Raw genomic sequence first — 54,950 nt, 5'->3', positions numbered from 1 at the left:
GCATGGTCAGCGTCCCTTGCCGGGCCGGACCTGGCGCCCGGGGAACATCAGCTGCGAGCCTTCGCCCACCACGGTATCGCCCGGGGCGACCCCGGATTTCAGCACCACCCGGCCATTGGCGAAGCGCTCGACCTCGACCGGGGTGATCGCCACCACGCCCCCCTCGATGCGCCACACCGCCGGGCCGTCGCCGGTCGCGGTCAGCGCGGTCCAGGGAATTTCGATGCCGGTGCCGGCCTTGAGATGGACCACCCCCTCGACCGCGGCGCCCAGCAGCCCGGCCTCGAGCACGCTGTCGATCAGCCGCGGGTTGATCTCGGCCCGCACGGTGACCGCGGCGGTGGCCGGATCGACCAGCGGCGCGATTTCGGTGACCGTCGCCGACAGCCGGGTTTCCGGCCGGTCCAGCGGCACCAGCGACACCAGCGCCCCGTGCGCCTGGTCCAGATGCGGCGAATCGGGGACGTTGAACACCGCCTCGAACCCGGTCAGCGCCGCCAGCGTCAGGATCGGCTGCGCCGCGCCCACCACCTGCCCCGGCTCGGCCATGCGGGCGGTGACCACCGCGGCCTGCGGGGCGTGGATCACCGTGTCCTCGACCGCGCGCTGCGCCTGGTCGGCCCCGGTCCGCGCCGCGGCCAGCTGGCCCTGCGCGGCCGACAGCGCCTGGTTGGCCATGTCGCTTTCGGCGCGGGTGCCGACGCCCCGGCGCAGCATCTCGGCGGCGCGGATCGCGGCCTGCTCGGCCTGCTGCAGCGTCGCCTCGGCGGCGGCGACGGCGGCCAGCGCCTGGTTCAGCGCCTGCTGCTGCTGCACCCCGTCGGTGCGCGCCAGCGGATCGCCCGCCTGCACCCGGTCGCCGGCGCGGACCGTGATCTCGGTGATGCGCCCGCCGGCGGGAAAAGACAGGTCGATGCTGTCGCTGGCCGCGATGGTGCCGACCAGCCGCAGGTCCAGCACCAGCGGCTGCTGGCGGACCTCGACGAACTCGACCGCGACCGGCTGTTGCGCGGGCTGCGCCGCCGTCGCGGCCGGGACGGCGGCGGCCCACAGCAGGGCCAGCGCCGCCCGGTGGATATGCACCCTGCGCGCCCGCATCAGGTCACATCGGCGCGCTGGTGGTATTCCGGCCGGTCCCAGCGCCCGTCGCGCAGGATCGCGGCCAGCGTGTCGACCGCGCGCGCCACGTCGTCCAGGTCGTTGTAAAGCGGTGCGAAACCGAAACGCAGCACGTCGGGGGCGCGGAAATCGCCGATCACCCCTGCAGCGATCAGCGCCTGCATCACCGCATAGGCATGGGGGTGGCGGAACCCCACCTGGCTGCCGCGCCGGGCGGGGTCGCGCGGGGAATGCAGCGTCACGCCGGGGCAGGCGGCCTCGACCCCGCGGATGAACGCCTCGGACAGCTCGACCGAGCGGGCGCGCAGGTCGGGCAGCGCCACGCCGTCCCACACGTCCAGCGCCGCATCCAGCGCCGCCAGCGCGATCACGGGCGGCGTGCCGACCCGCATCCGCTCGATCCCCGGGGCGGGGGCGTAGCTCTGGTCGAAGGCAAAGGGCGCCGCGTGTCCCATCCACCCCTGCAGGCAGGGCTGCGCCGCATCGGCGTGGCGCGGATGCGCCCAGATGAAGGCCGGCGCCCCCGGCCCGCCGTTGAGGTATTTATAGGTGCAGCCCACCGCGAAATCCGCATCCGCGCCCAGCAGGTCGACATCGACCGCCCCCGCCGAATGCGCCAGGTCCCAGACCGCCAGCGCGCCCGCGTCATGCGCGGCGGCGGTCAGCGCCGCCATGTCGTGGCGCCGGCCGGTGCGGTAATCGACCTCGGTCAGCATCAGCACCGCCAGGTCGCTGTCGATATTCGCCGCCACCTCTTCGGGGGCGACCACCCGCAACTCGGCCCCGACCGCCTCGGCCAGCCCCTGCGCGACATAGAGGTCCGAGGGGAAATTGCCGCTGTCCGACAGGATCACCCGCCGCCCCGGCCGCAGCCGCAGCGCGGCCGACACCGCCTGGAACACCTTGACCGACAGCGTGTCGCCCATGACCACCTGGCCCTCGCCCGCGCCGATCAGCCGCGCGATGCGATCGCCGACCCGGCGCGGCTGCACATACCAGCCGGCGCGGTTCCAGCCGGTGATCAGCATCTCGGCCCATTCGTCCCGCATCATCGCGGCCACGCGGTCGGCAGCCTGGCGCGGCATCGGCCCCAGCGAATTGCCGTCCAGATAGGTGATGCCCTCGGGCAGGTGAAAGGCGCGGCGGGTGGCGGTGAAATCGGTCATGCGGTTCCTCCTGCGCAGACGCTAGCAGCCTGTGGCGCCGCTGCAAGATGGGGGCTTTGCCCCCGGCCCGTGCCGGGCCTCCCCCAGGATATTTGGGAACCGCCCGAAAGGGGGCTTCGGGCGGTCACAAATATCCTCGGGGGAAGAGGCCGCAGGCCTCGCGGGGGCAGACGGCCCCCTTCCGGCGGTGCTGCGGGTTACCCCTCGATCCGGCCGAAATCGGCGATCAGGCGGCCGGTCTCGCGGATGCGGCTGAGCAGGTTCAGCCGGTTGCGGCGCAGGATCTGGTTGTCGCTGTTGACCTGCACCGCCTCGAAGAACGCATCGACGGGGGTGCGCAGGGCGGCGATGGCGGACATGGCGGCGGGGAAGTCCTCGGCCGCGACGGCGGCGCGGATCGCCGGCTCGGCCGCGTCGAGGGCGGCGAACAGCGCGCGCTCCTGATCGGTGTCGGCGTATTTCGGGTCGGCGCCGAAGGAATATTCGACGCCGTCCTTGTCCTCGGCTTGGCTCAGGATGTTGTTCGTGCGCTTGAGGCCCTGCAGCAGGTTGGTGCCGTCCTCGGTCTTGAGGAACGCCGCCAGCGCCTCGGCCCGCTTGACCACCAGCACCAGATCGTCGCTGCCCGGCATGGTCAGCACCGCGTCGATGATGTCGTGGCGGATGCCCTGGTCGCGGAGGTGGACCTTGAGGCGGTCGTGGAGGAAGGCGAGGAGGTCGTGAGCGGCAAGATCATAATCGAACTTTTCTTCTTCGCCTTCGCTAACGAAATTAGGATTGTTTTCGTTGAAGACTGGCGCTCCAAGCTTCCCCTCAACCCAGTCTGAAATTGCCTCAAATCTACTGTCCTCGTCCTCCCCTTCGAAAGTAGGAACGCTGTTGCCCGACAGAATGAGTTCGAACAACAGGTTCTTGGCTAGACCAGCCGTAACGACGACGTGCTCGCCATATTGCTCAACAAACTGGATTTTGCCGATCTCATACAGGAACTGCATAAGATTGGTTCGCACCTTGTTTGAAAGAATAAGCCGAATAACCCCCAGCGCCGCCCGCCGCAGCGCGAACGGGTCTTTCGACCCTGTGGGCTTCTCGTCGATCGCCCAGAAACCGGTCAGCGTATCCAGTTTGTCGGCCAGTGCCACCGCGACGGATACCGGCGCCGAGGGCACCTCGTCCGACGGCCCCAGCGGCGAATAATGGTCGCTGGCGGCATCCGCTACCGCATCCGGCATCCCGGCGGCCTGCGCGTAATAGCGGCCCATGGTGCCCTGCAATTCGGGGAACTCGCCCACCATGGCAGAGCGCAGGTCGAGCTTCGCAATCCGCGCTGCCTGTTCGGCCAGCGCCGGGTCGGCGCCTACCGCCGGCGCGATCTCGCGCGCCAGTGCCGCAATCCGCTCCACCCGGTCCCACTGCGACCCGAGCTTGGCGTGGAAGGTCACGGCCTTGAGCCCCTCGGCCCAGTCCTGCATCCCCGCGCGGGCCTCGCGCAGGTCGTTGTCCCAGAAGAACGCGGCGTCCGACAGCCGAGCGGCCAGCACCCGCTGGTTGCCGTGCAGGATGGTGGCGCCGTGGTCCGGGGTCTCGATATTGGCGACGGTGACATAGCCCTCGATCCGCCCCGTCCTGGGGTTGCGGGCCGAGAGGAACTTCTGGTGCTCGCGCATCGAGGTCTGCAGCACCTCGGGCGGCAGGTCCAGGAAACGATCCTCGATCACCCCCATCAGCGGCACGGGCCATTCGACCAGCCCGGCCAGCTCGGTCATCAACCCCTCGTCCGGGACGATTTCCCAGCCGCGGGCAAAGGCGAGATTGGCGGCCTCTTGCCGGATCGCGGCCTCGCGCTGGTCGGGGTCCAGCATCACCTTGGCGCGCAGCAGCTTGGCCGCGTAATCGTCAAAGCTGGAAACGCGGATCGGGTCGGGGGCCATGAAGCGGTGGCCGCGCGTGGTGTCGCCGGCGGTGATGCCGTCCACGGTCAGCGGCACCAGCTGCGTGCCCGCCGCGTCGCTCAGGATGCACAGGATCGAGTGCAGCGGCCGCACCCAGCGCAGGCTGCCGCTGCCCCAGCGCATCGACTTGGGCCAGGGAAAGTTGCGGATCGCGGCGTCCAGCACCTCGACCACGATCTCGGGGGCGCCGCGGCCGGGGCGCTCGATGACGGCGAAATACGCCTCGCCCTTTTTCTCGGGGCGGCGTTCCAGCTGGTCCAGCGTCAGGCCGGTCGCGCGCAGGAAACCCTCGATCGCCTGCTGCGGCGCATCGGTGCGCGGGCCCTTGCGTTCCTCGCGCACGGGTTTCGATTCCGGGGTCAGCCCCTCGACCGCCAGCACCAGCCGGCGCGGCGTCGAAAATGCCCCGGCCGATACATAGGTCAGCCCGGCCTCGACCAGCCCGTCGGTGACCAGGCGCTTCAGGTCTTCGCGCGCGCGGGGCTGCATCCGGGCGGGGATTTCTTCGGAAAACAGCTCGATCAGCAGGTCCATCAGTCCATGACTCCGCGCGGAGGATTCTTTTCGTTGAACTGGTGCCAGCCAAAGGCGCGGCCGTCGGGATAGACCACGATTACCCGGTCCACGTCGGGGCGGATCTCGGACTGACCCAAGACCGCGACCGCATTGCCGGCGGCCAGATCGGCGGTCAGCGCGCGGGCGGAATAGCAGCGGAACCAGCCGGGGCCGTTCAGCGGCGTCGCGCCCTCATAGGGCACGGCGTCGGCGACCTGCGCCGGGTCCAGCGTGAAGCACGCCCGCCAGCGGATCGGAGAGGACTGCGCGTCGATCCCCCGGAATCCCTCGACCGCGACCTGGCGGGTGGCGCCGTCGGGCAGGGTCACCACCATTTCGCTGGCGCCGGTGATCTCGTCCACCTCTTCGTAGAAGCCGTAGACCTGCAGATACCAGATCGCCGCGCCGGTCAGCACCGCGACCAGCAGCAGCATCGAAACCATGATCTTGCCGGTGCTCATGCCGCATCCTCCTTGTCGGCGCCGGTGGCGGCCTCGGTGGTCAGGAACAGGTCGGCGCAGCCCTTGGCCAGCGCCCGCACCCGGCCGATATAGGCCTGGCGCTCGGTGACCGAGATCACCCCGCGCGCGTCCAGCAGGTTGAAGAGATGGCTGGCCTTGATCGCCTGATCATAGGCCGGATGCGCCATCGGGATGCGGCGGCCGGCAGCGTCGGTTTCGGCGGCATCGAGGATGCGGTGGCATTCGGCCTCGGCGTCCTTGAAATGCTGGAACAGCATGTCGGTGTCGGCCTGCTCGAAGTTCCAGCGGGAATATTCGCGCTCGGCCTGGCGGAACACGTCGCCATAGCTCAGCGGGATCGGCGCATCGGGGGCGTTGAAGGGCATGTCCATCACATGCTCGACCCCCAGCACATACATCGCCAGCCGCTCCAGCCCGTAGGTCAGCTCGCCCGAGACCGGGCGGCAGTCGTGGCCGCCGACCTGCTGGAAATAGGTGAACTGGCTGACCTCCATCCCGTCGCACCAGACCTCCCACCCCAGGCCCCAGGCGCCCAGCGTGGGCGATTCCCAGTCGTCCTCGACAAAGCGCACGTCGTGGCGCAGCGGGTCCAGCCCGATGGCGCGCAGGCTGCCCAGATACAGATCTTGCAGGTTGGGGGGCGAGGGTTTGATGATGACCTGATACTGATAGTAATGCTGCAGCCGGTTGGGGTTTTCGCCGTAGCGCCCATCGGTCGGCCGGCGCGAGGGCTGCACATAGGCCGCCGCCCAGGGCCGCGCGCCCAGGGACCGCAGCGTGGTCGCCGGGTGGAAGGTGCCGGCGCCGACTTCCATGTCATAGGGCTGCAGCACCGCGCAGCCGGCGGCCGCCCAATAGCCCTGCAGGCGCAGGATCACGTCCTGGAAACAGCGCGGCCGGTCCGCAGCCGGGGGCGGGGCGGAATTGCCGATGGTTGCGCTGCGGGTCGGGTCGGGGCTGGTCATCCCTGCGTCCTTTCGCATATCTGACGCGAATGCAGGCCGCTAATAGGGGGCGGCCGGGGCCGGGTCAATCAGACCGCCGGAACAGGGGGACCGCCAATGCGCAGGCTTGGGTTTCTGATCGTCGCGATGCTGCCCGGCCTCGCCTGGGCCGAGCCGGTGGTGCTACGGGTCGAGGCCAAGCGCGGCCCCGACACCGCCGCGGTGGTCGAAAGCTGGGCCGCGCGCTTCCCCGAGGTGATGACATTCCCGCTGTCCGGCGGCTGGACCGGCATCGGCCTGGGCCCGATGGAACGCGAGGACGCGCAGGCCGAGATGGCGCGGCTGAAGGCGGCGGGCCGGATTCCGCGGGATAGTTTCATCGTGCCGGTACCAGCCGGAGCGGCTCCGGTGACCGCGGCCGCGGGCGACGCGGATGCGGAAGCACCCGGGGCCGATGCGGAGGACGCTGCGGTAGAGGATGCCAGCCCGCGGGCGGGGCTGGCGGCCGGCGACTACCTGCGGCTTCAGCGCTATGACACCCGGGAATCGGCCGATGCGGCGCTGGCCGAGTGGCGCGCGGATTTCCCCGAGGCGGGGCTCTGGCAGCAGCCCGACGGCGGGTTTGCGATCACGCTGGGCCCGGTGGCGCCCGGCGTGGGCGAGGCCTGGCTGCAGGCGTTCCGCGCCGCCGAGCGGGTCGGACGCTTTGCCGCGGTGCTGCCGGCGGCTGATCTGGGCGAGGTGCTGGACGAAGGTGCCGATCCGCAGCTGCCCCCCGCGGGCGAGGCCGCGATGCCGCCGCTGGACGAGGTGCAGCGCGCCCTGCGCTGGGCCGGCCGCTATGACGGAGAGATCGACGGTACCGCCGGGCCGCAGACCAACGCCGCCATCGCCGCCGAGGTGCTGGCGCTGCGCGCCGCCCCCGACGCGGGTTCGGCGATGCAGGCGCTGATCGAGCGCCGGGCCGCCTGGCGCGACGAGATGGGCCTGACCACGCTGCACGACCCGCAATCGGGGCTGAGCCTGACCGCGCCGATGGATCGGCTTCAGTTCCTGCGCAACGAACAGGGGTTGTCGATCTATGGCCCGCGCAACGAATCGGGCGCGGCGCTGATCCTTTATCGCGCCCCCGGCGGCCAGCAGGAAATGCTGGATTTCACCGGGCTGGTGACGGCGCTGGGCTGGGTGCCCGCACCGGAACGCCAGGTCTCGCAGGGCAGCGCCAGCCTGATCGGCCGCAACGACACCCATATCGGCCAGGCCGAGGCGCGGGTCGTCGATGGCAATGTCGAGGGGCTGGTGCTGATCTGGCCGGTTCTCGACGCCGACGACCAGCCCCGCATCGCCGCCGAGATGCTGGACAGCCTGCGTTATGCCCCTGTCGCAGGGGATGTTCCGGCCGACGATGCGGCAGACGGGGGCGCGGCGGAAGAGACGCCCGGGACCACCGCAGACGCCGCTGCGGATTGATCCGCCAGCGCCGCGGCCGCCTGCAACCCCGCGCCCACGCGTCGGATCACCCCACCCGGCATCGCCGCCCGCGGATCGGAGTGGCTGATACTGCCAAGCGTCACTGCCGCCAGAACCGCGGCATCAGCACCACGAACACGGTGATCAGCTCCAGCCGGCCCAGATACATCCCCGCAATCATCAGCCACTTGGCCGAGGGCGGGAAATCGGCCACGCTGCCGTTGGCGGTGACCTCGGGGCCCCAGATCGGGCCGATATTGGCGATCGCCGTCCAGGCGGCAGTCAGCGCGGTGCGCGGGTGCAGCCCGGTCAGCGCCAGGGCCACGATCAGCGCCCCGAAGCTCAGCACGAACATGGTAAAGAAGGCCATGACCGAGTTCACCACCTCGGGGTCCAGCCGCCGTCCCTGCAGGCGCAGCGGCCGGACGCGGTGGGGCGATTGCATCTGGGTCAGCTGCCCGCGCAGCGCCTCGAACAGCACTTGGTAGCGGAAGACCTTGATCGAGCAGACGGTGGATCCGGTGCAGCCCCCGATCAGCCCGATGAAGAACAGCAGCACGAAGGGCAGATACCCCCATTGCGTCACGTCGGTCGAGGCGAAGCCGGTGCCCGAGGTGATGGTGACCACGTGGAAGATCACCTCGCGTGCAAGATCGGCCGAGGGCAGGACCGACCGCCACAACGCCTCGTAGACCAGGATCACCAGGCAGGCGGCGGCGATGATGCCCAGATAGGCGCGGATCTGGCTGTCGCGCCACAGCGGCGCCGGGTCGCCGTGCACCAGCTGCAGCATCCGCACGAAAGGGATCGAGGCGAGGATGGTAAAGAACGAGGCGGCCAGCTCGATCGAGCCGGGAAACGCTGCGAAACTCGCATCATAGCGCCCGAAGCCGCCGGTCGAGCAGGTGGTCAGCGCGTGCATCACCGCATCGAAGCCCCCCATCCCCAGTGCGGTATAGGTCGCGGCGCAGGCCAGTGTGATGCCCAGGTAAAGCTGGGTCATCTCGGCCGCGATCTGGCCGGCGCGGGGCATGACCTTGCCCATGGTGTCGAACCCCTCGGACCGGAAGAACTGCATCCCGCCCACCCGCATCACCGGCAGGAACACCATCGCCACCACCACGATGCCCAAGCCCCCCGACCATTGCAGGATGCCGCGCCACAGATGCGTGCCCAGCGGCAGGTGGTCCAGCCGGGGAAAGGCGGTGGTGCCCGTGGTGGTCATGCCGGACATCGATTCGAACATCGCGTCGGTCCAGCCCGCCGCCGGGGCGCCCAGCATGAAGGGCATCGCCCCCAGCAGCGGCAGCACCACCCACAGCCCGGTGGTCAGCAGGAACGCCTGTTCGACCACCAGCGGCCTGCCGTCGCCCGGCGTCGCCACCGCGACCAGCAGCCCCAGCACGATGGTGGCGCCGCCGGCCATGGCAAAGGCCCGCCAGTTCGGGTCGCCATTCGCCCAGTCGATCGCCGCGGGCGCCAGCATCAGCACGCCCATCGCGACGCAGAGTTTCGAGATCGCGTGGACCACGGGGTGAATGTCGATCATGCCGACCTCAGTGCCCCCGCCGCCGCCGCCGGTCAAGCGCGCCGCTTGCGCCATGATCCTCGGTCGGGTAATCCTGCCCAGACGCGGGTGTAGCTCAATGGTAGAGCAGCAGCCTTCCAAGCTGAATACGTGGGTTCGATTCCCATCACCCGCTCCAATATCCTCCAGACTGTCGAGCAGCTGCAATCGCGTAGATGCGGATGTGTCCCGCGCCGGAAACGTCCATGGAACACATCGCCAATCCATGGCCTCCATCTCGGAGGTGGCGGCTCGCGCCATGGGTCGGCGCGCGGCCGCTTTTTGTATGGACCTCCAAGGTCTTTGCCGGCGTGTGACCATCACCCGCTCCACTCCCTCCCTCTCCGTTGCGGAACGACTTGCGGCTTGCGGGGGTTGACCGTGCGGCCGGACCCGTGCGACCGCAAAGAGGCCCGTTGACCGCTACCGAAAGACCCTGCCCATGTCTCGTCCCGCGATGCAGCGCCTGTCGTTCTTCCTGTTGATGGGGGTGACGCTCTATGCCTCGCTGGTGGGCGCGGGCTGAGGGGCGGCGGGCGATGGCGATCAGGTTCGGCGGCAAATATTCGCCCGGCGGGCGGCCCGCGGCAGGTGGCGAGGCCGGGGCAGGGATGGGACGTCCCGCGCCGGGCCAGGCGCGCCACCCGCTGGAATCGCGCACGAAATGGGTGACGCTGATGGGGGCGCCGCTGCTTCTGGGGGCGTTCTTCCAGGGCGATCCGCTGGGAATCGCGACGAGCCTGCTGGGCTTTGGCATCCTGGCCGGCGGCATGTGGATGACGCGCGAGGGGCTGCAGGCCGAGGCCGCCTATGACGCGCGCCGCGTTGCGCGCCGCCCGGCGATCCCGCGCAAGCTGTTCGGCGGCATCCTGACCGGGCTGGGCATCGCGGTCGGCGCCTCGGAACCGGGGGCCTTTGCCGGGGCGGCGGTGCTGGGCTTCACCGGCGCGGTGCTGCACTGGCTGGCCTTCGGCCCCGACCCGATGCGCGACAAGGGGATGGAGGGCGTCGACAGTTTCCAGCAGGACCGCGCCGCCCGCATGATCGAAGAGGCCGAGACCCATCTGCGCGGCATGACCGACGCGATCCAGCGTATCCGCGACCGCAAGCTGCAGGCGCGGGTGGCGTCGTTTGCGACCTCCGCCCGGGCGCTGTTCGAGCGGGTCGAGCAGAACCCCGGCGCGCTGGCCTCGGCCCGGCGCTATCTGGGCGTCTATCTGATCGGCGCCCGCGACGCGACGGTGAAGTTCGTCGATCTTTATGCGCAAAGCCCCGACGCCGCGGCGCAGCGCGATTACGAGGCGCTGCTGGCGGATCTGGAAACCAGCTTTCAGGCGCTGAGCCAGCGGCTGCACGACGGGGTGCGCACCGACATGGATATCGAGATCGAGGTGCTGCGCGAACGGCTTGCCCGCGAAGGGGTGCGCCCGCCCGCCAGCGCCGCGCTCGAGGACCGCAGCGGCGAGCCCACCGCCGCCGAGCTGCTGCAGGCCAAAGAGCGCACCCGCTAGGCAATGCCGCGTTTCGCCCTGAAGATCGAATACGACGGCGGCCCCTTTGCGGGCTGGCAGGCGCAGGCCGGGCAGCCCTCGGTCCAGGAGACGGTCGAGGCGGCGCTGGCGCGGCTCGATCCCGGCTTTGCCGCAGGGGCGCGGATCGCGGCTGCCGGGCGCACCGACGCCGGTGTCCATGCGCTGGGGCAGGTCGCCCATGCCGATCTGGAACGCGACTGGGACCCGTTCCGGCTGGCCGGGGCTTTGAACTGGCACCTGAAACCGGCGCCGGTGGCGGTGCTGGAAGTGGCGCGGGTCGACGGCGATTTCCACGCCCGATTCTCGGCCATCGGGCGGCGCTATCTGTTCCGGCTGCTGTCGCGCCGGGCGCCCGCGACCCATGACCGGGGGCGGGTCTGGCAGGTCGTGCACCCGCTCGACGCCCAGGCGATGCGCCGCGGTGCGGCGGCGCTGGTCGGGCTGCATGATTTCACCACTTTCCGCTCGACCATGTGCCAGTCGGCAAGCCCGGTGAAGACGCTCGACCGCATCGAGATCGAGGAAATCGCCGTCCCCCATGGCGCGGAATACCGCTTTCACCTGGCGGCGCGGTCGTTCCTGCACAACCAGGTCCGCTCGATCGTCGGCACGCTCGAGCGCGTCGGCGCCGGGGCCTGGTCGCCCGAGCGGGTGGCCCAGGCGCTGGCGGCGCGCGACCGCGCCGCCTGCGGCCCGGTCAGCCCGCCGCATGGGCTGTATCTGCTGGGCGCGGATTACCCGGCCGACCCCTTCGCCGCCAATACCGCCACCCCGGGCGGATGACCGTGGCCAGGGTATTGGCGATGATCCACAGGTCCAGCGCCAGCGACTGGCGCTGCTGATAGACCATCTCCAGCCGCAGCTTGCGCGGCAGGCAGCGCCGGTCATAGGCGGCCTGCGTGGCGGCTTGCGTCAGGCAGCGGGCGAGGATCCGATCCTCATGCGCGTGGCAGACCAGCGTCGCGAGCCCCGTCACGCCCGGCCGCATCCGCAGCACCAGCGCATAGCGGTGCGGGAAACGCTCGACATATTCGCGCAGCGGCGGGCGCGGGCCGACAAAGCTCATGTCGCCGGCCAGGATGTTGAAAAGCTGCGGCAATTCGTCGATGCGGCTGCGTCGCAACAGATGGCCGAGCCGCGTGATCCGCCAGGATTTATGCCCGCCCGTGGCGCCGCCATCCTCGGCGACCGGGACCATGGTGCGGAACTTGAACAGCCGGAACGATTGCCCCGACGCCCCCATCCGCTTGGACAGATACAGCACCGGCCGCCCCTGCATCAGCAGCAGCAGCCCGGCGACCGCCAGCATCACCGCCGACAGCGGCAGCAGCAGCGCCAGCGCCAGCAGGATGTCGAACAGCCGCTTGCCGTCCGGCGCCCGCACGCCGATGCCCGGCGGCTCCCGCACCGCCCCCGCCTGCCAGCCGTGATGGATCGCCATCCGCGCTACCCTGATTCCACGCCGTTTCCTGTCCGGCGTAACGCAGAGTCATGAAGGAATCGCTAATCCGCGGCAGATTCCGGCCTTGTCGCAGCCCGGCGGTTTTGCGACGCTGGCGGACGGGCCGGCCTCTGCGCCGCAGAAGGAGCAGTCGATGCGCAAGTTTCTGGTGGTGCTGGACGACAGCAAGGAATGCCTGAACGCCATTCGCTTTGCCGCGCTGCGGGCGGCCGCGACCGGCGGTACGGTGCAGGTGCTCTCGGTCATCCCGGCCAGCGAGATCCAGCACGGCATGGGCGTGGCCGAGGTGATGCGGGCCGAGGCGCGCGAGCGGATCGAGGCGCAGTTCGAGGTCTTTGCCAAATGGATGCGCGACCGCCCGGGGGTCGAGCCCGAGCTGGTCGTGCGCGAAGGCGACCCGGGGGCCGAGCTGGTCGCGCAGATCTCGGCCGATCCCGACATCGCCGCGGTGGTGCTGGCGGCCGCGGTCGACAGCGGCGGGCCGGGGCCGCTCGTGACGCGGCTGACCCGGGAACTGACCTCGCTGCCTTGCCCGCTGACCATCGTGCCGGGCGACATCTCGCGCGAGCGGCTCGAGCAGATCACCTGACCCGCGGGCCGGCGGAACCCGGGCCGACCTTGACTTGTGCCCCCCCTCGCAACCATATCTTCCGGGACCGAGGAGCCTCCCATGTTCATTCAGACCGAGACGACCCCCAACCCCGCGACGCTGAAGTTCCTGCCCGGGGAAACCGTGCTGGGCAGCGGCACCGCCGATTTCCCTGCCGCCGAACAGGCCGCGGGCAGTCCGCTGGCGCGGCGCATCTTTGCGGTGCCGGGGGTGGCGGGGGTGTTCCTGGGCTCGGATTTCGTGACGGTGACCAAGACCGACGCGGCAGCCTGGGACCAGATCAAGCCCTCGATCCTGGGCGCGATCATGGACCACTACCAGTCCGGCGACGCGGTGATGAGCCAAGCGCAACCGGCGGGCGGCGGCCATGCCGACCACGACGGGCCGGACGCCGAAATCGTTAACCAGATCAAGGAATTGCTGGACACGCGCGTGCGCCCGGCGGTGGCACAGGACGGCGGCGACATCACCTTCCACGGCTTTGACCGCGGCGTGGTCTATCTGCACATGCAGGGCGCCTGCGCCGGCTGCCCCTCGTCCACGCTGACCCTCAAGATGGGGATCGAGAACCTGCTGCGCCACTATATCCCCGAGGTGGTCGAGGTCCGCCCCGTTGCCTGACAGGCTGCGGGTCCTCGGGTTCGACACGTCGGCCGCGCATTGCGCGGCCGCTGTCGTTTGCGGCGGCCGGGTGCTGGCGCAGCGGATCGAGCCGATGGCGCGGGGCCAAGCCGAGCGGCTGTTTCCCCTGCTGGCCGAGCTGCTGGCCGAGGTCGGACTGGGCTGGTCCGATCTCGACGCCATCGGCGTGGGCGAGGGGCCGGGCAATTTCACCGGTATCCGCATCTCGGTCGCGGCGGCGCGCGGGCTGGCGCTGTCGCTGGGTATCCCCGCGGTCGGGGTGACGGTGTCCGAGGCCGCGGCCTGCGACGCCCCGCGTCCCTGCCGCGCCATCGTGGCGCTGCGCGGCGACGAGGTGGTCTGGCAGGATTTCCCGGCATTGCGGGCGGACACCCAGGCTGCGTTCGATGCGGGGCAGGAGGGGCTACCGGCAGGCCCGGCCTTGGGCCGGCGCGAGGCGCTGCCCTCCGGGCCCGCCCCGTGCTGCTCGCCGCATTCCCTGCCGGTGGCGATCGCGCTTCTGGCCGGCAGGCGCGTGGCCGCGATAGCAGAGCGCGCGGCCTCCGCGGATGCGGAAATCGCACGGCCGGCGCCGCTGTATCTGCGCCCGGCCGACGCCGCCCCGCCCCGCGATCCGCCGCCGGTGATCCTGCCGTGACCCTCGGGGGCAGGAGAGGAGAGCGATTCCCGGGTGACGGACGGGGATGGGCCGGCGCGGCGTGCCGTGCGGTTGTTCCCTGCCGCGACCGGAACGGACGCGCGGAATCGAGGGCACCAGGGCGCGGCATTTCCGCGCAGGACCACGGCCGGGCCCGCGTTCCCCGGGGGCCGTCTTGGTGACCCCCCAGGAACTTGCCGCGCTGCACTGCCGCTGCTTCACCGTGCCCCGCCCCTGGACTGCCGCCGAATTCGCCTCGCTGCTGCCGGACTCGGGCACCATGCTCCATACAAGCCCGCAGGGTTTCCTGCTGGGCCGGATCGCCGGGGACGAGGCCGAGCTGCTGACCCTCGCCGTCGCCCCGGAGGCGCGGGGCAACGGGGAAGGCCGCGCACTGGTGCGCCGTTTCCTTGAGGATTGCTCGGCCCGGGGTGCGGCGGCCGTATTTCTGGAAGTTGCGGCGGATAATGCCGCGGCGATCGGGCTGTATCGGGCGACCGGCTGGAGCCAGGTCGGGCAGCGGCGCGGCTATTACGCGCCGGGGCTGGATGCGCTGGTGATGCGCCACGATCTGGACTGAACCCATCACCGTTCCTCGCGCCGCTGCCGGTCGAGCTGCGCCTGCGCGCGGGTCAGCGCCTGCAACTGCGACAGCGCCTCGGAGCGGCCGAAGGCCCGCACCGCGGCCTGCCGCGCCGCCTCGAGCCCCGGCCGGATCCGGGAAAGTGCGATTTCCGCCTGCCGCAGCTGTTCCGAGCGATAGCCGACCAGCGCTGCGGTCTGCCGCCACTGCGCGGGCGCATCCGGGGCGGTGGGCGCGGCAATCGCCTGCGCTAGCTCGGCGCGAACGGCATCGAGCTGGCGCTGCATCGCCTCGGCCTGCGCCCGGTGGGCGGAATAGGCCCGCAATTCCCCGTCGGCCTTGACCCGCGCGATCCGGGCAAGCTGTCCCAGCCGCTCTGCGCCGCGGGTCATATCACGCCCTTCGCGAGGAGCGCATTGATCGACGCGAGGCGGCAGACAGCCGCAGATTCATGCGCAGCCGTAGGCATCACGGCCCGGTTCCGGCCTTCCCAAAGCCAACTCGGACTCTGCGACGCCGGGATCGGCCACCGGTGCCGGTAGAGCGAGGCCATATGTTGCCGGAGCGGCACCCAGTCCAGGCGCGCACAAGCCAGCCGCCCCGACGGCGGCGTTGGTCCAATCAACCTCCCGCGCCAGAACCGCCTCATCTCGCCGCCCCCTCCAGTCCGCCCTCGTAGCCGCGGCGGACCTTGGCGCGCATGACCTCGGCAAAGCGGATCGCGGCGGCGACCGGGCCGAATTGCTCGTGCGGGATTTCCTCGCCGAGGCGGGTGGTGGCGTGCAGCGCCCGGGCGCAGGGCGGGTCGGACCAGATCGGCACCCGATGGTCGCGCGCCCGCTCGCGGATGCGGGCGGCGATCTCGTCCACGCCCTTGGCCAGGCAGACCGGCGCCCGGCCGCTGCCGCGCTTCCATTCCAGCGCCACCGCGTAATGCGTCGGGTTGACGATCACCACGTCGGCCCGCTCGACATCGGCCAGCATCGAGCCGAGCGCGAGATCCACCGCCTTTTGCCGCCGCGCCGCCTTCATGTGGGGATCGCCCTCGGAGTCCTTGTGCTCGTCCTCGACCTCCTTCCGGGTCATGCGGTTGCGGCGGCGGAAATCGTAATGCTTCCACAGCAGGTCCACGGCCGCAAATACCACGGCGACGGCCAGCGCCAGCACCAGCACCTGCCGGATCAGCAGCGGGATCGCGGTGATCCAGGCGGCGCTGCCCATGCTGGACGATTGCGCGATGGTCCGGCCCAGGCTGGTGAACAGCATCACCCCTCCGGCACCGACCCCCGCCAGCTTGGCGACTGAGATCGCAAAGGCGACCAGCCCGGACTTGCCGAATTTCTGCCCGAAGTTCTTGACCGGGTTGATCCGCTTGAGGTCCGGCGCCAGTTTCGAGGGCGTGAACACCAGCCCGCGCTGCGCCACCAGCCCCGCCAGCACCACCGCGGCCGCAGCCAGCGCCACCCCCACCACCGAGCCCGAGGACAACAGCCCCAGCGACCAGACCAGCGGCGCGCCGCCTTCTGGCAGGCGTTCGCCGCCCATCAGCCGCTGCGCCAGTCCCAGCCAGGCCGGCAGGAGCAGCGCCGAGCCGCCCATGAAGGCCAGCAGGAAGCCCAGCCACGACAATGCCGCCGTCAGCTCGGTCGAGCGGGGGATGTCGCCCTGGTCGCGGGCCTTGCGCAGCTTCTGCTCGGTCGGCTCGTGCTGGCGGTCGTCCTTGTCGGGCTCGGTCATCGCAGCACCGCCGGTTGCAGCGACAGCACGTCGCGCGCCCAGATGCCCAGCAGCCCGGGGACCAGCAGCGCCAGCGCCGCCAGCGCCAGCAGGATCGCGGCGGGGGCGGCGACAAAGACGATGGGCATTGCCGGCATCACCCGCGCCACCACCCCCGACAGCATCTGGAACAGCAGCCCGCCCAGGATGAAGGGCGCCGCGATCAGCATCGACAGGGTGAAGCTATGGATCACCAGCTGCCAGAACTCGGGCCAGATCACCGCGATATCCGGCCACAGCCCGGCGGGCTTGAGCGCGAAGCTGTCGGTCAGCACCTGGCAGATGAACAGCGGCAGGCCCAGCGCCATCAGCAGCGCCATCCCGGCCATGTGCAGCAGGTTGCCGATCGGATGCGGCGCCATCTCGTCCGACACCCCCAGCATCGCCGACAGCGAGGCGCTTTGCGCGATCGCGGTGGTGGCGACGTCAAGCGCCATGGCCACCACCCGGACCAGCAGCCCCAGCACCAGGCCCGACAGGATCTCGACCCCCATCAGCGCCGCCAGGGCCAGAGGCGCGGGCGAGGACAGGGCCGGGGCCGCCGCCGCGTAAAGCGGCACCAGCGCCACGGCGGCCGCGACGCGGACCCGGACCGGCAGCACCCGTTCGCCGATGGCCGGCATGGTCATCAGGCAGGCCTGGATGCGGGCGTAGATCAGCAGCAGCGGGGCAAGCCAGTCCAGAAGCCCAGCCGGCAGGGGAATGTCCGTCATGGCTCGACGGTCCCGACCAGCCGGATCCGCGCCTGCGGATCGACCTCGTCGATGCCCAGCACCGGCCAGCCCAGCCCGGTGCCGGCCATCACCGCCCGCACCAGCCGGCGGCGGTGGTCGGGCACCACCAGCGCCGGCATTGCCCCCGGCGAAAGCGCACCCGCCGCCAGCCGCAGGCTTTCGGCCAGCTTCTGCATCAGCGGCGGCGGCAGGGCCCCTTGTGCACGGCCGGGCTCGGATTCGGCGCGGTGGAACTCGGCCTCCCACCCGGGATGCAGCTGCATCACGTCCAGCCGCCCGTCCGGGTCCGAGAGCTGCTCGGTGATCTGCCCGCGCAGGCGGCGGCGGACGAACTCGGCCGCCGTGCCGGGGTCGGTGGCGCGGCTTTCGTGGATCGCCTCGACGATCAGCGGCAGGTTGCGGATCGAGACCCGGTCCTCGAGCAGGAGCCGCAGCACCGACAGCAGCTGCTCGGGCGTGACCTTGTCGGGGATCAGGCTGTCGAAGACGCGCTGATAGGACTGCGCGCGGCTGTCGTCGCTGAGCGAGCGCAGCTCCTGCATCAGCCGCTGCATCGAGCCCAGCGTCAGCAGCGCCGGCATCTGCGCCTTGACCGTTTCCATCAGATGGGTGGACAGCACCTCCATCGGGGTGACCACGCTGGCGCCGGCAATTGCGGCCTCGTCCTGGCGCGCGGCGTCGATCCAGCGGGCGGGGCTGTCGTAGACGGGTTCGCGGGTGCGCTTGCCGGGGATCGGGGCGAGCGTTTCTTCGCTGCCCAGCGCCAGGATCTGGTGGGGCACCAGCAGGCCGCGGGCACGGATCACGCCGTGGATGCGGATGACATATTCGCCCCCTGCCAGCCCGGGCCCGTCGGTGATCCGCACCTCGGGCAGGATCACCCCGTAGCTGCGGGCGATATGGATGCGCAGGTTGTTGATGCGGCTGCCCAGCCCGCGTGCCGGATCGAGCGCCGCGGCGATCAGCTCGGTGCCGATCTCGACGCTGATCTCGTCGGTGTCGATTACGTCGCCGATGCGGGGGCGGGGGTCTGCGGCAGGGACGGCAGGCTCGGCGACGCCCTCGGGCACCGCGCTGGCCAGCCTGGTGGCGTTGCGCCACGCAAACAGCCCGGCAATCGCCGCGATCGCCAGAAACACCAGCGTCGGCATCCCGGGCACCAGGCTCAGTACCGCCATCGCCGCCGCGGCCAGCGCCGGCGCATGCCAGCCCTGGGCCAGCTGCCCCGACAGCATGTCGGCGGTCGATTCCGTCGCCCCGCCCCGCGACAGCAGCAGCGCCGCCGCCATCGAGGTGATCAGCGCCGGCACCTGCGTGACCAGCCCGTCGCCGATGGTCAGCTTGGAGTATGTGGACAGCGCCTCGGCCATCGGCATCCCGTGCGACAACAGCCCGACGCCCAGCCCGACGAAGAAATTCACCGCGGTGATCAGCAGCCCGGCGACAGCGTCGCCCTTGACGAACTTCGAGGCGCCGTCCAGCGAGCCGTAGAAGCTGATCTCGCGCTGGTCCTGGGCGCGGCGGCGCTTGGCCTCCTCATGGGTGATCGCGCCCGAGTTGAGGTCGCCGTCGATGGCCAGCTGCTTGCCGGGCAGCGAATCGAGCGCGAACCGAGCCGAGACCTCTGCCATCCGGCCCGAACCCTTGGTGATGACCATGAAGTTCACGATCGAGATCACCGCGAACACGGTGATCCCGACCATCAGCGAGCCGCCGGCGACGAAGCGCGAGAAGCCCAGGATCACCTCTCCGGCCGCATTGGGGCCGGTGTGGCCCTCGGTCAGGATCAGCCGCGTGGAAGAGACGTTGAGCGACAGCCGGATCAGCAGCGAAATCAGCAGCATCACCGGAAACGCCAGGAAATCGGTCGGCCGGTTCACCACGCTGGCCATGACCAGGATCAGCGTGGAGGTGGCGATGGACAGGGCAAATCCCACGTCGAGCAGCCCCGCGGGAATCGGGATCACCATCGACATCACCACCATCACCAGCCCGCCGGTGATGGCCAGCGGCCGGGCCGAGGCGGGGATGCGGCTGACCGGAGCGACGGCGGTCATTCGGCGACCTCGGCAGGGCTGGCGGGCGACAGGATCCAGTCGAGCGGCATCACCACGTCGGAGAGATAGCCCGCGCGGCGCAGATGCACGATCGCCAGCAGCCGCTGGTCGGGCGGCAGCGCCTGCAGCCGGACCGGGAAGTCCGCGGCAAGCTCTTCCCCGGCAAGCAGCCGTGCGGTCGCATCCTCGATGAAATCGGCGGTGGCGGGGCTCAGCGCCTGCGCAACCGCAAGGACCAGCGCCTGAAGCATCATGCCACCTTTTTCAGTTCGCGCAGCGCATCCTCGACCTCGAGGAAGCTGGGCCGCAGATGTTCCGGCGCCGCCTGCCGGCCGACCTCGACGCACAGCGTGGTGGCGTGCTGGTGCAGCCCCGCGATCAGCACCGACTTGATGACCTCGTAGAAGGCGAGGTCCTGCTTCATCACCGCTGCCAGCCGCTGCGACAGCGGCGCCACCAGCCCATAGGCCAGGAATACCCCCAGGAAGGTGCCCACCAGCGCACCGCCGATCATGCCGCCGAGGATCTCGGGCGGCTGGTCGATCGAGCCCATGGTCTTGATCACCCCCAGCACCGCCGCGACGATTCCCAGCGCGGGCAGCGCATCCGCCATATGCTGCAGCGCATGGGGGACGTGCATCGCCTCTTCCTTCATCAGATTCAGGCGGCGGCTCAGCATGTCCTCGACCTGATAGGGGTCGTCGTAGTTGAGACTGGCCGAGCGCAGCGTGTCGGTGATCAGCGTCACCGCGTTCTCGTCGGCCAGGATCGAAGGATAGGCCTGGAAGATCGCCGAATCGGCCGGGGCCTCGATATGCTCCTCGAGCTCGATGGGGTTGGCGCGGGCAATCCTCAGCAGCCGGAACAGCAGGCAGAGCATCTGCGTGTTGTCCGCTTCCGTCCAGCGGGGGCCCTTGAAGGCGCGGATGATCCCCGGGATCGTGTGTTTCAGCACCCCGCCGCTGTTCGACAGCAGGTAGGACCCGACCGCGGCGCCGCCGATGATCATCATCTCGAAGGGCAGCGCGTGGGTGATCACCGCCATCTTGCCGCCGGCGAGGATATAGCCGCCGAAGACCATGGCGAAGGTCAGCGCGATTCCGACAAATCCGGCCATGGCTCAGTTCCCGCCCAGGCGGCGAGAGCCCATATGCGCGGTCAGCACCGCGGCATGGGCCGGCTCGATCCGCGCGATGATGCGGGCGCCGGCGTCGGGCTGGACCCGGGCCAGGATCTCGGCGGCGAAATCGGGGGGCAGCGCGGCCAGGATCAGCGCGGCATCGGCGGGTTTCATCGCGTCATAGACGGCGATCAGCCGCTCGATCCCGGCGACGGTGCCGCTGTCGCGGGCCGCACGGGCATCGCCCATCGACGCCTTGGCCTGTTTCAGCGCCGCCAGCCGGCGCAGCAGTTGCTCCTCGGCGGCGGCCAGATCGTCCTTGCGGCGGTCGAGATCGGCCAGCACCCGGTCCACGGCAATGCCGCGCAGCCGCAGCGTTTCTGCCAGCGCCACGGCCTCGGGGACGTCGGTGCAGCCGCCCAGTAGCGCGCCGGGCGCGGCCTGCGCCATCGGCGCGCGTGCAAGCCAGCCGCCGGCCGCCGCGGTCATGCCGACGGCCAGCAGGGTGAGACAGGTCCAGAACAGCCGGCTAGGCATCCGCCACCTCCGTTGCGCGGCGGCGGCGCAGTCTGCGCGACTGGGCGGCCGGCGGCATGAATTGCTGTTGCAGCGCCCAATAGGCGCGTTCGGATTTCGCCTTCTCGATCTCGCGCGCGAGCCCGTCCGAGGCGTGGGTGGCCCCCGCCTGCGCGGCGGCCAGCGCGGTTTCCAGCCGGGAAATCTCGGCCGCCATCACCGCGATGGCCCCGCCCAGCCCGGTCTCGAGATCGTTGAGCTTGCGCAGCCTGCGCGCGAGAAGATGGCAGAAGCCCGCGACCGACAGCCCGGCGACCACCAGCGCGGCCTGAATGAAAAGCGTCATGGTCATTGGATTCGGAACTCGGTGATCAGCAGGTCGCGGACGGCGGCCTCGCCCAGGATGAAGCGGGTCCGCGTGGCCAGCTCCTCGCGGATGATTTCCAGGATGCCGCGGCGACTGAACGCCACCGGATCGACCTGCGAAAGAAAGCCGTTAAAACTGTCGGCAATTCGCGGCATCAGCAGCCGGGCGGTGTCGGCTGCGGCGGGGTCGATCTCGACCACTACCGCCAGCGCCAGGGTCTGCGTGCGCTCGCCCGGGATGGTCAGGATGATTCGCGGCACGTCCAGGAACACCGCGACCGGCGCGGCCTGCGGCGCCGGCGCCGCGGGGGCCAGCAGGGACAAGGGCGACAGCAGCCCCGTATAAGTGACGCCGAATCCTGCCGCGAGTGCCAGCACCGGCAGCAGTATCGGCAGCAGCCGCCTGCCCAGCGGCCGCGGCGGCGAGTCTTCGATCGGTTCGCTGATGTCGGTCATCTGATTCTCCGTCCTGTGAGGAACGGATAACAGCTTCCCACTAACCGATTCTTAATCGGCGCCGTGCAATCACCATCCCGTCGAAGCGAGAAACGATTCGAAAGGGCGCCGGGGAATGCAGAAGCTGGCCGAATACTGGAATGAGCGCAGCGGCAGCCAGAAACAGCTGATCGTCGCTGCGTTCCTGATCACCTTTCTGGCGGTGTCGGGGTTTGCCTGGCTGGCCAACCGCACGCCGATGGCGCTGCTTTACGGCGGGCTCGATTCGGCGCGCGCGGGCGAGGTGATGGCCGAACTGGACCGTACCGGGGTGAAATCCGAGATCCGCGGCGATTCGATCTGGGTCGACGCGGGGCAGCGCGACCGGATGCGGATGACGCTGGCGGGGATGGGGCTGCCCTCGGCTGGGGGCGCGGGCTACGAGATTCTGGATGGGATGTCCGGTTTCGGCACCACCTCGCAGATGTTCGACGCGGCCTATTGGCGCGCCAAGGAGGGCGAGCTGGCGCGCACTATCCTGACCGTGCCCAACGTCAAGGCGGCGCGGGTGCATATCGCGCCCCCCGCGGTGCGCGGCTATCGCAGCCAGGCGGGTGGCGCGGCCTCGGTCACCGTGACCATGGGCGCGGGCACGCTGGATGCGCGGCAGGCGCGGTCGCTGCAATTCCTGGTGTCCTCGGGGGTGCCCGGCCTCGACCCCGAGCGGGTCAAGGTCATCGACAGCGCCCGCGGCATCGTCTCGACCGGCGAGGAAACCGTGGCCGCCGACCGCGCCAGCGAGATGAAGCGCAATGTCGAGCGGATTCTCGAGCCTCACGTCGGCCCCGGCAATGCCATCGTCGAGCTGAACCTGGAGCTGGTCACCGAGACCGAGCAGCTGTCCGAGCAGACCTTCGACCCGAATGCGCGCGCGCTGGTCTCGCAGGAAAGCGAGGAGACCAGCGACCAGTCCTCGAACGCCGAGCAGGGGGCGGTGACCGCGTCCTCGAACCTGCCCGAGGGGACGGGCGCCGGCGGCGAGCAAAGCAAGACCAGCAGCTCGGAAACCCGGCAGCGCCAGAACTTCGAGGTCAGCCGCGTCACCCGCGAGGTGCTGCGCCAGCCCGGCGCGACACGGCGGCTGACGGTGGCGGTGCTGGTGAACGGCACCGAGCAGAAGGCCGCCGACGGCACTGCAGGCATCGTCCCGCGCAGCGAGACCGAGCTGGAGGCGCTGCGCGAGCTGGTGGCCTCGGCGGTGGGGTTCGACGAGGCGAGGGGGGATGTGATCACCGTCAAGTCGCTGCCGTTCTCGGCGATCGGCAGCGACGGCACCCTGGCCGAACCGCGCGGCATCCTGGCCAGCCTGGCGCTGAACGATCTGGCCCGGCTGGCGCTGATCGGGCTGTTCGCGCTGGCGGTCGCACTGGTGGTGCTGCGCCCAGTGCTGCGCGCGCGGGCGCCGCTGGTTGCGCTGGATGATTCGGGCCCCGCCCCGCGCGCGGTGCTGGCGCCGGCGCTGCCCGCCGCAACTGCGGAGCCGGGCGACGGCGCGGCCCGGCTGCCGGCCCCCAGCGTCCCCATCACCCCGGCCGAGTTCGAGCTGCCGCCCCCCGTGGCCCAGGCCGATGCGGTGGCGCGGCTGCGTGAACTGATGCGCGAGCGGCAAGAGGAAAGCGTCCGCATCCTCTCGGGCTGGATCCGGCAGAAGGAGGAAGCGTGATGGGCGCGGTCCTGCAACTCGAACGATTCGACCGCGACGCATTGGTGCCCCCGGTCTTTCGTCAGGCCGAACTGGATGCGGCCTTTGCCGAGGGCGTGGCCGAGGGGCTGCGCCGCGCGGAATCGCAGCGCGCCGACCGGCTGTGCGATGTGCTGGCCGAGCTTTCCGCCAGCCTCGACACCGGCCGGGCGCTGCAGGCGCAATCGCAGGCCGAGCAGATCCGGGCGCTCGCCCCACTGCTGGATGCGCTGTTCGACCAGCTGCTGCCGGCGGTGGCGCGGATCAGGCTGCGCGATGCGGTGCTGGCGCAGCTTGCCGAGCTTGCCGGCACGGTCTCGCCGCTGGGCGTCAGGATCCGCTGCGGCGCCGACACCGGGGCCCTCCTGTCGGCGAACCTGGCGCGGCTGGGACTGTCTGCCGTGCAGGTCGATGACTCTGGCACCGAAGGCAGCGTCGAGGCCGAGATGACCGGCGGCGAGATCCTGTGGGACGAGGCCGCGCTTGCCGCCCAGCTGCGCCGGCTGATCGAAGACATGATGGAGACGGACTGACATGGACCTTGGACACACGCTTATCCCCACGCATCAGATCCAGGTCGAGATCGCGATCCGCATCGGCCGCACAAGGCTGTCGGTGGCCGAGCTCGCCCGGCTGCAGGCCGACGACGTGCTGCCGCTGGACCAGGACGCGATGGACGGGGTCGAGATCTGCGTCGGCGACCGCGTGGTCGCGCGCGGCGAGCTGGTCGACCACGGCGGCGAGGGCCGGCTGGGGGTGCGGATCCTCGGCCCGGTCGAGCCATGAGGCTTTGGGCCCGGCTGCGCGTTCCGGCCCTGCTGGCGGTGCTGCTGTTGGCGGCTGCACCCGCGGCGGCGCAGGAGTTCGGCGATTTCGCCGTCGGCGCCGCAAACGGGATCGGTCAGAACGCCGTGCTGCTGCTGGCCGGCCTGACGCTGCTGTCGCTGGCGCCGGGATTGGCGATCATGGTGACCTGTTTTCCGTTCATCGTGACGGTGCTGTCGATCCTGCGCCAGTCGATCGGGCTTCAGCAGTCGCCGCCGAACATGCTGATCGTCAGCCTGGCGATGTTTCTCAGCTGGTATGTCATGGACCCGGTGCTGCGCGATGCCTGGCAGCTGGCCGGGGCGCCGCTGCAGCGCGGCGAAATCGCACTGGACGTGGCTTTCGAGCGCGGGATCGAGCCCTTTCGCCGCTTCATGGCCGAGCGCATCGACCCCGACACCATGCTGGCGCTGGCCGAGGTCGCGCCGCGACCCGCCGCAGGCCAGCCCGCCAGCCTTGACCCCGAAACGGCGCCGCTGTCGCTGCTGGTGCCGTCCTTCATGTTGACCGAGATCGAGCGTGCCTTTGCGATCGGGTTTCTGGTGTCGCTGCCGTTCCTGATCATCGACCTGGTGGTGTCGGCGATCCTGATGTCGATGGGGATGATGATGGTGCCGCCGGTGGTGGTGTCGCTGCCCTTCAAGCTGGCGTTTTTCGTGGCAGTCGACGGCTGGGGGCTGATCGCCGCGGCGCTGGTCCGCGGCTATCAGGGGGGCGGATGATGGCGCCGGCCTCAGGCCGCCAGGCCGCGCGCCCCCATCTCGAGGTATTTCTGCCGCCGCTTGCGGATCAGCTCGGGGCGCTTGAGCTTGCGCAGATCGCCCAGCAGCCGCGCGATCTCGTCGCCGACCTGCCTGATCGCCTCGTCCGGGTCGCGCTGCGCGCCGCCCATCGGCTCTGGGATCACCGAATCGACTACGCCCAGCTTGCGCAGGTCCTGCGCCGTCAGCTTCAGCGCCTCGGCCGCCTCGCGCATCTTGTCGGCGTCCTTCCACAGGATCGAGGCGCAGCCCTCGGGCGAGATCACCGAATAGATCGAATGCTCGAGCATTCCCACGCGGTCGGCGGTGGCAAAGGCGACCGCGCCGCCGGACCCGCCCTCGCCGATGATGATGCTGACCAGCGGCACCCCGATCTGCAGGCATTTTTCCGTCGAGCGGGCGATTGCCTCGCTTTGCCCGCGTTCCTCGGCGCCCTTGCCGGGATAGGCGCCGGGGGTGTCGACCAGCGTGATCACCGGCAGGCCGAAACGGTCGGCCAGATCCATCAGCCGGATCGCCTTGCGATAGCCCTCGGGGCGCGCCATCCCGAAGTTGCGGTGGATGCGCGAGCGGGTGTCGTTGCCCTTTTCATGCCCGATCACCACGACCGCCTGATCGCGGAACCGCCCCAGCCCGCCCATCACCGCATGGTCGTCGCCAAAGGCGCGGTCGCCGGCAAGCGGCGTCCATTCGGTGATCAGCGCCTTGATATAGTCGATGCAATGCGGCCGGTCGGGGTGGCGCGCGACCAGGGTTTTGCGCCAGGGATCCAGGTTGCGGTACAGGCTGCGCAGCATGTCCTCGGCCTTGAGGTCGAGGGCCGCGGCCTCTTTTTCCAGGTCCACGCCCTCGCCCTTGCGGGCCAGCGCACGCAGCTCTTCGGCCTTGCCTTCGAGATCGGCCAGCGGCCGTTCGAACTCCAGATAGGTCATCGTCGCGCCTCTCGGTGGTCGGCTGGTTTTATGATGGCCCCGGGCGCGGATTGCAACGCAAGAGCCCGGCATCGCCGGGCACGCGGCAATCGGGCGCGCGGGCGCTCTAGGGGGCAGGTCCCGGCCGGCGGGTCATCTGGCGTCGGCCCAGCGGTCCAGCGCGGCTTCGTCCGCATCCTGGGCGGCAACCCAGCCACGCGGGCCGTCGGGGCCGATTTCCTGCTTCCAGAACGGGGCGCGGGATTTCAGCCAGTCCATCAGGAAATCCGCCGCGTCGAATGCGGCGCGCCGGTGGCGGGCGGCGGTGGCGACCATCATGATCGGCTCGCCTACCGCCATGCGGCCGTGGCGATGCACGATCAGCACGTCGCTGAGGCCGAAGCGTTCGATCGCCGCCTGCGCGTGGCGGGTCAGCGAGGCCTCGGTCATGCCCGGATAATGCTCGATTTCCAGCGCCTTGAGCCCGTTGTCGCCGCGCACCAGCCCGGTGAAGGTGACGACCGCGCCGGCGCCGGCGCCAAAGCCCTGCGTCAGCGCCGCGGCGTCGAAGGGCTCTGTCTGCACGAGGATCCGCATCAGCCCCCCGTCATCGGCGGGAAGAACGCCACCTCGCGCGCGCCCCCCAGCGGGGCGTCGAGGTCGGACAGCACCTGGTCCACCGCCACCCGCACCGCGCCCAGGTCGGACAGCGCGGCTGCGTGGCGCTCGCCCCGGGCGATCAGCTCTGCCACCAGCTCGCGGACGGTTTCGGCCGAGGTCTCGACCCGCTCGCGCGGGGCGCCGATCCGCTCGCGCAGCCATGCGAAGTAAAGAATATCCAGCGTCATTTCGCGTCCTTCAGCCAGGGGAGGGCCTTGCGGAAATAATCCCACCCGGTGATCGCGGTCAGGATCGCCGCGATCCACATCAGCAGCAGCCCGGCCTGGGTCGCGAGGTCGGACCAGTCGGTCGACCAGGGTAGGCTGCGTTCGCCGACCCGCGGCGGGTGCCCGGTTTCATAGTAGTCCAGCCCCGTGCCCATGAACATGGTAGCGATGGCGATCATCTGGGCGGTGGTCTTCCATTTCGCAAGCCGGGTGACCGCAAGATGCCGGGAATCCGAGCCGAGGAACTCGCGCAGCCCGGCGACGAAGACCTCGCGGAACAGGATCACCGTGGCCGGCAGGATCAGCCAGGGATTCATGCCGGAATAGCCTGTGATCACAACCAGCGCGATTACCACCATCGCCTTGTCGGCGATCGGGTCCATGGCGGCGCCAAAGCGGCTTTCCTGCTGCCAGCTACGCGCCAGATGCCCGTCGATCCAGTCGGTGATTGCGGCGACCACGAACAGCGCCAGCGCCGCGAAATCGGCAAAGGGGCGACTGAAGTACAAAAACATCAGCGGCACGCCCGGGGCTGCGAGCAGCCTCAGCAGGGTCAGGATATTGGGTACGGTCCATCTCATGGTGACAGGCTAGTGCCTTCGCGGCGGGGGCGAAAGTCCCCTCGATCACTTCTTCGTCGTGGCATCGTCGTCCCCGAACAGCCCCTTGAGCCCGCGCGCGATCAGATTGCCGACCCGGGGGCGGGGCTGGCGGATGAAGGGCAGGGGGCGGCAGACTTCCATCGCGGCGATGCCGACGCGGGCGGTCAGCGCCCCGTTGACCACGCCCTCGCCAAAGCGGCGGCTGACCTTGGCGAGGATGCCGCCGCCGGCGACGGTGTGGATCAGGTCGTCGCCCGCGGCCACCGCGCCGGTCGCGACCAGATGCGCGATGACGGTGCGGGCCAGCCGCCAGCCGCCCACCGCCCCGGCGCGGCCACCATAGATTTCCGCCATCCGCCGGATCATCCGCAGATTGGCGGCCAGCGCGGCGAGGATGTCGACCAGCGCCAGCGGAATCAGCGCGGTGGCGGCGGCGACGGTGCGGGCGGCGGCCTCGATCTCGCGCCGCGCCTGTTGGTCGAGGGGGGCGAGCAGCGCGGCCTCGGCCTGGGCCAGCACCAGCTCGGCATCGACCGGCTCGGCGCGGTGGGCGGCGAGGGTTTCGCGGGCGCGGGAGAGTTCCGGGCGGCGGGCATAGAGCGCGTCGAGCCGGTCCACCACCGCATTCGCCTGTGCCAGATCGGCCGCGGCCAGCGCCGCGCCCGCGTCGCGGGCGATGGCGTCGATGCGGCCGAACCGCGCCCAGGCAGCATATTCGCGCACCGCCACCATCAGCGTGGCGAGGGTGAAGGCGGCGAACAGCCCCACCCCGATCCAGCCCAGGATGGGCGAGCGCGCCATCAGCCCGTCGAAGAACCGCAGCGCCGCCATCGACAGCACGAAGGTCAGCAGCGCGGCGAGGCTGTTGAGGAAGAACCGCGTCACCGCCGAGGGGCGGCTGCCCGCGATCCGCATCATCACCTGCATCGCCCTTGGATCGGGCAGCGGCAGCGGCCCGTCGTCGATCGCGGGCGCATCGGCGGGGGAGGGGCCGGGCGGCGCGTCCTTGAGACGCGGCGCGCGGGCGTTGCGGGCCCTGTGCGGGGCGGTCGGGGCAGGGTCGGCGCCGGGGTTTTCTGTGGCACGGCCGGAGCCTCCGGCGGGGATATTTGGGGACAGAAGAGGGGGCTGTGCGGAGGGTGCGGGCGCTGCGCCGGCCGGGGAGTTGGGCGAGCCGGACGGGGGCGCATCGCTGTCGTGTGGAGCCGGAGGTCGCGCAGAGTCTGGTGCGGATGGGCTCGCGCTGGAGGCGCCGCCGCGGTCGGCGTCGGGGGCTGCGTGGTGGCGCGCCCCAGCCGGGGCAGCGCCGGGGGTGTACTCGACCAGCAGCGGGCCGCGGCGGGGGGCGGAGGGCTCAGCCATGGGCGCGCCGTCCTGCCATGTCGATGCCGGATGCGGAAATCATTTCCATGCGAAATTGCTCCCCTCTACAGCCGGTCGCCGATCAGGAACTCGGCGGCGCGGTCCATGCGGATATGCGGCGGCCCGGCGCCGGGGCGCAGCGTGTCGGGGGCGGGGGCGAAGTTCATCACCTCGTAATCCGCGTCCAGCCAGTGGCTGGCGCCCTCGGCCGCCGGGCGCAGCAGTTCGGCGGGGTTGTCGGGCAGTTCCCCGGGGTAGAGCGCGGCCTGCCGCCCGTCCATCAGCGTGCCGCGGACCGCCGGGAAATCCTGGCCGTCCTGGTGGAGGATCTCCTCGGTGGTGCTGCGCAAGGCGGCGATGGCCAGCGCCTCGGTCCGCGCGCCCTGGAAATCGGCGCGGTCGCGGGCCTCGCGCAGCATCGCGGTCAGGATCGCGGCCAGCCGCGGGTGCTGGGTGTGGTGCAGGTGGTCGGCCTTGGTCGCCGCGAACAGGATGCGTTCCACCCGCCGCGTGCCCAGCATCTGCGCCATCCAGCCCGCCCGGCCGGGGCGAAAGGCGGACAGGATGTCGGCCATGGCGCGGCGCATGTCCTCGACCGCGCGGGGGCCGGCGTGGACGGCGCCCAGCACGTCGACCAGCACCACCTGCCGGTCGATGCGGGCGAAATGGTCGCGGAAGAACGGGCGCACGACGCGGGACTTATACGCCTCGAACCGGCGGCGGAACTCGCGCCACAGGGGCGAATCGGGCAGCTCGGGCAAGGGGGCAAAGGTCAGCGCGGGCGAGCCCTCCATCTCTCCGGGCAGCAGGAAGCGGCCGGGGGTGGTGTCGGAAAACCCGGCGTCGCGGGCGGCGGCGAGATGGGCGACATAGGCGCGGTTCAGCTGCTGGGCGGCCGGTTCGTCGAACCGCGCGGCCGGGTCGATGCGGGCAATTTCAGCCAGGAAGGCGTCGGCGCCGGCCCGGCCCTGCATCCGTTCCAGCACTTCGGCCGACCATTGCGCAAAGCTGCGGTCCATCAGCCGCAGGTCCAGCAGCCATTCGCCGGGATAGTCCACGATGTCCAGATGCAGGTTCCGCGTGCGCTTCAGCCCCGACAGCACGCCGCGTGGTTGCAGGCGCAACGACAGCCGCAGCTCGCTGACATGGCGGGTGCCCTCGGGCCAGTGGGGGTCGGGACCGGTCAGCGCGGCCAGGTGGCGCTCGAAGTCGAAACGGGGCACGGTGTCGTCGGGCTGCGGCTGCAGCCAGGCCGCCGCGATCGAGCCATCCGCCGCCGCCCGCAGCCCCGGCATCCGGCCGCGGTCCAGCAGATTGGCGACCAGCGAGGTGATAAACACGGTCTTGCCCGCGCGCGACAGCCCGGTCACCCCCAGCCGGATCACCGGGTCGGACAGGCCGAGGCCGCGCATCAGATTGCCGGCGGTATCGGTCAGGGCCATGCGGTGCTCCGGTCAAAAACAATGGGTTTCAGATAGGCGGTCGCGGAGGTAACGGCCAGATGCCGCGGCGGGTTGCGACGGTGCGACCGGGGCGCTGCCCCGGGGTCCCGGGGATATTTCCTGACAGAAGATGCTCGCAGGTTTGCAGCCGCGGGCGATTTCCGTCACCAGAGGCGGATGGACGAGAGACTGCCCATTGACGAGGTGATCCCCGCGCTGCGGGCGGCGCTGTCCGCGCAGGGGCGGGCGGTGCTGGTGGCGCCGCCGGGCGCGGGCAAGACCACGCGGGTGCCACTGGCGCTGCTGGAGATGACCCCCGGCCGCATCGTCATGCTGGAGCCGCGGCGGCTGGCGGCGCGGGCGGCGGCCGAGCGGATGGCCTCGACCCTGGGCGAGGCCGTGGGCGGGCGCGTCGGCTATCGCATCCGCGGCGAATCGGTGCCGGGCAGCCGCATCGAGGTGGTGACCGAGGGCATCCTGACCCGGATGATCCAGTCCGACCCTGAACTCTCGGGCATCGGCTGCGTGATCTTCGACGAGTTCCACGAGCGCAGCCTGAACGCCGATCTGGGGCTGGCGCTGGTCTGGGAATCCCGCGCGGCGCTGCGCCCCGATCTGGCGCTGCTGGTGATGTCGGCGACGCTGGATGCCGCGCCGGTCGCCGCGCTGCTGGACGGGGCGCCGATGGTGCGATCCGACGGGCGGGCGTTTCCGGTGGAAACCCGCTTTCTGCCCCGCCCGCTGCCCGCAGGCGCGCGGCTGGTCCCCGAGGCGGCGCGGCTGATCGCGCAGGCCGAGGCCGAGACTCGCGCGCTTGGCGGCAGCATCCTCGCGTTCCTGCCCGGCGAGGGCGAGATCCGCCGCGTCGCCGCCATGCTGGACGTGCCGGCCGAGGTGGTGCCGCTTTACGGCGCGATGGAGCTGGCGGCGCAGCGGGCGGCGCTGGCCCCTGCAACATCGCGGCGGATCGTGCTGGCGACGGCGATTGCGGAAACCTCGCTGACCATTCCGGGGGTGACGGTGGTGGTCGATGCCGGGCGGGCGCGGCGGGCGCGGTTCGATCCGGGGTCCGGCATGACGCGGCTGGTAACTGAACGGGTCAGCCGGGCCGAGGCCGAACAGCGCCGCGGCCGCGCCGGGCGGGTGGCGCCGGGCATCTGCTATCGCATGTGGGCGCAGGCCGAAGAGGGTGCCTTGCCTGCCTTCGCCCCGCCCGAGATCGCCACCGCCGATCTGGCCGCCTTGGCGCTGGAGCTGGCGGCCTGGGGTTCCGACAGCGGGCTGGCGTTCCTGACCCCGCCGCCCGCCGCCGCGCTGGCCGAGGCCCGGGCGCTGCTGACCGGGCTGGGCGCGTTGCGCGACGGGCGGATCACCGACCACGGGCGGGCGCTGGTGGCGCTGCCGGTGCATCCGCGGCTGGGGCATATGCTGCTGCGTGCGGGCCGTCGCGCCGCCGATCTGGCCGCGCTGCTGGCCGAGCGTGACCCGCTGCGCGGTGCGCCCGCCGATCTGGCGTTGCGGCTGGCGGCCTTGCGCGACCCGCGCGCCTATGCCGACCGCCACCCCTGGCCGCTGGATCGCGGCGTGCTGGAACGTATCCGGGCCGAGGCTGCACGGCTGCGCCGGCTGGTCCCCGACCGCCCGCCGATGCCCGCGGGCGCGATGGCGGCGCTGGCCTATCCCGACCGCATCGGCCTGCGCCGCAAGGGCGAGGCGCCGCGCTACGTGCTGTCGGGCGGCAAGGGCGCAGTGCTTGCCGAGGGTGACCCGCTGGGGGCCGAGCGGCTGATCGTGGCGACCGACCTTGACGGCGACCCGCGCGAATCGCGGGTGCGCGGCGGGGTGGCACTGGCGGAAACCGATCTGCGCGCGCTTTACGGCGACCGGATCGAGACCGTCGAATCGGTCAGCTGGTCGCGGCGCGAGGGCCGTATCCTCGCCCGCCGGCAAGACGTCTTCGGCGCGCTGGTGCTGTCGGACCGCGCCCTGGACGACCCCGACCCGGATGCGGTGGCGCTGGCGGCGTGGCAGGGGCTGGTTGACCTTGGCCTGCCCTGGACCCGCCCGGCCGCGCGGCTGCGGGCGCGGATCGCGCTGGTCGAGGGGCTGCCGGATGTCTCTGACGCCGCGCTGCTGGCCGACCCCGGCTGGCTTCTGCCGTGGCTGGGACGGATGCGCAGCGCCGCCGACCTGCGGGCGCTGGACCTGTCCGAGGCCCTGAAGGCGCTGATCGGCTGGGATGGCCAGCGCCTGCTGGACCACGCCGCGCCCGCTGCCTTTACCACGCCGCTGGGCCGGCGCATCCCCATCGACTATGACGCCGAGACGCCGACCATCGAGGCGCGGCTGCAAGAGCTGTTCGGCGTCACCACCCACCCCATGGCCGGCAGCCGTTCGCTGCGCATCCAGCTGCTGTCGCCGGGCGGCAAGCCGGTGGCGGTGACCACCGACCTGCCGGGGTTCTGGCGCGGCGGCTACGGCGATGTGCGCAAGGACATGCGCGGCCGCTACCCGCGCCACCCCTGGCCCGAGGACCCGACCGCCGCCGACCCGACGCTGCGCGCCAAGCCGCGGGGGACGTGAGGCCTATTGCAGATCGGCAAAGGCCGCCTGCAAGCGCCCGACCGCCTCGACCACCCGCGCCCGCGGGGTGGCGAGGTTGAAGCGCATGTGCCCGGCGCCGCCCAGTCCGAAGCTTTCGCCGTGGTTGGCGGCGATGCGCGCGCCCTGCTCGATGCGGCGGTGCAGCTCGGCCGGGGCCATGCCGGTGGCGGTGAAGTCGACCCAAGACAGATAGGTCGCCTGCAACTGCATCGGCCGCACCCCCGGGATTCCGGCCAGCCCCCGGTCGAAAATCTCTGCGTTTCCGGCAATATAGCCGGTCAGCGCATCGACCCAGGCCGCGCCCTCGGGCGAATAGGCCGCCGTCACCATCGGCAGCCCGAACAGCCCTGGAGAGATCCCCAGCGCCATCATCCGCGCCACGTATCGCTGCCGCAGACCGGGGTCGGTGATGATGGCATTGCCGGTATGGGCGCCGGCGATGTTGAAGGTCTTGGTGGCCGCGGTCAGCGTCACCAGCCGGTCCGCGATGTCCGGCGCGGCCAGCACGGTGACGATGTGGCGCGGCGCGCCGGGCAACACCAGGTCGTGGTGGATCTCGTCCGAGACCAGGATCAGGTCGCGCTCGTGGCAGAAGTCCGCGATCTCGCGCAGCTCATCCGCGGACCAGACCCGCCCGCCGGGGTTGTGCGGCGAACACAGGATCAGCATCTTTTCACGGCCGCTCAGCCGCGCGGTCCAGCCCTGCCAGTCCAGCGCATATTGCCCGTCCCGCAGCGCCAGCGGCAGCTCGGTCACCTCGCGCCCCGCGGCTTTGATGACGCGGGCAAAGGCGTGATAGACCGGGGTCATCAGCGCCACCGCCTCGCCCGGCTGGGTGAATGCGTCGACCGCCAGCGCGGTGCCGTTGACCAGCCCGTGCACGGTCAGGATGTCCTCGCGCCCGACCTGCCAGTGGTGGCGGGTCCGCATCCACCAGCGGATCGCGTCGAGATAGGGCGCGTTCTCGCCCGGATAGCCGTAGACCCCATGCGCGACGGTGCGTTCCAGCGCTCGCCGCACACCAACAGGCGCCGCGAAATCCATGTCGGCCACCCACATCGGCAGCGCATCGGGCGCCTCCAGCCCGAAGACATGGGCCATGTCATCCCATTTGTTCGACATGGTGCCGCGACGCTCGATCGGCGTGTCGAAATCGGGGGCGGGGAAATCGGATTCGGCGTGAACGGGGCGGTTCTGGGGGGTCATCGGCTTCTCCTGTCGCGGTCCGAGCATAGCGGGTTGTTGCGCGGCCGGAAGCCATGGCCTATCTGCCTCGCATGACGCGCCCAATCCTTCTGTTCCCCGACCCCAGGCTGCGCAAGGCTTGCGCCCCCGTGGGCCGGATCACGCCCGAGATCGAAACCCTCGCCGCCGACATGCTGGCGACGATGTATGCCGCGCCCGGCGTCGGGCTGGCCGCGCCGCAGGTGGGCGTGCTGAGCCGGCTGTTCGTCATGGACTGCAACAAGGACCCAGAGGCGCCGCGCGCGCCGGTGGTGATGGTGGACCCCGAGGTGGTTTCGGCCTCCGAGGCGCTGAACGCCTATGAGGAGGGCTGCCTGTCCTTCCCCGAGCAATATGCCGAGGTCACCCGCCCGGCCGAGGTGCGGATGCGCTGGACCGGGCTCGACGGCAAGACGCATGAGCGTGACTTTGACGGGCTGTGGGCGACCTGCGCCCAGCACGAGCTGGACCACCTGAACGGGCGGCTGTTCATCGACCATATCGGCCCGATGAAGCGGCAGATGATCTCGCGCCGCATGACCAAGATGAAGCGCGAACTGGCGCGGGCCTGATGAGCGTCCGCGCCTGCATCCCCTATGCCGACCGGCGCCTGCACCGCCCGGCCGCGCCGGTCGAGGCGGTGACGGACGAGATCCGCGCCATCTGGGCCGACATGATCGACACGATGGAGGCGATGCCGGGCGTGGGCCTTGCCGCGCCGCAGATCGGGGTGATGCTGCGGCTGGCCGTGGTCGATGCCTCGGCCGAGCGCGGGCAGGCCGTGCGTATGGCCAACCCGCAGGTGCTGCACGAATCGGTCAAGCTGCGCGCGCATGAGGAAGCCTCGCCCAACCTGCCCGGCGTCTCGGCGACAATCGAGCGGCCGCGGGCGGTGACGGTGCGGTTCCTGAACGCAGAGGGCGAGGTCGAGGACCGCGATTTCGTCGGGCTGTGGGCGACCAGCGTGCAGCACCAGATCGACCATCTGGAGGGGCGGATGTTCGTGGACCACCTGTCGCTGCTGCGCCGGCGGATGCTGGTCGCGAAATCGGCGAAATTGTCGCGCGGATAGGTGCGGCCGGACCGGGGCGCTGCCCCGGACCCCGGGATATTTTCATGATGAAGAAGGAGCGGGCGATGCGCGTCGTGTTCATGGGAACGCCGGAGTTTTCGGTCCCCGCCCTGCGTGCGATCGCGGCGCGGCATCAGGTGGTCTGCGTCTATTCGCAGCCGCCGCGGGCGGCCGGGCGCGGGCAGAAACCGCGGCCCTCGCCGGTGCAGGCGGCGGCAGAGGCACTGGGGATCGCGGTGCGCACGCCGCTGCGGCTGAAGGACGCCGAGGCGCAGGAGGAGTTTGCGGCACTGGGCGCCGACGTGGCGGTGGTGGTGGCCTACGGGCTGATCCTGCCGCAGCCGGTTCTGGACGCGCCGCGGCTGGGGTGCCTGAATATCCACGCCTCGCTGTTGCCGCGCTGGCGGGGGGCGGCGCCGATTCACCGGGCGGTGATGGCGGGCGATGCCGAAACCGGCGTCGCCATCATGCAGATGGAGGCCGGGCTGGACACCGGCCCGGTGCTCGCCGAGGCGCGCACCGCCATCGGGGCCGAGGACACCACCGCCGATCTGCACGACCGGCTGGCGGCGATGGGGGCGGCGCTGATCCTCGACGTGCTGGACCGCTTGCCCTTGCCCGCGGTGCCGCAGCCGGCCGAGGGCGTGACCTATGCCGCCAAGATCGACAAGGCCGAGGCCCGGGTCGACTGGACCCGCCCGGCCGCCGAGGTGGACCGGCTGATCCGCGGGTTGTCGCCCTTTCCCGGCGCCTGGTGCCTGGCGGGGGGCGAGCGGCTGAAGCTGCTGCGTTCGCGCGTGGTGGCGGGGTCGGGCGCGCCGGGCGAGGTTCTGGACGGCTTGACCGTCGCCTGCGGCGAGGGCGCGGTCGAGATCACCGAGGTTCAGCGCGAGGGGCGGCGCGCCGTCCCCGCTGCCGAAGCGCTGCGCGGCATGGCGCTGCCGCCCAGGCTGGACTGACGGGTGGACTGATGGCGGCGGGCTTCCCGCGCCGCGCGTTCCGGGCTATCGGGCAGGCATGAGCCTGCGCCCCCATCTGACTGCGACCTTCCTGCTTGGCCTGCCGCTGGTCGGCACCCATGTCGGCCGGATGCTGATCGGCGTCACCGACACCGTGCTGATCGGCCGCTACGGCGTGATCGAGCTGGCGGCGCTGGTGCTGGCGACCTCGTATTTCTTCATCCTGGTGATGCTCGGCTCGGGCTATGCGCTGGGGGTGATGGGGGTGATCGCCAGCGCCCGCGCGCAAGGCGAGGCGGCCGAGCTGCGCCGCGCCACCCGCATGGCGCTGTGGGTGTCGGTGCTGCATTGCGTGGTGATCGCGCCGCTGATGTGGTGGTCGGGGCCGATCCTGGTCGCGCTGGGGCAGGAGCCGCAGGTGGCGGCGCTGGGGCAGCTGTGGCTGCGGGTGATGCTGTTCGCCATGCCTCCGGTGCTGGCGGGGATGGTGTTCAACAGCTACCTTGCCGCGCTGGGGCGGCCGAACCTGGTGCTGGCGATCACCGTCATCGGGCTGCCGGTCAATGCGCTGCTGAACTGGCTGCTGATCTTTGGCCATTGGGGCCTGCCGGAACTGGGGGTGCGAGGCTCTGGCCTGGCCAGCCTGACGGTGAACTGGCTGCAGCTGGCTGCGCTGGCGGGCTGCGCCGCCTGGCTGCCCGAGGGGCGCGAATATCGCCTGTTCCAGCGGCTGTGGCGCCCCGACTGGCCGGCGTTCCGCGGCGTCCTTGCGCTGGGGCTGCCGATCGGGCTGACGCTGGTGGCGGAAACCGGCATGTTCACCGGCGCCAACGTGCTGATGGGCTGGTTCGGGGCCGAGGCGCTGGCCGCCCATGGCATCGCGCTGCAGATCGCCGGGCTGACCTTCATGGTGCATCTGGGCATCTCGAACGCGGCGACGATCCGGGTGGGCACGGCGCATGGCGGCGCCGACGCGGCCGGGCTGCGACAGGCGGCGCTGGCGGCGATCATCCTGTCGGCGGGGTTCGCGGTGCTGCCGATGACCGCCTTCCTGGCGATCCCCGAGCTGCTGACCGGGCTTTACCTGAACCCGGCCGATCCGCGGGCGCCGCAGATCGTGGCGCTGGCGGCCTCGCTGATGGTCTATGCGGGGCTGTTCCAGCTGGTCGATGCGATGCAGGCGATCGCGCTGGGGATCCTGCGCGGGATGCAGGACACGCGGGTGCCGATGTGGCTGGCGATCTTCAGCTACTGGCTGGTCGGGCTGCCCGCCGGCTGGGCGCTGGCGTTTCCGCTGGGGATGGGGCCGCCCGGCCTGTGGCTGGGGCTGCTGTGCGGGCTGAGCGCGGCGGCGGTGCTGCTGATGACGCGGTTCTGGCGCGCGGCCCCGCGGCCCGATGGCGCCGCCGCTCTGGTCCGGGGCGCGCAACCCCGCTAGACTGGGCGCGTCCCGCCATCCGAGGTTCCCATGCGCCCCGTCTTCGTCCAGTTCCGCTGCACCCCCGGTAAGACCTATGAGGTCGCCGACGCCATCTACGACCGCGAGGTCGTCAGCGAGCTTTATTCGACCTCGGGCGAATACGACCTGCTGGCCAAGGTCTATGTCCCCGAGGATCAGGACGTCGGCCACTACCTGTCCGAGCGGCTGTTCGACATCCCCGACATCAGCCGGACGCTGACCACCATGACCTTCCGCGCGTTCTAGGCCGCGCGTTCTGGACCCGGCGCGTCGAGGCCGCGCAGCAGCTCGGCCAGCTCGGCTTCGGCCACCAGCATCGCGGCCTCGGAGGGCGGCATCCAACGGCGGGTGCGCTGGCCGCGTTCCGGGAAATCCTCGGCCAGCTCCAGCACCGGCACCAGAAAGCTGCGCACCTCGACCGGGATCGGCGGCCCCTCGCCGTCGTCCGGGGTCTTGTCATAGCAATAGCTGCCGATCTCGCGCGCCTGGTCGGCGCGGACGCCCGCTTCTTCCCAGGCCTCTTGCAGCGCGGCCTCGGCCAGGCTGCGGTCGGGCATGGTCCAGCCCTTGGGGATGATCCAGCGCCCGGTGCCGCGGCTGGTGATCATCAGCACCCGTCCGGTTTCTGGATCATGGCAGATCGCGCCGACCTGCAGGGCGCGGTCGCGACCCGCCAGCAGCCGCCGCAGACGGCGCCCCCAGGACTTCATTCGCCGTCCCTTTCGACCGGTCCGCGCAGCGACTTGAGGGTGCCGCGGATCGTCTTGGCGGCCAGCCGGCGGCGCTGGCTGCCCAGCGTCGGCCGGGTGGGGATGCGCGGGCGGGGCGCGACCAGCGCCTTGCGGATCAGCTCGGCCAGCCTTTCGCGCGCAATCTCGCGGTTGCGGGCCTGGCTGCGGGTGTCCTGCACCGCGATCACGATCGCCCCGTCCGAGGTCCAGCGCCGCCCGGCCAGCCGCCGCAGCCGCGCCTTGACCGGCGCGGGCAGATGCGGCGAGCGCTCGGCCTCGAACCGCAGCTCGACGGCGGTCGAGACCTTGTTCACGTTCTGCCCGCCCGGCCCCTGGGCGCGGGTGAACTGCTCGGAAAGCTCCCAATCGGCAAGGATGATGGTGTCGTTGATGCGCAGCATGGGGGCAAGATGCGGGCGCGCCGTGGCAATGGAAAGGGGCGCGGCGGGGAATATTGTGCGGGGCTGGATAAGCGGGCGGCAATCTGCGCGCCTGCGGCCGGGCCGGTGCAGCAGGCGGCAGGGCGCCGGAAGGGGCGCGGAGCCGGTGCGGTGCCGGGGTCTGAAGTGCGACGGACATGGGGGAAGGGCGTGGGCGCTTGCTGGCGAACGGTTCTGGAAAGGTCGGGTCGGGCAGGGATGTGCGAGAGGGACATCGGCAGCCCCCGATCCGGGCGCGCGGTGTAGGCCCAACGGTGGCGATCCGGGAAAGATGTGGGCGCGCGGCGCAGGGGCGGCCATGCGGCGGCTGCAGAGCCGGGCGGCGCGGGTATGAAGGACGCCGGAAAGGCCGGGAGTTCCCAAGCGCACAGGCTCAGGCCGCCCGGCCATGGCCGAGCGAGTCGTGGCGCATTGCGCCGTCCTTCACCGCCCGCGCCAGCACGGCGACTGCGACCGGCCCGGCGCCTGCGGCCTCCAGCGCCTCGGCCGCTGCGGCGAGCGTCGCGCCCGAGGCCATCACGTCGTCGATCAGCAGCACCGGCCGCCCCGCTACTGCCGCCTGCGCCCGCCGCGCCACGGTGATGGCGCCGCTGACATTGGCGAAGCGGTCCTCGACCGAGCGGTGGTCCTGCATCGGGGTGTGGCGCTGGCGGCGCAGTGCCGCCGGCAGCACGCGCAGCCCATGCGCCCGCGCCACCGCGGCGGCCAGCAGCGCGGCCTGGTTGTATTTGCGCCGCAGCAGCCGCAGCGGGTGCATCGGTACCGGCACGACCAGCGTCTTGGGCGCGACCAGCGGCGCGGCGGCCACCGCCAGCCAGCGCCCCAGGGCCGGGGCCAGGTCGGGGCGGTCCGCGTGTTTCAGCGCCAGGGCCAGCCGCCGCCCGCTGCCGGCATAGACCAGCGACGCCCGGCCCTGCGCCCAGGGCCGCGGCGTGGCCAGGCATTCGTCGCAGGCCAGCGGCTCCTCCCCCTCGACCGCCGCGAGACCGGGCAGCGGCGCCCCGCAACGGTCGCAGATGCAGCCGCCGATGAAATCGGCCTCGCCCCAGCAGGTCGGGCAAAGCGCCCCCGAATCGGCGACCGGCCCGCCGCAATCAAGGCATTGCGGTGGAAACACTGTCGCGACCGTGGCTTTCATCGCCGGGCGAAGCGCCTTAATGTCCAGCCTCATGTCTGCGTCGCACCCCTCACAACCCACGGCCCCGCCGCGCCTGACCGACCGCGCCGCGCTGCTGCGCAACCGCGCCCGCGCCGACCGTGCCGGGCGCGAGCACTGGCTGCACGAGCTGGCCCTGGCCGAAGTGCAGGATAGACTCGCAGACATTAACAGAAGGTTTACCGCCGCCGCCGTGGTGACCGGAAATCCGGATTTCTGGCGCGCGGCGATGCCTGGGGCGCGGGTGGTGGCGGATGCGCCGGAACTGGACCTTGACCCTGCCGCGCACGATCTTGTGATCCATGCGCTGGCGCTGCACTGGGCCGACGACCCGGTGGGGCAGATCGTCCAGGCGTCGCGGGCGCTGCGCCCGGACGGGCTGTTCCTGGCGGTGCTGCCGGGCGGGCAGACGCTGGCGCCGCTGCGCGCCGCACTTGCGCAGGCCGAGGTCGAGGTCACCGGCGGGCTGTCGCCGCGCATCGCCCCCTTTGGCGAGATCCGCGATCTGGGCGCGCTGGTCCAGCGCGGCGGGCTGGCGCTGCCGGTTGCCGACCAGATCACCCAGGCGGTCAGCTATCGCGACCTGTTCCACCTGGCCCGCGACCTGCGCGCCATGGGCGAGGGCAACGCGCTGGACCGCCGCCTGCGCCGCCCGACCGCGCGCGCGGTGATGTTGCGCGCGGCCGAGATCCTTGCCACCACCGCGCCCGACCCGGACAACCCGGGGCGAATCCGCCTCGGCCTCGATCTGGTGTTCCTGACCGGCTGGGCGCCGGCCGAGAACCAGCAAAAACCCCTGCGCCCCGGCTCGGCCCAGATCCGCCTTGCCGATGCGCTGAGCAAGAGGACTACATGAGCCAGCCATCGCGCCCGCACGACGCCCGCCGACCCGAGCACGCCCCCCCCGACCACCCGGCGCTGCCGCAGCCGAAGATCGGGGTCCTCGTCGCCAATCTGGGCACCCCCGACGGCCATGATTACTGGTCGATGCGCCGCTATCTGAACGAGTTCCTGTCCGACAAGCGGGTGATCGACTATCCCGCGTGGAAGTGGCAGCCGCTGCTGCAGACCGTCATCCTGACCAAGCGCCCCTTCACCTCGGGCGCGAACTACAAGCTGATCTGGAACAACGAGGCGGACGAAAGCCCGCTGATGACCATCACCAAGCAGAAGGTCGCCAAGCTGGAACAGGCCGCGGCCGCGCGCTGGGGCGACCGGGTGATGGTCGATTTCTGCATGCGCTACGGCAACCCCTCGACGCAAGAGGTGGTGGAGCGGATGGTCAAGGCCGGCTGCGACCGCATCGTGTTCCTGCCGATGTATCCGCAATATGCGGGCGCCACCTGGGCCACGGCGAACGACCAGTTCTTCCGGGCGCTGATGACGCAGAAATGGCAGCCTTCGGCCCGGGTCTGCCCGCCCTATTTCGACCGCCCCGACTATATCGAGGCGCTGGCGCAATCTGTCGAACGCACGCTGGCGGGGCGGCGCCCGCAAAAGCTGGTGGCGTCCTATCACGGGATGCCGGTGCGCTATCTGCACAAAGGCGACCCCTATTACTGCCAGTGCCACAAGACCACGCGGCTGCTGCGCGAGCGGCTGGGCTGGGACGAGGATGCCATCGACACTACTTTCCAGTCGGTCTTCGGGTCCGAGGAATGGCTGCGCCCCTATACGGTCGAGCATGTTGCGGACCTCGCGCGGCGCGGCATCACCGACATCGCGGTGATCTCTCCCGCCTTCAGCGCCGACTGCATCGAAACGCTCGAGGAGATCAACGGTGAGATCCGCGAGGCGTTCGAGGCCGCGGGTGGGCACGGCTTCACCTATATCCCCTGCCTGAACGACGACGATGCGCATATCCAGGTGCTGACCGAGGTCATCGCGGAAAACCTCGCCGGCTGGGTGGAGTAGGCCCCCGGGGCGGACGCAGCTGCGGCGGGTCTGGCCGCGGCTGCGGACACCTCCCGGCTTGGGATCGCGCGCAAGTCGCTTATATAGGGCAGCGACGCCGCGCCCGCCGGGCGCGCAAGATTTCCGAAAGGCCAGAATGAGCAGCATCAACCAGATCGCCTGGGACGATACCGTCCTGCCGTTCCAGCTCGACCGTTCGGGGGTGCGGGGCCGGGTGGCCCGGCTCGACGGGGTGCTGGACCATGTGCTGACCCGCCACGACTATCCGCCGCAGGTGGCGGCGCTGGTGGCCGAGGTCGCGCTGTTGACCGCGCTGATCGGCCCGACCATCAAGCTGCGCTGGAAACTGTCGATCCAGGTGCGCGGCAATGGCGCGATCCGCACGCTGGCCGCCGATTACTACGCCCCCGCGGGCGAGGGCGAGCCCGCGCGCATCCGCGGCTGGGCCAGCTTCGACGCCGAGCGGCTGGACGGCCGCCCGCCCTTTGAACAGATCGGCGAGGGGTATTTCGCCATCCTGATCGACCAGGGCGCGGGCAACCTGCCCTATCAGGGGATCACGCCGCTGGCCGGGGGCTCGCTTTCGGCCTGCGCGGCCAGCTATTTCGCGCAGTCCGAGCAGCTGCCCTCGACCTTCACGCTGGCCTATGGGGAAAGCCGGATGGCGGGGGATGTATCGACGCAGTGGCGCGCGGGCGGGGTGATGCTGCAGACCCTGCCGGCGCAGCCGATGCCGGCGGGCGAGGGCGGCTCGGGCGAGGGCGGGCTGATCGAGGCCGCCGACATCCTGCAGGGCGCCGAATCCGAGGACTGGAACCGCGCCAACCACCTGCTTTCCACCGTCGAGCCGATGGAGCTGATCGGCCCCACCGTCGCGCCCACCGACCTGCTGGTGCGGCTGTTCCACGAGGAGACCCCGCGCGTCTTCGACCCGCAGCGGGTCGAATTCGGGTGTTCCTGCTCCGCCGACCGGGTGCGCGGCACGCTGTCGATCTATTCGGCCAAGGACATCGCCCACATGACCACCGACGCCGGCACCGTCACCGCCGACTGCCAGTTCTGCGGCGCGCATTACGAGTTCGACCCGGCCTCGCTGGGGTTCGAGGCGACGGTGGACGCCGACGGCAATCCCCTGCCCGCGATGCAGGAGGAGGGGCGGGATTGATGGCGCCCCCCGCCAGTCCGCCCGCTTTCCGGCCGCCGGCGGTCCGCGACAGGCTGCTGGCGGCGCTGTCCACCGCGGCCTCGTCGGCGGTGGGGCCCACGTCGGATTTCGATACCGACTGGCCGATCCCCGCGGATCTGGGCGAGCGTCCGGCGGGGGTGCTGGCGGCGTTCCATGACGACGGGCGGCTGGTGCTGACCAAGCGCGCCAGCGGCCTGCGCCACCACCCCGGCCAGATCGCGCTGCCCGGCGGCAAGGTCGATCCCGGCGATGCCGATGTGGTCGCCGCCGCCCTGCGCGAGGCGCGGGAGGAGGTCGGGCTGGACCCGGCGCAGGTCGAGGTGCTGGGGGTGCTGTCCCCCCATCGCACCGTTACTGGCTTTGCCATGTTCCCGGTGCTGGCGATGATCCGCGGCCCCTTCACCCCCATCCCCGAGGCGGGCGAGGTCGACGAGGTGTTCACCGTCCCCTTCGACCACGTGGCCGACCCCGCGCGCTATCGGCTGGAACGGCGGCAGTGGCGGGGCGACTGGCGGTCCTATCACGTGGCCGCCTATGGCCCGCATTACATCTGGGGCGCGACGGCGCGGGTGCTGCTGGCGCTGGCGCGAAGGCTGCGGGCATGACGACTGCGGGCGCGACCCCGGCTGGCACGAGGCTGCCCGAGGCGATCACCGGCGACGCGGCGCTGCGCCGGGTGCTGGCGGCGCTGGCGCCCGCGCGGGCGCTGATCGTCGGCGGCGCGGTGCGCAACGCGCTGCTGGGCGAGCCGGTCAGCGACATCGACATCGCCACCGACGCCCGCCCCGAGCAGGTGATGGAACGCGCCGCCGCCGCCGGGCTGAAGCCGGTGCCGACGGGCATCGACCACGGCACCGTCACGGTGGTGGCGGACGGCCGCGGCTTCGAGGTCACCAGCTTCCGCCGCGACGTGGCGACCGATGGCCGCCGCGCCGAGGTGGCGTTTTCCGACCGGCTCGAGGATGATGCCTCGCGCCGCGACTTCACTATCAACGCGCTTTACGCCGACGCCGAGGGCGAGGTGATCGACCCGGTGGGCGGACTCGCCGATCTGGCCGCGCGCCGGCTGCGCTTTGTCGGCGACCCCGACCAGCGCATCGCCGAGGATTACCTGCGCATCCTGCGCTTCTTCCGCTTTCACGCCTGGTATGGGCGCAAGGGCGGCGCCGACCCGGCGGCGCTGGCCGCCTGCGCCCGCCACGCGGCGGGTCTGGCAAGGATCTCGCGCGAGCGGATCGGGGCCGAGATGCGCAAGCTGCTGTCGGCGCCCGATCCGGTCGAGGCGGTGGCGCTGATGCAGGCGGCGGGGGTGCTGGCGCAGCTGCTGCCGGGGGCGGATGCCGCGGGGCTTTCCGCGTTGGAGGCGGTGGCGCTTGACGGCGCCGCCGGACCGGGGCGCTGCCCCGGGCCCCGGGATATTTCCGGACAGAAGATGGACTGGCAGCTGCGGCTGGCGGCGCTGGGGGCAGAGGACGCGGCCGGCGCCTTGCGGCTGTCGCGGGCCGAGGCGCGGGTGCAGGAAGAATTGCATTCGACCCTGCCGCTGGATGAGGCCGCCTATCGGCTGGGCGAGGCGCGGGCGGTGCAGCTGGCGCTGCTGCGCGCCGCGCGCGGCGAGGGCTTGCCCGTGGACTGGCGCGAGCACATCGGTTTTGCCGCGGCGCAGAAGCTGCCGATCTCCGCGGCCGATCTTGCGGGGCGGTTGTCGGGGCCGGCGCTGGGGCGCGGGCTCAAGGCTGCCGAGGCGGCGTGGATCGGCTCGGGGTTCCGGCTGCCCGCCGCGGCGCTGGTGGATGTGGCCTTGCAGGCAGGAGACGGGACATGAAGCTGCACGCCACCTTTGAACGGCTGATCGACGCCTTCCGTCCCGCCGACGGTCCGCCGCCGCGCACACTGCTGGCGTTCTTCCGCTGGGCGCTGTCGGGGGCCTGGCCGGGGCTGGGGGTGGCGGCGCTGGCCTCGGCGCTGTCGGGGGCGGCCGAGGTCGCCTCGGCCACGCTGCTGGGGCTGGTGGTCGATGCGGTGGCGCAGTCGGGTGGCGTGCTGACGGCATCGCATCTGTGGCTGGCGGCGGCCTTCGCCGGGTTCTTCCTGATCCTGCGCCCGGCGATCATGGGGTTCTCCGCCGCCACCTCGAACGTGATCATCGGGCCGAACGTGCTGCCGCTGGTGCTGTCGCGGCTGCATCGCTGGACGATGGGCCATTCGGTCACCTTCTTCGACAACGACTTTGCCGGGCGCATCGCGCAAAAGCAGATGCAGACCGCCCGCGCGGTGACCGACGTGGCCAGCGAGATGGTCAACACCGCCACCTTTGCGCTGTCGGCGGTGCTGGGCTCGGCGATCTATCTGGTGTCGGTGGACAGCTGGGGCGCGCTGCTGCTGGTGATGTGGCTGCTGGCCTATCTGGCGCTGATCCGGTTTTTCCTGCCGCGGGTGCGGGCGCAGTCCAAGGGGCGGGCCAGCGCGCGGGCGATGATCACCGGGCAGGTCGTCGACACCATCACCAACATCAAGACCGTCAAGCTGTTCGCCAGCGCCGACTACGAGGATCAGGTGGCGCTGGGCGCGATGGAGACGTTCCGCGACCGCGCCATCGACTTTGGCCGGCTGAACACCTGGTTCCGCTTGTCGCTGACCGTGGTCGCGGGGTTCCTGCCGGTGCTGCTGGTTGGCGGCACGGTGCTGATGTGGCGGCAGGGGCTGGCGACGCCGGGCGACGTCGCGGCCTCGGGCGCGATCGCCATGCGGCTGGCGCAGATGACCGGCTGGGTCAGCATGGCGCTGATGGGGATCTGGGGTTCGATCGGCGAGGTCGAGGACGGGATGCAGACCCTGTCGCCCCCGCATACGCTGGTCGATGCGCCCGATGCCGTCGGGCTGGGCCGGCTGCGCGGGGATGTGGTCTACGATCACGTCGGCTTTGCCTATGGCCGCGGCTCTGGCGGGATCGACGATCTGTCGCTGCATGTCGCGCCGGGCGAGCGGATCGGCATCGTCGGCGCCTCGGGGGCGGGGAAATCCACGCTGGTATCGCTGCTGCTGCGGCTGCATGATGTGGAAAGTGGCGCGGTGCGGGTGGACGGCGCCGATGTGCGCGAGGTCACCCAGGAATCCCTGCGCCGCAACATCGCCATGGTCACCCAGGAAACCGCGATGTTCAACCGCTCGGCCCGCGACAACATCCTGTATGGCCGCCCCGGCGCCACCGAGGACGAGATGATCGCCGCCGCCCGCGCGGCCGAGGCGCATGACTTCATCCTGCGGTTGCAGGATTCGGCCGGGCGCAAGGGCTATGACGCGCATCTGGGCGAACGCGGGGTCAAGCTCTCGGGCGGGCAGCGGCAGCGGATCGCGCTGGCCCGCGCCTTCCTCAAGGATGCGCCGATCCTGGTGCTGGACGAGGCGACCAGCGCGCTCGACAGCGAGGTCGAGGCGCAGGTGCAGGATTCGCTGGCCCGCGTCATGCGCGGCAAGACCGTGCTGGCCATCGCCCACCGCCTGTCCACCATCGCCGAGATGGACCGGATCGTGGTGATGGACGAGGGCCGCATCGCCGAGCAGGGCACGCACGAGGAATTGCTGGCGCTGGGCGGGCTTTACGCGCGCTATTGGAACCGGCAGTCGGGCGGGTTCCTGGGGACCGAGCCGGACGAGGATGCTGCTGCGGCCGAGGCGGACAGCCGGGCCGCCGAATGACCCGCTGGCGGATCGAGCGGCTGGGCAGGCGCGGCGATGGCGTCGCGGTCGCGGGGGAGGCGCGGGCACTGGCGCCGCTGACCCTGCCAGGCGAAGAGATCGAGGGCGAGGCCGAGGACGGCCGCATCGCGGCGCCGCGGATCGTGGCGCCCTCGGCCCAGCGGGTGGCGGCGGCCTGTCCGCATTACCGCGCCTGTGGCGGCTGCGCGCTGATGCACGGCAGCGACGATTTCGTGGCCGGCTGGAAGGTTGGGGTGGTTCAGGCTGCGCTGGCGGCGCAGGGGATCGCGGCGCCGGTCGCGCTGGCCCATGTCTCGCCCCCGCGCTCGCGCCGGCGGGCGGTGTTGTCGGGGCGGCGCACGAAAAAGGGCGCTCTGCTGGGATTTCACCGGCGCTTTTCGGAGGTGGTGGTCGATCTGGCCGACTGCATGGTGCTGCGCCCGGCGATAATCGCGGCGCTGCCGGAACTGCGGCGGCTGGTGGTGATGGGCGGCTCGCGCTCGGCCGAGCTGGCACTGACGGTGACCGAGACGCTGGCCGGGCTGGACGTGGCGGTCCAGGGCGGCAAACCCATGGAGCCGGGGCTGTTTGCGCAGCTGGCGGCGCTCGCGCGCGAGGCCGGCTGGGCGCGGCTGGTCTGGGGGGATGAACCGCTGCTGCTGCTCCCGCCCGAGCTGCAGTTCGGCCGGGCAAGGGTGGTGCTGCCGCCGGGCGGGTTCCTGCAGGCGACCGCCGAGGGCGAGGCGGCGCTGCTGGCCGCGGTGCGCGCCATCGTCGGCGATGCGGCGCGAATCGCCGACCTGTTTGCCGGGGCGGGCACGTTCACTCTGCCGCTGGCCGAGCGGGCCGAGGTTCATGCGGTCGAGGGGCTGTCCGCGCCGCTGGCAGCGCTGGATGCGGGCTGGCGCGCGGCGCCGGGGCTGCGGCGGGTGACGACCGAGACCCGCGATCTTGCCCGCCGCCCGCTGCTGCCCGACGAGCTGGCCCGGTTCGACGCGGTGGTGATCGACCCGCCGCGGACCGGGGCGGCGGCGCAGGCGGCGGCGCTGGCCGAATCCTCGGTGCCGCTGGTCGCCTGGCTCAGCTGCGACCCGGTGACATTCGCCCGCGACGCGCGGCGGATGATTGAGGGCGGCTATGCGATCGGCCCGGTGGGGGTGGTGGACCAGTTCCGCTGGTCGCCGCATGTCGAGCTGACTGCGGCCTTCACGCGACAGCGCCCGTCGAGATAGTGAAAATTGCGACGAGTTGTCGTTGGCGAAAAACCGCCGGTCGTGGTATTCCCTGAACCAATAACTCGCATAAAGCGAATCTGGGGCAGTGATGAGAACCACACGACGCAGTTTTATTGCGCTGGCGGCGCTTGGCGGGCTGGCGGCCTGTTCCTCCAAGTCGCAGCCGCAGGGCAAGTTCCGCAGCTATGACGGCCCGCCCGTGACGCAGATCACGGTCAAGAAGGGCGAGCGGAAGATGTATCTGCTCAGCGGCAGCAAGGCGATCAAGCAGTACGACATCGGCCTGGGCTTCCAGCCGGTGGGGCACAAGCAGCGCGAGGGCGATGGCCGCACGCCCGAGGGGGTCTATTTCATCGACCGCCAGAACCCCAACAGCCAGTATCACCTGTCGCTGGGGGTTTCCTATCCGCAGCAGGACGACCGCGACCGCGCCATGCTGCTGGGCCAGCCGCCGGGCGGCGACATCATGATCCACGGCCGCGGCCCCTGGGGTCGCCAGCAAAAGGCGCGCGACTGGACCGCGGGCTGCATCGCCGTGAACGACGACGAGATCGAAGAAATCTTCTCGATGGTGCGGGTCGGGGTCCCGATCGTGATCTATCCGTGACCGTCCCGCCCGGGTGCCGCCGCGGTGCGGCCGGCCCCGGGGGTGCCCCAAGCTGGGTATTGGGACCAGAAAGAAGCCCTGCGGCGGGTGTGCGCCGCAGGCTCTGCTTGGCGCGGCGGCGTCTAGAAAAACCTTGCCACAGCGGCAGTTCGGCTGATACCAAAGTCGTGGAAATCGGGAGACGCTGGCGCAGGCCAGGGCCGAAGGAGCAACCGCCCCGGTAAACTCTCAGGCAAAAAGACCGTTTCCGCATAGAACTCTGAAGAGCGGCCGTCCGGCCCGCCGAAGGGATAACGATCTCAGGCGCCCCGCGGTCCTTGACCGGGGCAGGGACAGAGGGGGCATCGACACGCGGCCGCTGGCCGCCAAGGGGGATGCCATGACCGAGCTGCGCCGGACGCCGCTTTACGACCTGCATATCGAACTGGGCGCCCGCATGGTGCCCTATGCCGGCTGGGAAATGCCGGTGCAGTATCCGCTGGGCGTTCTGGGCGAGCACCAGCACACCCGCGCCGCCGCCGGGCTGTTCGACGTCAGCCACATGGGCCAGCTGATCCTGCGCGGCCCCGGCGTAGCCGAGGCGCTGGAGCGGCTGGTGCCCGCCGATATCGTCGGCCTCGCCCCCGGGCGGCAGCGTTACGGGCTGTTCACCAACGACCGCGGCGGGATCGTCGACGACCTGATGATCGCCAACAAGGGAGACCACCTGTTGCTGGTGGTGAACGCGGCCTGCGCCGACAAGGACATCGCGCATCTGGCCGCGCACGGGCTGCACCCCGAGGTGGTTGGCGACCGCGCGCTGTTGGCCCTGCAGGGACCGGCGGCGGAATCGGCGCTGGCCTCGCTGGTGGCGGGGGTGGCCGAGATGCGCTTCATGGACGTGGCGGATCTGGAATGGGACGGGGCGCGGCTGTGGGTCAGCCGCTCGGGCTATACCGGCGAGGACGGGTTCGAGATCAGCCTGCGCGAGGATCGCGCCGTCGATTTCGCCCGCGCGCTGCTGGCGCTGGACGAGGTGGCCCCGGTGGGGCTGGGGGCGCGCGATTCGCTGCGGCTCGAGGCCGGGCTGCCGCTTTACGGCAACGACATGGGCGAGGATGTGACGCCGGCGCAGGCGGGGGTGGGCTTTGCCATCCCCAAGGCCCGCCGCGCGGGCGGGGTGCGGGCGGGCGGGTTCCCCGGCGCCGATGTGATCCTGCCGGAACTGGGCGCGGCCGCGCATTCCCGCCGCGGGGTGATGCCCGAGGGCCGCGCGCCCATCCGCGAGGGGGTGGCGATCTTTGCCGGGGCCGAGGGGGGCGAGCCCCTGGGCCATGTCACCTCGGGCGGCTTCGGCCCCTCGGTCGGCGGGCCGGTGGCGATGGCGACGCTGCCCTCCGGGATCCCCGACGGCGCCGTGCTTTACGCCGAGCTGCGCGGCAAGCGCCAGAAGCTGCGCGTCGTGCCCATGCCCTTCGTCAAGACCACCTACAAACGCTGATCCAACCCGAGGCGAGACATGCTGAAATACACCGAAGACCACGAATGGCTGCGCGCCGAGGGCGACGAGATCGTCGTCGGCATCACCCCCCATGCCAGCGAGCAGCTGGGCGACGTGGTGTTCATCGAGCTGCCCGAGGTTGGGCGCGAGGTCGAGGCGGGCGAGGAGATCGTGGTGATCGAATCCGTCAAGGCCGCATCCGACATCGCGGCCCCGATCGCCGGGGTGATCACCGCGGTCAACGAGGCGCTGGCCGATGCGCCGGGCGACGTGAACGAGGACGCGCTGGCCGCCTGGTTCTTCCGCATCAAGCCGGCCGAGGGCGTGACGCTGGACGGCTTCATGGATGAGGCCGCCTATCAGGCGCTGATCGGCTGAGCGGGGCCGCCGGACCGGGGCGCTGCCGTGGCCTGGTTCGCTGGGAACAGTCCACCGGACCGTTCGGCGGGAAAACAGCTTTGTGGACTGTTTTCCGATCCGCCTGCTATTCCGGGCGCTCACGAGCCCCGGGAGATTTCGGCAAGGAAGAAGGGGCGGGCGCCACCAGGTGCCCGTCGTGATCGAACCGGCCGCTGGCCTGTCTGCGCGAGTGAAACATGAGCCGCTGGAACCCCACCTCTTACGACCCCGACGATTTCGCCAACCGCCGCCACATCGGCCCCTCTCCGGCCGAGATGGCCGAGATGCTGAAGGTGGTGGGGGCCGACAGCCTCGACCAGCTGATCGAGCAGACGGTGCCCGGCTCGATCCGGCAGCAGGCGCGGCTGGACTGGCCGGCGCTGTCGGAACGAGAGCTGCTGGCGCTGATGCGCGAGGTGGCGGCGCAGAACAAGGTGATGACCAGCCTGATCGGGCAGGGCTATTACGGCACCGTCACGCCGCCCGCGATCCAGCGCAACATCCTGGAAAACCCGGCCTGGTACACGGCCTACACCCCCTATCAGCCGGAAATCGCGCAAGGCCGGCTCGAGGCGCTGCTGAATTACCAGACCATGGTCGCGGATCTGACCGGGCTGCCGGTGGCCAATGCCAGCCTGCTGGACGAAGCCACCGCGGCGGCCGAGGCGATGGCGATGGCGCAGCGGGTGGCGAAATCCAAGGCGCGTGCGTTCTTCGTCAGCGAGCATCTGCACCCACAGACCATCAGCGTGATCGAGACCCGCGCCGCGCCCTTGGGGATTCAGATCATCCGCGGCCAGCCGGGCAACTGCGACCCCTCTGCGGTGTTCGGCGCAATCTTCCAGTATCCCGGCACCTTCGGCCATGTCCGCGACCTGACCGCCGATTGCGCAGCGCTGCATGATGCAGGCGCGGTGGCGGTGGTGGCGACCGACCTGCTGGCGCTGTGCCTGCTGAAGGAACCGGGCGCGATGGGGGCCGATATCTGCGTGGGCTCGGCCCAGCGGTTCGGGGTGCCGATGGGCTATGGCGGGCCGCACGCAGGCTTCATGTCCTGCCGCGACGAGATGAAGCGGGCGATGCCGGGGCGGATCGTGGGCGTGTCCATCGATTCGGCGGGCCGGCAGGCCTATCGGCTGGCCCTGCAGACGCGCGAGCAGCATATCCGCCGCGAAAAGGCGACCTCGAATGTCTGCACGGCGCAGGCGCTGCTGGCGGTGATGGCGTCCTTCTATGCGGTGTTCCACGGGCCGGTGGGGCTGCGGGCCATCGCGCAGCGGGTGCATCTGAACGCGGTGACGCTGGCCCAGGCGCTGCGCGAGGCGGGGGCCGAGGTCGCGCCCGAGGCGTTTTTCGACACCATCACCGTGCGGGTGGGCGTCGGACAGGCGGGGATCCTCGCCGCCGCCGAGCAGCGTGGGATCAACCTGCGCCGCGTCGGCCGCGACCGCGTGGGGATCAGCGTCGACGAGACCACCGACGCGGGGGTGATCGCGCTTGTGCTGGATGCGTTCGGAATCTCGGACCCGGCCACGCCAGCCACTGCGCCCGCGATTCCCGATGAGCTGCTGCGGGACAGCGACTTCCTGACCCATCCGGTGTTCCAGATGAACCGGGCGGAATCCGAGATGATGCGCTATATGCGCCGCCTGTCCGACCGCGATCTGGCGCTGGACCGGGCGATGATCCCGCTGGGGTCCTGCACGATGAAGCTGAATGCGGCGGCCGAGATGATGCCGCTGACCTGGCCCGAGTTCGGCGCGCTGCATCCCTTTGCGCCCGAAGCGCAGGCGGCGGGCTATCACCGCATGTTTGCCGACCTGACCGCGAAACTGTGCGAGATCACCGGCTATGACGCGTTTTCCCTGCAACCCAACAGCGGCGCGCAGGGCGAATATGCCGGGCTGCTGACCATCGCCGCCTATCACAAGGCCCGCGGCGAGGACCGCGACATCTGCCTGATCCCGACCAGCGCCCATGGCACCAACCCGGCCAGCGCGCAGATGGCGGGGATGAAGGTGGTGGTGGTGAAATCCGCCCCGAACGGCGACATCGACCTGGAGGATTTCACCGACAAGGCGGCCAAGGCCGGCGACCGGCTGGCGGCGGTGATGATCACCTACCCCTCGACCCATGGGGTGTTCGAGGACACGGTGCGCGAGGTCTGCCGCATCACCCATGACCACGGCGGGCAGGTCTATATCGACGGCGCCAACATGAACGCGCTGGTCGGGCTGGTGAAGCCGGGCGAGATCGGCGGCGACGTCAGCCACCTGAACCTGCACAAGACCTTTGCGATTCCGCATGGCGGCGGCGGGCCCGGCATGGGGCCCATCGGGGTCAAGGCGCATCTGGCGCCCTATCTGCCGGCGGACCCGCGGCTGGGCGAAGGCGCGGTGTCGGCGGCGCCCTGGGGCTCTGCCTCGATCCTGCTGATTTCATGGGCGTATATCCTGATGATGGGCGGGGCCGGGCTGACCCAGGCGACGCGGGTGGCGATTCTCAACGCCAACTATATCGCCAGCCGGTTAAGCAATGCTTACCCGATCCTGTTCATGGGCAATCGCGGCCGGGTCGCGCATGAATGCATCGTGGACACGCGGGTGTTCGCGGACCATGGCGTGACCGTGGACGACATTGCCAAGCGCCTGATCGACAACGGTTTTCACGCCCCCACGATGAGCTGGCCCGTCCCCGGCACGCTGATGGTCGAGCCGACGGAATCGGAAACCAAGGCCGAGCTGGACCGCTTCATCACCGCGATGCTGGCGATTCGCGACGAGATTGCCGAGGTCGCCGACGGTCGTATCGCCGCCGAGGACAGCCCGCTGCGCCATGCCCCGCACACGGTCGAGGATCTGGTCGCCGACTGGGACCGCGCCTATTCGCGCGAGCAGGGCTGTTTCCCGCCCGGGGCGTTCCGGGTGGACAAATACTGGCCCCCGGTCGGGCGGGTGGACAATGCCTATGGCGACCGCAACCTGATCTGCACCTGCCCGCCGGTTGAGGCCTATGCCGAGGCTGCCGAGTGATCCCCGCGGAACCGCCGGTCCGGTCCCGCGTTGCGCCTTGCAACATGGGAAAACAAAAGGATAGCGGACATGAAGGGGATCATCGCCTGGCTTCTCGGCGTTCCGATCGTCGTGATCATTCTTCTTTACCTGGTCGGTATTTTCTGAGGATAACTTGAAACTCACCTGCCTGAGCTGCGGTCAGATGAACCGCGTTCCCGAAGAGCGGCTGGCCGCGGGGCCGAAATGCGGGGTCTGCGGCGCGCCGCTGATCCCGGAAAAACCGGTTTCCGTCGACTTTCAGACGCTGGAAAAGGCGGCCAAATCCGATGAGTTGCCGCTGCTGGTGGATTACTGGGCACCATGGTGCGGCCCCTGCCGGATGATGGCGCCCGAGTTCGAAAAGGCCGCCGGCTTGCTCAAGGGCCAGGCGCGGCTGGCCAAGATCGACACCGAACGCAACCCGGATGCCACGGTGCGCTGGAACATCCGCGGCATCCCCGCCTTCATCCTGTTCCGCGAGGGGCGAGAGCGCGCCCGCCTGTCCGGCGCCCGCCCCGCGGGCCAGCTGGTCGAGTGGGTGCGCCAGCAGGGCTGACCACCGCCCCGGCGAGGATATCGCCGTTCCGGCGATGCCTCCGGCGGGGATATTTGGGGCACCAAAGACGGGCCGGAGCCGCACACTGTCCGCGCGGGCACGCGTCCCCGCGGACAGTGGCGTCTTCGGTGGCGGTCATCGGCGTCCCCGCCTGTACCGCCCTTCCTCTCTAGCAGCGATTCCTTGACGTCCGGTTAACGGCGGGGCGTCTTTGGTGGGGAAATATCCTCGGGGGTGTGGGGGCGGAAAGCCCCCGCATTGTGACGAAAAACAGGCGCTTGACATGGGCACCGGCTTGCGCCACATAGCGCGCCTGTGGGGCCGTAGCTCAGTTGGTAGAGCGCATCGTTCGCAATGATGAGGCCAGGGGTTCGATTCCCCTCGGCTCCACCAGATCGCAAGATTTCGGATGGTTTCGGCTCGGTGTCACCGGGCCGTTTTTGCGTATGTATCACCACTGCAACAGTCAGAATGATAAATTGCGCAATATATTTAATATCCTACTCAAGCAGCAGTTGTAAAGCCATCCTCCAGTTGCCTAGTCTTGTTCCAGAGCTTGAATGAATCGGAGGCGCTGATGGCTGCCTTGCTGGCCAGTATCCCCGTCGGAATCCTGTCCGCCCTCGTCGCCTGGCTTCTGGGCGCGGGATGGTTGTGGGTGCTGGTGGCATATGGGCTGGGCGGCACCGTGGCCTGTCTGGGTGTCGCGACACTCAGCTGGTTCCTGCGATCCGGGCCCGTGCCGGCAGGGGGCCCAAGCGTGGGAAAGCAAAGCCCGCAGCTGGCCCGGGCGTCGATGGCCGGGCGGAAGCCGTTCCGGGAACACTAGGCTGTGAACTCATAAACGGGATTCCGTTGTGATAGCAGGCGTGATTCACTGAACCTATGGAGGGTTCAGGATGGCGCGTTTCGATCTGACG

At 70.7% G+C, this 54,950-nt stretch carries 56 protein-coding genes, 2 tRNA genes and 1 riboswitch (1 of these 59 running past the window's edge); of the genes, 31 read left to right on the top strand and 27 right to left on the bottom strand.

Annotated elements, in window-relative coordinates:
- The 6 genes from BUB57_RS11230 to BUB57_RS11205 form a co-directional block, all read right to left on the bottom strand.
- Positions 1-4, bottom strand: the beginning of a protein-coding gene (locus tag BUB57_RS11230; RefSeq protein ID WP_234952054.1) for an efflux RND transporter periplasmic adaptor subunit. Its footprint begins 1,142 nt before the window's first position; only the first 4 of its 1,146 coding nucleotides appear in the window; the start codon lies at positions 2-4; its stop codon lies beyond the left edge, outside the window.
- A gap of 2 nt (positions 5-6) precedes the next feature.
- Positions 7-1,098, bottom strand: coding sequence for an efflux RND transporter periplasmic adaptor subunit (locus BUB57_RS11225; protein ID WP_084732107.1), 1,092 nt, complete (start codon positions 1,096-1,098; stop codon positions 7-9).
- Positions 1,098-2,285 carry a kynureninase gene (gene kynU / locus BUB57_RS11220; protein ID WP_073067030.1) on the bottom strand — a complete coding sequence of 396 codons (1,188 nt, stop codon included), beginning with the start codon at positions 2,283-2,285 and terminating at the stop codon, positions 1,098-1,100. Before kynU ends, BUB57_RS11225 begins: the two co-directional genes overlap by 1 nt.
- A gap of 197 nt (positions 2,286-2,482) precedes the next feature.
- Positions 2,483-4,774: a glycine--tRNA ligase subunit beta gene (gene glyS, locus BUB57_RS11215; RefSeq protein WP_073067028.1), complete on the bottom strand. Its 2,292-nt coding sequence runs from the start codon at positions 4,772-4,774 to the stop codon at positions 2,483-2,485.
- Positions 4,771-5,253, bottom strand: a complete 483-nt coding sequence (locus tag BUB57_RS11210; RefSeq protein WP_073067025.1) for a DUF6446 family protein — start codon at positions 5,251-5,253, stop codon at positions 4,771-4,773. The genes glyS and BUB57_RS11210 overlap by 4 nt, the downstream gene beginning before the upstream one ends.
- Complete coding sequence (locus tag BUB57_RS11205) at positions 5,250-6,239, bottom strand: glycine--tRNA ligase subunit alpha (protein WP_234952053.1); 990 nt, start codon at positions 6,237-6,239, stop codon at positions 5,250-5,252. The genes BUB57_RS11210 and BUB57_RS11205 overlap by 4 nt, the downstream gene beginning before the upstream one ends.
- A 96-nt stretch (positions 6,240-6,335) precedes the next feature.
- Between BUB57_RS11205 and BUB57_RS11200 the strand changes: the two genes are divergently transcribed.
- Entirely contained in the window at positions 6,336-7,688 is a 1,353-nt protein-coding gene (locus BUB57_RS11200) for a hypothetical protein (RefSeq protein WP_073067020.1), read from the top strand.
- A gap of 100 nt (positions 7,689-7,788) precedes the next feature.
- Here BUB57_RS11200 and BUB57_RS11195 read toward each other — a convergent pair whose 3' ends face one another.
- Positions 7,789-9,237, bottom strand: coding sequence for a TrkH family potassium uptake protein (locus BUB57_RS11195; protein ID WP_073067266.1), 1,449 nt, complete (start codon positions 9,235-9,237; stop codon positions 7,789-7,791).
- Positions 9,238-9,320: 83 nt separating this feature from the next.
- On the opposite strand from BUB57_RS11195, the gene BUB57_RS11190 reads away from it, so the two are divergent.
- The 3 genes from BUB57_RS11190 (at position 9,321) to truA (ending at position 11,570) form a co-directional block, all read left to right on the top strand.
- Positions 9,321-9,394: transfer RNA gene (locus BUB57_RS11190), tRNA-Gly, on the top strand.
- Between the two features lie 400 nt (positions 9,395-9,794).
- The gene (locus tag BUB57_RS11185) at positions 9,795-10,766 is read left to right on the top strand and encodes a 5-bromo-4-chloroindolyl phosphate hydrolysis family protein (protein WP_073067016.1); all 972 of its coding nucleotides are present in this window, start codon (positions 9,795-9,797) and stop codon (positions 10,764-10,766) included.
- Positions 10,767-10,769: 3 nt separating this feature from the next.
- On the top strand, positions 10,770-11,570 hold the full coding sequence (gene truA / locus BUB57_RS11180; RefSeq protein ID WP_073067013.1) for a tRNA pseudouridine(38-40) synthase TruA: 801 nt from the start codon (positions 10,770-10,772) through the stop codon (positions 11,568-11,570).
- Here the strand turns inward: truA and BUB57_RS11175 are convergent.
- Positions 11,485-12,228, bottom strand: coding sequence for a sugar transferase (locus tag BUB57_RS11175; RefSeq protein ID WP_073067010.1), 744 nt, complete (start codon positions 12,226-12,228; stop codon positions 11,485-11,487). The genes truA and BUB57_RS11175 overlap by 86 nt on opposite strands.
- Before the next feature lie 154 nt (positions 12,229-12,382).
- Here BUB57_RS11175 and BUB57_RS11170 point away from each other — a divergent pair, with 154 nt between their 5' ends.
- The 4 genes from BUB57_RS11170 (at position 12,383) to BUB57_RS11155 (ending at position 14,718) form a co-directional block, all read left to right on the top strand.
- Positions 12,383-12,838, top strand: a complete 456-nt coding sequence (locus BUB57_RS11170; protein ID WP_073067265.1) for a universal stress protein — start codon at positions 12,383-12,385, stop codon at positions 12,836-12,838.
- Positions 12,839-12,919: 81 nt separating this feature from the next.
- Positions 12,920-13,480 (top strand): NifU family protein, encoded by a 561-nt coding sequence (locus BUB57_RS11165; protein WP_073067008.1) that lies wholly within the window; start codon positions 12,920-12,922, stop codon positions 13,478-13,480.
- On the top strand, positions 13,473-14,138 hold the full coding sequence (gene tsaB, locus BUB57_RS11160) for a tRNA (adenosine(37)-N6)-threonylcarbamoyltransferase complex dimerization subunit type 1 TsaB (RefSeq protein ID WP_073067005.1): 666 nt from the start codon (positions 13,473-13,475) through the stop codon (positions 14,136-14,138). The genes BUB57_RS11165 and tsaB overlap by 8 nt, the downstream gene beginning before the upstream one ends.
- 178 nt (positions 14,139-14,316) lie before the next feature.
- Positions 14,317-14,718 (top strand): GNAT family N-acetyltransferase, encoded by a 402-nt coding sequence (locus BUB57_RS11155; RefSeq protein ID WP_073067263.1) that lies wholly within the window; start codon positions 14,317-14,319, stop codon positions 14,716-14,718.
- A gap of 5 nt (positions 14,719-14,723) precedes the next feature.
- On the opposite strand, the gene BUB57_RS11150 is transcribed toward BUB57_RS11155, so the two are convergent.
- From BUB57_RS11150 to BUB57_RS11110, 9 genes are all read right to left on the bottom strand, one after another.
- A complete protein-coding gene (locus BUB57_RS11150) occupies positions 14,724-15,113 on the bottom strand; it encodes a hypothetical protein (RefSeq protein ID WP_073067001.1) in 390 nt (129 codons plus the stop codon).
- A gap of 253 nt (positions 15,114-15,366) precedes the next feature.
- The gene (flhB, locus tag BUB57_RS11145; RefSeq protein ID WP_073066997.1) at positions 15,367-16,458 is read right to left on the bottom strand and encodes a flagellar type III secretion system protein FlhB; all 1,092 of its coding nucleotides are present in this window, start codon (positions 16,456-16,458) and stop codon (positions 15,367-15,369) included.
- Positions 16,455-17,210, bottom strand: a complete 756-nt coding sequence (locus tag BUB57_RS11140; protein ID WP_073066994.1) for a flagellar biosynthetic protein FliR — start codon at positions 17,208-17,210, stop codon at positions 16,455-16,457. The genes flhB and BUB57_RS11140 overlap by 4 nt, the downstream gene beginning before the upstream one ends.
- Positions 17,207-19,288, bottom strand: coding sequence for a flagellar biosynthesis protein FlhA (locus BUB57_RS11135; protein WP_073066991.1), 2,082 nt, complete (start codon positions 19,286-19,288; stop codon positions 17,207-17,209). The genes BUB57_RS11140 and BUB57_RS11135 overlap by 4 nt, the downstream gene beginning before the upstream one ends.
- The gene (locus BUB57_RS11130; RefSeq protein WP_073066989.1) at positions 19,285-19,542 is read right to left on the bottom strand and encodes a hypothetical protein; all 258 of its coding nucleotides are present in this window, start codon (positions 19,540-19,542) and stop codon (positions 19,285-19,287) included. Before BUB57_RS11130 ends, BUB57_RS11135 begins: the two co-directional genes overlap by 4 nt.
- Entirely contained in the window at positions 19,539-20,405 is an 867-nt protein-coding gene (gene motA / locus BUB57_RS11125; RefSeq protein WP_073066970.1) for a flagellar motor stator protein MotA, read from the bottom strand. Before motA ends, BUB57_RS11130 begins: the two co-directional genes overlap by 4 nt.
- Before the next feature lie 3 nt (positions 20,406-20,408).
- Entirely contained in the window at positions 20,409-20,945 is a 537-nt protein-coding gene (locus BUB57_RS11120) for a MotE family protein (protein WP_143159709.1), read from the bottom strand.
- Positions 20,938-21,270: a hypothetical protein gene (locus tag BUB57_RS11115; protein WP_234952052.1), complete on the bottom strand. Its 333-nt coding sequence runs from the start codon at positions 21,268-21,270 to the stop codon at positions 20,938-20,940. The genes BUB57_RS11120 and BUB57_RS11115 overlap by 8 nt, the downstream gene beginning before the upstream one ends.
- Positions 21,271-21,272: 2 nt before the next feature.
- The gene (locus tag BUB57_RS11110; RefSeq protein WP_073066960.1) at positions 21,273-21,746 is read right to left on the bottom strand and encodes a flagellar basal body-associated FliL family protein; all 474 of its coding nucleotides are present in this window, start codon (positions 21,744-21,746) and stop codon (positions 21,273-21,275) included.
- A gap of 115 nt (positions 21,747-21,861) precedes the next feature.
- Between BUB57_RS11110 and fliF the strand changes: the two genes are divergently transcribed.
- The 4 genes from fliF to fliP are packed head-to-tail and all read left to right on the top strand — an operon-like array spanning position 21,862 to position 25,013.
- Positions 21,862-23,448 (top strand): flagellar basal-body MS-ring/collar protein FliF, encoded by a 1,587-nt coding sequence (gene fliF, locus BUB57_RS11105; protein WP_073066957.1) that lies wholly within the window; start codon positions 21,862-21,864, stop codon positions 23,446-23,448.
- Entirely contained in the window at positions 23,445-23,999 is a 555-nt protein-coding gene (locus tag BUB57_RS11100; RefSeq protein WP_143159708.1) for a hypothetical protein, read from the top strand. The genes fliF and BUB57_RS11100 overlap by 4 nt, the downstream gene beginning before the upstream one ends.
- 1 nt (position 24,000) lies before the next feature.
- Complete coding sequence (locus tag BUB57_RS11095) at positions 24,001-24,252, top strand: FliM/FliN family flagellar motor C-terminal domain-containing protein (protein ID WP_073066950.1); 252 nt, start codon at positions 24,001-24,003, stop codon at positions 24,250-24,252.
- Positions 24,249-25,013 (top strand): flagellar type III secretion system pore protein FliP, encoded by a 765-nt coding sequence (gene fliP, locus BUB57_RS11090; RefSeq protein ID WP_143159707.1) that lies wholly within the window; start codon positions 24,249-24,251, stop codon positions 25,011-25,013. Before BUB57_RS11095 ends, fliP begins: the two co-directional genes overlap by 4 nt.
- Before the next feature lie 11 nt (positions 25,014-25,024).
- Here fliP and BUB57_RS11085 read toward each other — a convergent pair whose 3' ends face one another.
- The 6 genes from BUB57_RS11085 to BUB57_RS11060 form a co-directional block, all read right to left on the bottom strand.
- Positions 25,025-25,984, bottom strand: coding sequence for an acetyl-CoA carboxylase carboxyltransferase subunit alpha (locus BUB57_RS11085; protein WP_073066946.1), 960 nt, complete (start codon positions 25,982-25,984; stop codon positions 25,025-25,027).
- Between the two features lie 132 nt (positions 25,985-26,116).
- Positions 26,117-26,560, bottom strand: coding sequence for a molybdenum cofactor biosynthesis protein MoaE (locus BUB57_RS11080; RefSeq protein WP_073066943.1), 444 nt, complete (start codon positions 26,558-26,560; stop codon positions 26,117-26,119).
- Positions 26,560-26,805: a molybdopterin converting factor subunit 1 gene (gene moaD / locus BUB57_RS11075; RefSeq protein WP_073067258.1), complete on the bottom strand. Its 246-nt coding sequence runs from the start codon at positions 26,803-26,805 to the stop codon at positions 26,560-26,562. The genes BUB57_RS11080 and moaD overlap by 1 nt, the downstream gene beginning before the upstream one ends.
- 2 nt (positions 26,806-26,807) lie before the next feature.
- Positions 26,808-27,431 (bottom strand): CDP-diacylglycerol--glycerol-3-phosphate 3-phosphatidyltransferase, encoded by a 624-nt coding sequence (gene pgsA / locus BUB57_RS11070; RefSeq protein WP_073066939.1) that lies wholly within the window; start codon positions 27,429-27,431, stop codon positions 26,808-26,810.
- A 45-nt stretch (positions 27,432-27,476) separates the two neighbouring features.
- Positions 27,477-28,370 (bottom strand): YcjF family protein, encoded by an 894-nt coding sequence (locus BUB57_RS11065; RefSeq protein WP_234952051.1) that lies wholly within the window; start codon positions 28,368-28,370, stop codon positions 27,477-27,479.
- Positions 28,371-28,879: 509 nt separating this feature from the next.
- Positions 28,880-30,256, bottom strand: a complete 1,377-nt coding sequence (locus BUB57_RS11060; RefSeq protein WP_073066935.1) for a YcjX family GTP-binding protein — start codon at positions 30,254-30,256, stop codon at positions 28,880-28,882.
- Between the two features lie 177 nt (positions 30,257-30,433).
- Between BUB57_RS11060 and hrpB the strand changes: the two genes are divergently transcribed.
- A complete protein-coding gene (gene hrpB / locus BUB57_RS11055; protein WP_073066932.1) occupies positions 30,434-32,839 on the top strand; it encodes an ATP-dependent helicase HrpB in 2,406 nt (801 codons plus the stop codon).
- A gap of 3 nt (positions 32,840-32,842) precedes the next feature.
- Here hrpB and BUB57_RS11050 read toward each other — a convergent pair whose 3' ends face one another.
- On the bottom strand, positions 32,843-34,066 hold the full coding sequence (locus BUB57_RS11050; RefSeq protein ID WP_073066928.1) for a MalY/PatB family protein: 1,224 nt from the start codon (positions 34,064-34,066) through the stop codon (positions 32,843-32,845).
- 71 nt (positions 34,067-34,137) lie between these two features.
- On the opposite strand from BUB57_RS11050, the gene def (BUB57_RS11045) reads away from it, so the two are divergent.
- From def (BUB57_RS11045) to BUB57_RS11025, 5 genes are all read left to right on the top strand, one after another.
- The gene (gene def / locus BUB57_RS11045) at positions 34,138-34,656 is read left to right on the top strand and encodes a peptide deformylase (protein WP_073067254.1); all 519 of its coding nucleotides are present in this window, start codon (positions 34,138-34,140) and stop codon (positions 34,654-34,656) included.
- Entirely contained in the window at positions 34,656-35,156 is a 501-nt protein-coding gene (gene def / locus BUB57_RS11040; protein WP_073066924.1) for a peptide deformylase, read from the top strand. The genes def (BUB57_RS11045) and def (BUB57_RS11040) overlap by 1 nt, the downstream gene beginning before the upstream one ends.
- A gap of 65 nt (positions 35,157-35,221) precedes the next feature.
- Positions 35,222-36,115, top strand: a complete 894-nt coding sequence (gene fmt, locus BUB57_RS11035) for a methionyl-tRNA formyltransferase (RefSeq protein ID WP_073067252.1) — start codon at positions 35,222-35,224, stop codon at positions 36,113-36,115.
- Positions 36,116-36,173: 58 nt separating this feature from the next.
- Positions 36,174-37,553, top strand: coding sequence for an MATE family efflux transporter (locus tag BUB57_RS11030; RefSeq protein WP_073066921.1), 1,380 nt, complete (start codon positions 36,174-36,176; stop codon positions 37,551-37,553).
- Positions 37,554-37,583: 30 nt separating this feature from the next.
- Positions 37,584-37,820 carry an Lrp/AsnC ligand binding domain-containing protein gene (locus BUB57_RS11025; RefSeq protein WP_073066919.1) on the top strand — a complete coding sequence of 79 codons (237 nt, stop codon included), beginning with the start codon at positions 37,584-37,586 and terminating at the stop codon, positions 37,818-37,820.
- Here the strand turns inward: BUB57_RS11025 and BUB57_RS11020 are convergent.
- The 3 genes from BUB57_RS11020 to BUB57_RS11010 all read right to left on the bottom strand — a co-directional run bounded on the left by BUB57_RS11020 (position 37,817) and on the right by BUB57_RS11010 (position 39,916).
- Positions 37,817-38,284: an NUDIX hydrolase gene (locus BUB57_RS11020; protein ID WP_073066916.1), complete on the bottom strand. Its 468-nt coding sequence runs from the start codon at positions 38,282-38,284 to the stop codon at positions 37,817-37,819. The two genes, BUB57_RS11025 and BUB57_RS11020, sit on opposite strands and share 4 nt — an antisense overlap.
- Positions 38,281-38,706, bottom strand: a complete 426-nt coding sequence (arfB, locus tag BUB57_RS11015) for an alternative ribosome rescue aminoacyl-tRNA hydrolase ArfB (protein WP_073066912.1) — start codon at positions 38,704-38,706, stop codon at positions 38,281-38,283. The genes BUB57_RS11020 and arfB overlap by 4 nt, the downstream gene beginning before the upstream one ends.
- A gap of 412 nt (positions 38,707-39,118) precedes the next feature.
- Complete coding sequence (locus BUB57_RS11010; protein ID WP_234952050.1) at positions 39,119-39,916, bottom strand: double zinc ribbon domain-containing protein; 798 nt, start codon at positions 39,914-39,916, stop codon at positions 39,119-39,121.
- Between BUB57_RS11010 and BUB57_RS11005 the strand changes: the two genes are divergently transcribed.
- The 13 genes from BUB57_RS11005 to BUB57_RS10945 all read left to right on the top strand — a co-directional run bounded on the left by BUB57_RS11005 (position 39,915) and on the right by BUB57_RS10945 (position 54,423).
- Positions 39,915-40,757 carry a class I SAM-dependent methyltransferase gene (locus tag BUB57_RS11005; protein ID WP_073066905.1) on the top strand — a complete coding sequence of 281 codons (843 nt, stop codon included), beginning with the start codon at positions 39,915-39,917 and terminating at the stop codon, positions 40,755-40,757. The two genes, BUB57_RS11010 and BUB57_RS11005, sit on opposite strands and share 2 nt — an antisense overlap.
- A complete protein-coding gene (gene hemH / locus BUB57_RS11000; RefSeq protein WP_073066902.1) occupies positions 40,754-41,815 on the top strand; it encodes a ferrochelatase in 1,062 nt (353 codons plus the stop codon). The genes BUB57_RS11005 and hemH overlap by 4 nt, the downstream gene beginning before the upstream one ends.
- Positions 41,816-41,951: 136 nt before the next feature.
- A complete protein-coding gene (gene hslO / locus BUB57_RS10995) occupies positions 41,952-42,980 on the top strand; it encodes an Hsp33 family molecular chaperone HslO (protein WP_073066899.1) in 1,029 nt (342 codons plus the stop codon).
- A complete protein-coding gene (locus BUB57_RS10990) occupies positions 42,980-43,606 on the top strand; it encodes an NUDIX hydrolase (protein WP_073066897.1) in 627 nt (208 codons plus the stop codon). The genes hslO and BUB57_RS10990 overlap by 1 nt, the downstream gene beginning before the upstream one ends.
- A complete protein-coding gene (locus tag BUB57_RS10985; RefSeq protein ID WP_073066893.1) occupies positions 43,603-44,826 on the top strand; it encodes a CCA tRNA nucleotidyltransferase in 1,224 nt (407 codons plus the stop codon). Before BUB57_RS10990 ends, BUB57_RS10985 begins: the two co-directional genes overlap by 4 nt.
- Positions 44,823-46,700: an ABC transporter ATP-binding protein gene (locus tag BUB57_RS10980; RefSeq protein ID WP_073066890.1), complete on the top strand. Its 1,878-nt coding sequence runs from the start codon at positions 44,823-44,825 to the stop codon at positions 46,698-46,700. Before BUB57_RS10985 ends, BUB57_RS10980 begins: the two co-directional genes overlap by 4 nt.
- Positions 46,697-47,932 (top strand): class I SAM-dependent RNA methyltransferase, encoded by a 1,236-nt coding sequence (locus tag BUB57_RS10975; RefSeq protein ID WP_073066887.1) that lies wholly within the window; start codon positions 46,697-46,699, stop codon positions 47,930-47,932. Before BUB57_RS10980 ends, BUB57_RS10975 begins: the two co-directional genes overlap by 4 nt.
- A gap of 91 nt (positions 47,933-48,023) precedes the next feature.
- Entirely contained in the window at positions 48,024-48,542 is a 519-nt protein-coding gene (locus BUB57_RS10970) for a L,D-transpeptidase family protein (protein WP_073066884.1), read from the top strand.
- 165 nt (positions 48,543-48,707) lie between these two features.
- Positions 48,708-48,796, top strand: a riboswitch (glycine riboswitch).
- A gap of 125 nt (positions 48,797-48,921) precedes the next feature.
- Positions 48,922-50,022 carry a glycine cleavage system aminomethyltransferase GcvT gene (gcvT, locus tag BUB57_RS10965; protein ID WP_073066882.1) on the top strand — a complete coding sequence of 367 codons (1,101 nt, stop codon included), beginning with the start codon at positions 48,922-48,924 and terminating at the stop codon, positions 50,020-50,022.
- Between the two features lie 18 nt (positions 50,023-50,040).
- Positions 50,041-50,400, top strand: coding sequence for a glycine cleavage system protein GcvH (gene gcvH / locus BUB57_RS10960; RefSeq protein WP_073066879.1), 360 nt, complete (start codon positions 50,041-50,043; stop codon positions 50,398-50,400).
- 218 nt (positions 50,401-50,618) lie between these two features.
- Entirely contained in the window at positions 50,619-53,453 is a 2,835-nt protein-coding gene (gcvP, locus tag BUB57_RS10955; protein WP_073066877.1) for an aminomethyl-transferring glycine dehydrogenase, read from the top strand.
- Positions 53,454-53,607: 154 nt separating this feature from the next.
- Entirely contained in the window at positions 53,608-54,030 is a 423-nt protein-coding gene (trxC, locus tag BUB57_RS10950) for a thioredoxin TrxC (RefSeq protein WP_073066874.1), read from the top strand.
- 317 nt (positions 54,031-54,347) lie between these two features.
- Positions 54,348-54,423 (top strand) — tRNA-Ala (locus BUB57_RS10945).
- Positions 54,424-54,950 lie beyond the last annotated feature (527 nt).

It is taken from the genome of Paracoccus solventivorans (genome assembly GCF_900142875.1).
Lineage (GTDB): Bacteria > Pseudomonadota > Alphaproteobacteria > Rhodobacterales > Rhodobacteraceae > Paracoccus > Paracoccus solventivorans.
The sequence above is the reverse complement of the archived record's forward strand: the minus strand, read 5'-3'. Positions and strand labels throughout refer to the sequence as shown.

Bases quoted from the DNA above. Each gene is read 5' to 3' on its own strand.
- BUB57_RS11210 (WP_073067025.1), bottom strand. From the start codon at position 5,253: ATGAGCACCGGCAAGATCATGGTTTCGATGCTGCTGCTGGTCGCGGTG.
- BUB57_RS11095 (WP_073066950.1), top strand. From the start codon at position 24,001: ATGGACCTTGGACACACGCTTATCCCCACGCATCAGATCCAGGTCGAG.
- BUB57_RS11120 (WP_143159709.1), bottom strand. From the start codon at position 20,945: ATGCCTAGCCGGCTGTTCTGGACCTGTCTCACCCTGCTGGCCGTCGGC.
- BUB57_RS11150 (WP_073067001.1), bottom strand. From the start codon at position 15,113: ATGACCCGCGGCGCAGAGCGGCTGGGACAGCTTGCCCGGATCGCGCGG.
- gcvP (WP_073066877.1), top strand. From the start codon at position 50,619: ATGAGCCGCTGGAACCCCACCTCTTACGACCCCGACGATTTCGCCAAC.
- BUB57_RS11025 (WP_073066919.1), top strand. From the start codon at position 37,584: ATGCGCCCCGTCTTCGTCCAGTTCCGCTGCACCCCCGGTAAGACCTAT.
- hslO (WP_073066899.1), top strand. From the start codon at position 41,952: ATGAGCAGCATCAACCAGATCGCCTGGGACGATACCGTCCTGCCGTTC.
- BUB57_RS11060 (WP_073066935.1), bottom strand. From the start codon at position 30,256: ATGGCCCTGACCGATACCGCCGGCAATCTGATGCGCGGCCTCGGCCTG.
- BUB57_RS11005 (WP_073066905.1), top strand. From the start codon at position 39,915: ATGTCTGCGTCGCACCCCTCACAACCCACGGCCCCGCCGCGCCTGACC.
- BUB57_RS11170 (WP_073067265.1), top strand. From the start codon at position 12,383: ATGCGCAAGTTTCTGGTGGTGCTGGACGACAGCAAGGAATGCCTGAAC.
- gcvH (WP_073066879.1), top strand. From the start codon at position 50,041: ATGCTGAAATACACCGAAGACCACGAATGGCTGCGCGCCGAGGGCGAC.
- kynU (WP_073067030.1), bottom strand. From the start codon at position 2,285: ATGACCGATTTCACCGCCACCCGCCGCGCCTTTCACCTGCCCGAGGGC.
- hemH (WP_073066902.1), top strand. From the start codon at position 40,754: ATGAGCCAGCCATCGCGCCCGCACGACGCCCGCCGACCCGAGCACGCC.
- def (WP_073066924.1), top strand. From the start codon at position 34,656: ATGAGCGTCCGCGCCTGCATCCCCTATGCCGACCGGCGCCTGCACCGC.
- motA (WP_073066970.1), bottom strand. From the start codon at position 20,405: ATGGCCGGATTTGTCGGAATCGCGCTGACCTTCGCCATGGTCTTCGGC.
- BUB57_RS11165 (WP_073067008.1), top strand. From the start codon at position 12,920: ATGTTCATTCAGACCGAGACGACCCCCAACCCCGCGACGCTGAAGTTC.
- BUB57_RS10970 (WP_073066884.1), top strand. From the start codon at position 48,024: ATGAGAACCACACGACGCAGTTTTATTGCGCTGGCGGCGCTTGGCGGG.
- BUB57_RS11185 (WP_073067016.1), top strand. From the start codon at position 9,795: ATGGCGATCAGGTTCGGCGGCAAATATTCGCCCGGCGGGCGGCCCGCG.
- BUB57_RS11205 (WP_234952053.1), bottom strand. From the start codon at position 6,239: ATGACCAGCCCCGACCCGACCCGCAGCGCAACCATCGGCAATTCCGCC.
- truA (WP_073067013.1), top strand. From the start codon at position 10,770: ATGCCGCGTTTCGCCCTGAAGATCGAATACGACGGCGGCCCCTTTGCG.
- BUB57_RS11140 (WP_073066994.1), bottom strand. From the start codon at position 17,210: ATGACGGACATTCCCCTGCCGGCTGGGCTTCTGGACTGGCTTGCCCCG.
- BUB57_RS11195 (WP_073067266.1), bottom strand. From the start codon at position 9,237: ATGATCGACATTCACCCCGTGGTCCACGCGATCTCGAAACTCTGCGTC.
- hrpB (WP_073066932.1), top strand. From the start codon at position 30,434: ATGGACGAGAGACTGCCCATTGACGAGGTGATCCCCGCGCTGCGGGCG.
- BUB57_RS11135 (WP_073066991.1), bottom strand. From the start codon at position 19,288: ATGACCGCCGTCGCTCCGGTCAGCCGCATCCCCGCCTCGGCCCGGCCG.
- fmt (WP_073067252.1), top strand. From the start codon at position 35,222: ATGCGCGTCGTGTTCATGGGAACGCCGGAGTTTTCGGTCCCCGCCCTG.
- BUB57_RS11115 (WP_234952052.1), bottom strand. From the start codon at position 21,270: ATGACGCTTTTCATTCAGGCCGCGCTGGTGGTCGCCGGGCTGTCGGTC.
- BUB57_RS11200 (WP_073067020.1), top strand. From the start codon at position 6,336: ATGCGCAGGCTTGGGTTTCTGATCGTCGCGATGCTGCCCGGCCTCGCC.
- def (WP_073067254.1), top strand. From the start codon at position 34,138: ATGACGCGCCCAATCCTTCTGTTCCCCGACCCCAGGCTGCGCAAGGCT.
- arfB (WP_073066912.1), bottom strand. From the start codon at position 38,706: ATGCTGCGCATCAACGACACCATCATCCTTGCCGATTGGGAGCTTTCC.
- pgsA (WP_073066939.1), bottom strand. From the start codon at position 27,431: ATGAGATGGACCGTACCCAATATCCTGACCCTGCTGAGGCTGCTCGCA.
- BUB57_RS11010 (WP_234952050.1), bottom strand. From the start codon at position 39,916: ATGAGGCTGGACATTAAGGCGCTTCGCCCGGCGATGAAAGCCACGGTC.
- fliF (WP_073066957.1), top strand. From the start codon at position 21,862: ATGCAGAAGCTGGCCGAATACTGGAATGAGCGCAGCGGCAGCCAGAAA.
- BUB57_RS10980 (WP_073066890.1), top strand. From the start codon at position 44,823: ATGAAGCTGCACGCCACCTTTGAACGGCTGATCGACGCCTTCCGTCCC.
- BUB57_RS11085 (WP_073066946.1), bottom strand. From the start codon at position 25,984: ATGACCTATCTGGAGTTCGAACGGCCGCTGGCCGATCTCGAAGGCAAG.
- BUB57_RS11110 (WP_073066960.1), bottom strand. From the start codon at position 21,746: ATGACCGACATCAGCGAACCGATCGAAGACTCGCCGCCGCGGCCGCTG.
- gcvT (WP_073066882.1), top strand. From the start codon at position 48,922: ATGACCGAGCTGCGCCGGACGCCGCTTTACGACCTGCATATCGAACTG.
- BUB57_RS10990 (WP_073066897.1), top strand. From the start codon at position 42,980: ATGGCGCCCCCCGCCAGTCCGCCCGCTTTCCGGCCGCCGGCGGTCCGC.
- fliP (WP_143159707.1), top strand. From the start codon at position 24,249: ATGAGGCTTTGGGCCCGGCTGCGCGTTCCGGCCCTGCTGGCGGTGCTG.
- BUB57_RS11020 (WP_073066916.1), bottom strand. From the start codon at position 38,284: ATGAAGTCCTGGGGGCGCCGTCTGCGGCGGCTGCTGGCGGGTCGCGAC.
- BUB57_RS11050 (WP_073066928.1), bottom strand. From the start codon at position 34,066: ATGACCCCCCAGAACCGCCCCGTTCACGCCGAATCCGATTTCCCCGCC.
- BUB57_RS11130 (WP_073066989.1), bottom strand. From the start codon at position 19,542: ATGATGCTTCAGGCGCTGGTCCTTGCGGTTGCGCAGGCGCTGAGCCCC.
- BUB57_RS10975 (WP_073066887.1), top strand. From the start codon at position 46,697: ATGACCCGCTGGCGGATCGAGCGGCTGGGCAGGCGCGGCGATGGCGTC.
- BUB57_RS11080 (WP_073066943.1), bottom strand. From the start codon at position 26,560: ATGCGGATCCTCGTGCAGACAGAGCCCTTCGACGCCGCGGCGCTGACG.
- BUB57_RS11175 (WP_073067010.1), bottom strand. From the start codon at position 12,228: ATGGCGATCCATCACGGCTGGCAGGCGGGGGCGGTGCGGGAGCCGCCG.
- BUB57_RS10985 (WP_073066893.1), top strand. From the start codon at position 43,603: ATGACGACTGCGGGCGCGACCCCGGCTGGCACGAGGCTGCCCGAGGCG.
- BUB57_RS11030 (WP_073066921.1), top strand. From the start codon at position 36,174: ATGAGCCTGCGCCCCCATCTGACTGCGACCTTCCTGCTTGGCCTGCCG.
- flhB (WP_073066997.1), bottom strand. From the start codon at position 16,458: ATGACCGAGCCCGACAAGGACGACCGCCAGCACGAGCCGACCGAGCAG.
- BUB57_RS11225 (WP_084732107.1), bottom strand. From the start codon at position 1,098: ATGCGGGCGCGCAGGGTGCATATCCACCGGGCGGCGCTGGCCCTGCTG.
- BUB57_RS11065 (WP_234952051.1), bottom strand. From the start codon at position 28,370: ATGATGCGGATCGCGGGCAGCCGCCCCTCGGCGGTGACGCGGTTCTTC.